This window comes from Alcaligenes pakistanensis (assembly GCF_014652815.1).
Classification (GTDB): domain Bacteria; phylum Pseudomonadota; class Gammaproteobacteria; order Burkholderiales; family Burkholderiaceae_B; genus Alcaligenes; species Alcaligenes pakistanensis.
The window spans coordinates 276,340-334,010 of record NZ_BMZN01000002.1 but is presented as its reverse complement, the minus strand read 5'-3'; the positions used below and the strand labels follow the sequence as shown (position 1 = coordinate 334,010).

Here is a 57,671-nt window from a genome sequence, read left to right as displayed (position 1 = left end):
GAGAAACCAATCACAACCAGCCAGAAGTGCAGGGAGATCAGTTTGGGGTAAGGCCATTCCCAGGACATGACGCGTGGCATCACGTAGTAGATGGCACCGAACATCACGATAGTAAAGAAGCCGTACAAGCCGATGTGGGCGTGGGCAACCGTGAAGTGCGTAAAGTGGGTAATCGTGTTGATGCTGCGCAGCGCTTCAAAAGAACCTTGAATGGAGCTGACGGTATACATCATGCCGCCCAGCACGATAAAGCGCAGGGTGGGCGAGTGAATCAGGGTACGGAAGTGACCCTTCATGGTGTAGTGCTGGTTAATCGAGAAAGCCAGCACAGGGATGATCATCATCATGCTTTGCACGATAGAGAGGGTAACCATCCACTGCGGCACCGGACCGCCGACCAGGTGGTGACCACCGACCTGACCGTAGAAAAATGCCAGACCCCAGAAACCCACCAGAGACAGGTTGTAGGAGCTGATGGGCTGACCAATGATCTTGGGCAGGAAGTAGTACACCGAGGCCAGAGCCATAGGGGTGTAGAACAGACCCAGCACGTTGTGGCCAAACCACCAGTTCATGGTTGCTTGCTCAACACCCACGTGTACGGCAGGCAGGTTGCCGACCAGGAACAGGATGGGGAACCAGAACAACGCTGCACCCATGTACCACACCGACACATACAGGTGGTGAACACGACGGTTCTGCAAGGTAAAGACCAATGGCAAGGCAGCCAAAGCTCCACCAATAACCATCAGGATATCAACCTGCCAAGGCATTTCCAGCCATTCCATACCGTCGGTGATACCCATCGCGATACATGTCAGACCGATAGCCAGGCCAATATTCCACAAGATCCCACCGGCGATGGCATAACGCGCACCGATCAAAGGAGTCTTGAGCAAACGAGGCAGCATCCACATGGCAACGCCGAAAGCGGCCATCGGAGCCCAGCCATAAGCCACACCGTTCAGGTGCAGCGTACGCATGCGACCAAAAGTCATCCAGGCGTGTTGCGTCAAGAATTCGGGATCGTGCAGCTTGATGGAGCTGATCAGACCTGCTGTCGAGGCGAAAATCAGCCACAACACCGCACAGGCCAGCAAAATGAACGTGACCTTAGCGGAGGAGCGGTCGGCTTCTACGCGTTCTGCCAATTCAAGGCTCAGCGCCTGACGATCTTCAGCAGAAATCGTCTTGCGACCCATTTCTTCTTGAAGTGCCTGACGTTGCTCAGGGGTGGCGGAGGGGTCATCTACCTGCCCGATTTCGCCTTTGGAGAAGATCTCGCGCGAAGCAGCGGGGCTGTGGTCAAAGAAGTTACGGCGTAACGACCAGATGAAAACAAAGAGTCCTGTAACGGACAATATGAAAGCTAGTAGCAGTATTGAAACGGTATTCACAATGATCCAGGCCTGGTTAATGTGAAGCTGCCAAGCAGCTCGGCGGCACTTGACGCGTCGCAGATCGAAAGAGCATGGACGCAAAAAATCTGCGACTGCCTAGGTCGCGAGAGCCGTCATGTTAAAACACCCGCTTGTTACGCCTGAATAAAGCCCCCATGGAAAGCAAGGTTTATTGCGACAAAACAAATACGAGCACGACATTTTTTGGTATACGGGCGACAGACATTATAGGCGAGGGTAAACCCCTGTGACATATCTGTTTCAAAATGCCGAGTACCGATCCGAATTTTATCCTAGGACAAATAACAAAACCAGTTAAAACCTTACAAAGTGAGAGTTTCTTGCTGGATTTGTCTATATGAAATTTCATATACGACCGCGAGCCTGCGCCCCCAGCAGATGCAACAAAATATTGATCCGGCTTTGCATAGCCCCACAGCCTATCTATAGACGCTGCAGTGGCCGCATCAAAAAAGTACAATCACCACTATCAATCTACTGACGAGTCTTCGCTCGCACTGCAAACAAAGGAACTGAGATGGAATGCACAATCGACTGGGGCGGCAAAGACGGAATGTTGTTCATTGCCCGTACTGGCAGCGGTCATGTGACGGCCATGGACGGTGCCCCCGAAGGCGGTGGCAATAATCTGGCCCCTCGCCCCATGGAAATGCTGTTGACCGGTGCGGGTGGCTGCGCAGCCTATGACGTGGTGTTGATTCTTAAGCGTGGTCGTCACGACATTAGCGGCTGCCAGGTCAAACTGACGGCCGAACGTGCAGATACCGACCCCAAGGTCTTCACCAAGATTCATTTCACCTTTGTGGTGACTGGCAAAGATCTGCCCCAGGCAGCGGTTGAGCGCGCGGTACAACTGTCACACGACAAGTACTGCTCGGCGTCGGCCATGCTGGGCAAAACGGCCGAGATCACCTATTCCGTCGATATTCAGCAAGCCTGAGGCCCCTATGTCCCTCTATCCCTACGAAGACCTGCTGCGCCTGGTCTACACCCAAGGCACTCCCAAAGGGGATCGCACCGGCACCGGCACGCACTCGGTATTTGGTCATCAAATGCGCTTCGATCTGTCGCAGGGCTTCCCGATGATCACCACCAAGAAGCTGCATACCCGCAGCATCTTTATCGAGCTGCTCTGGTTTTTGCGTGGTGAGTCCAATGTGCGCTGGCTGCAGGAACGTGGCGTATCCATCTGGGACGAATGGGCCGATGAAAATGGCAATCTGGGTCCGGTCTATGGTGTGCAATGGCGCTCCTGGCCCACGCCCGATGGCCGTCACATCGACCAGATCAGCCAATTAGTGGAACAAATCCGCAAGAATCCCGATTCGCGCCGCCTGATTGTGTCGGCCTGGAACGTGGCCGATGTTAGCCAGATGGCCCTGCCCCCTTGCCATGCTCTGTTCCAGTTCTACGTGGCCGACGGCAAACTGTCTTGCCAGCTCTACCAGCGCAGTGCGGATATTTTCCTGGGTGTGCCCTTTAATATTGCCAGCTATGCCCTGCTGACCCACATGATGGCCCAGCAATGTGATCTGGAAGTGGGTGACTTCATCTGGACAGGCGGCGACTGCCATCTGTATTCCAACCACTTCGAGCAAGCCGAATTGCAACTGTCGCGTGAGCCACGCCCCTATCCTAAACTGACGATCAAGCGTAAGCCCGCCAGTCTGTTCGATTACGAATACGAAGACTTCGAGATCACCGACTACGATCCTCACCCCCACATCAAGGCGCCTGTTGCCGTATGAGTTCTACCCCATCCATCCGTCTGGTCGTTGCCTATGCCGCCAACCGCTGCATTGGCAAAGACAATGATCTGCCTTGGCGCCTGCCCTCCGATCTGCAGCATTTCAAGCGCATGACCATGGGTTTACCCATCATCATGGGTCGCAAGACTTGGGAATCCCTTGGCCGTCCTTTGCCAGGACGTCCCAATCTGGTGATTAGCCGTAATGCGGATTACCAAGCTGAAGGCGCCCAGGTTTTCACCAATCTGGACGATGCCCTGGCCGCCTGCCCCGGCTTTGAAACCGCTTGTGTGATTGGTGGGGAGCAACTGTTCCGACTGGCTTTGCCAGTCGCACAGGAACTGATCGCCACGGAGATCAAAGCAGATGTGGAGGGCGACACCTTCTTTCCAGAGCTGCCCACTGGGCAATGGCAAGAAGTGGAGCGCCTGCCACAACCCGAGGAGAATGGCTTTAACTATGACTATGTGACTTACCATCGCCATAGTTGAAAAGCTGCCAGCTTGCAGAGCCCGCTTTCTCTATCCCAGGTCGAATTGACACCCTATCGCCTGATCGACGTTTCGTTTTTCAGCTGGATTTCGCAGAGCAATGTCAAAGCAGATCACCAGGGCATGCGGCCTAGTGCTGATACGTATGGCAGTTGACTTTCATGACCTGTCGAGCATGACCTAGCCATCAGGCCACACTCCATGTCCGCGCCTTCGCGCTGGGACGCAAATAAGAAAAAGGCCTGAGTCCGATATCACGGACTCAGGCCTTTTCTTTGCATACGATCAAGCCATCTACCTCAAACCCAACTACACGGTATTGGTCATGGGCTTAATTTCCGAGCTTATTCAGCCACTGCAGCGTACGCCGGGCCATCCAGCAAACCTTGCAGGTCGGCCGGATTATCCGCCTTGAGCTTGAAGATCCAGGTATCAAACGGCGCTTCGTTCAGCAGATGGGGCGCATCAGATAAAGCCTGGTTAAACTCCAGTAGTTCACCGGAGACGGGCGCATAAATATCAGACGCCGCTTTCACCGATTCCACCACGCCTGCAGTTTCACCAGCTGCCAAACGCGTGCCCGGCGTGAAGTCACCTACAAACACCAAATCACCCAACTGATCCTGGGCAAAGTCCGTAATGCCAACCAGCACTACCCCGCCTTCGTCCTTGGCCCACTCGTGGCTTACTACGTACTTTCTATCTTCTGGTAGCTGCATATCGCCTCCCTGACTGACCAACCATTAATCCTGATGATGTCAGGAACGGCGGCAGACACTGCCTCTTGCCGTTCCTGCTCGTCTACTTAGCCCTGTTCTGCCTGCGCTTTCAACGATCGCGCACACGCGGCGGCCGACGCCCAGGCCCACTGGAAGTTATACCCGCCCAACCAGCCAGTGACATCCACCGCTTCGCCAATAAAAAACAGACCGGGCACTTTACGTGCTTCCATGCTTTTTTGATTCAGCTCGCGCGTATCTACCCCGCCGCTCATCACTTCCGCCTTTTTATAGCCCGCCGTGCCACTTGGCTTCAACTGCCAGGCATTAATGACCTGTCCCACCGTGCGCAAAACCCGGTCCGGCAAATCTGCCAGACGTTGCTGACCCACCCCTTTAGGGAGCTGATCCGAAGTTTCCAGCCACTGCTCAACCAAACGGCGTGGCCACAAGGTCGACAAGACGGTGACCAGTTGCTGACGGCTACCGGCCTTCAAATCCATCAATTGCTGCGCAATATCCTGGCCGGGAGCCAAGTCCACGGTAATACTTTCACCCGATTGCCAATAGCTGGAAATCTGCAAAATACCGGGTCCCGACAAACCCCGATGCGTAAACAGCAGATCTTCCAGAAAAGCCTGACGCTGCTTACCCTGCCCAGCGCTGACCTCTACTTCCAAGGCCACACCGCTTAATGTCGAAAACGGACGCCAATCCCGCCCATCAAAGGTCAAAGGAACTAGGGCGGGATGTGGCTCGACCACTTTCAAACCAAAATGACGGGCGACACGCAAGGCGTAATCCGTAGAGCCCAGCTGCGGAATGGCCATACCGCCAGTCGCGATGACTACCTGCAAGGCGTTCAGATCACCCTGGCTGGTACGCAGCACAAAGCCCTCTTCGCCACGGCCTATGGACTGCACCGAACACGGCATACGCCAGGACACCTGCCCTTTCAGGCACTCCTGACGCAGCATCTGGATGATGGACTCGCTGGAGTCATCACAGAACAGCTGGCCTTTGTGCTTTTCATGAAAACCAATGCGGTATTCGCGCAGCAACTGCAGGAAATCCTGCGGCGTATAGGCCGCCAACGCCGAACGGCAAAAATGGGGGTTCTTGGACAGAAAATTCTCGGGCGAGGTCCCTGTATTGGTGAAGTTGCAGCGCCCTCCCCCCGAAATACGAATTTTCTCGCCCAGCTTTTCAGCGTGATCAATCAATACCACTCGCAGGCCGCGTTGGCCTGCAATACTGGCGGCCAACATACCGGCCGCACCGGCGCCAATGACGGCAACATCAAAAATAGGGGTCACGCGGGTTTACTCGTTTGTCTCAGATTCAAGCACGCAATCTACGTAGTAGCGCGGCAGTCCATTGGGGCCAATATCCTGAGCCAATCCATGCACATAGGTTTCAAAGCCAGGGAAGCGGGCGTTGAACTCGCGGGCAAATTGCAGGTATTCCACAATGCGCGAGTTAAAGCGTTCGCCGGGGATCAGCAAGGGGATGCCGGGTGGGTAAGGCGTCAGCAATACGCCGGTAACGCGGCCTTCCAGCTCGTCAATGCCGACTCGCTCGATATCGCCGTGCGCCATCTTGGCGTAAGCATCCGAAGGCTTCAAAGCGGGAATCATATCGCTCAAGTAAACCTCGGTCGTCAAGCGAGCCAAATCGTACTTGCGGTAAGCCTGGTGAATCTGCTGGCACAGATCGCGTAAACCCATGCTCTCGTAGGTAGGCTGAGCTTTACAGAAGTCCGGCAAGATGCGCCACATAGGCTGGTTACGGTCGTAATCGTCCTTGAACTGTTGCAAGGCAGTCAGCAAGGTATTCCAACGCCCCTTGGTAATGCCAATGGTGAACAGAATAAAGAAGGAATACAGGCCGGTTTTTTCAACAACCACGCCGTGTTCGGCCAGATACTTGGACACCAAAGCAGCAGGGATGCCCTGCTCGGCGAAAGTACCGGAAATATCCAGGCCGGGCGTCACCACCGTGGCCTTGACCGGGTCCAGCATATTGAAGTTAGTCGACAACTTGCCAAAACCGTGCCATTCCGCATCGGAACGCAAGATCCAGTCGTCGCGCTCGCCTATGCCTTCGTCTGGCAGATTATCCGGGCCCCAGACCTTGAACCACCAGTCGCTCTCGCCGTACTCGCCGGACACTTTACGCATGGCGCGACGGAAGTCCATGGCCTCGCGAATGCTCTCCTCGACCAATGCGGTGCCGCCGGGCGGCTCCATCATGGCCGCTGCCACATCACAGGACGCAATAATGGCGTACTGCGGACTGGTGCTGGTGTGCATCAGATAGGCTTCGTTAAAGACGTTGCGGTCCAAGGGACGATTTTCAGCATCCTGCACCGTAATCTGGGACGCCTGCGACAAGCCGGCCAGCATCTTGTGCGTGGAGTGCGTCGCGTAAATCATGGTGTCTTTGGTACGCGGACGGTCCGCACCAATGGCATGCATGTCGTGATAGAAATCGTGGAACGCCGCATGCGGCAACCAGGCTTCATCAAAGTGCAGTGTGGGAATCTTGGAGTCCAGGGTCTCTTTGATCATCTCCACGTTATAGATGACGCCATCGTAGGTACTTTGCGTCAGCGTCAGAATACGAGGCTTCTTATTCTTGGCCTGGCTGGCAAAGGGATTGGCTTCGATTTTGCGCGCGATGTTTTCCGGCAGGAATTCGTCTTGCGGAATGGGGCCGATAATACCCAGGTGGTTACGCGTAGGGCGCAAAAACACTGGGATAGCACCCGTCATGGTGATGGCGTGCAGAATCGATTTATGACAGTTACGGTCCACAACCACCACATCGTTATTGGCCACATTGGCGTGCCAGACGATTTTGTTGGAGGTAGAGGTGCCGTTGGTCACGAAAAAGCAGTGATCCGCATGAAAAATACGGGCGGCGTTACGCTCGGCCTCGGCCACTGGGCCGGTATGGTCCAGCAACTGGCCCAACTCATCCACCGCATTACACACGTCGGCACGCAGCATGTTTTCACCAAAAAACTGGTGAAACATCTGGCCCACTGGGCTTTTCAGAAAGGCTACACCCCCCGAATGCCCAGGGCAGTGCCAAGAGTAGGAGCCGTCAGAGGCGTACTTGACCAGCTCGCGGAAAAACGGCGGTGCCAGGCTCTCCAGGTAGGAGCGCGCTTCGCGAATGATGTGACGCGCCACGAACTCGGGCGTGTCCTCGAACATATGAATGAAGCCGTGCAGCTCGCGCAGGATATCGTTAGGGATATGCTGCGAGGTGCGCGTCTCGCCGTAGAGATAGATGGGGATGTCCTCGTTGCGGAACCGCAGCTCGCCAATAAAGGAGCGCAGGTTCTTAATCGCGTTCGCGACATCCTCCGGGGAATCCACATCGAATTCCTCATCATCAATCGACAAAATGAAGGCGCTCGCGCGGCTTTGCTGTTGCGCAAAAGAACTAAGGTCACCATAGCTGGTGACCCCGAGAACCTCTACGCCTTCGGCCTCTATCGCCGAGGCCAGGGCTCGAATACCCAGGCCTGACGTATTTTCGGAACGGTAGTCTTCGTCGATGATGACGATAGGAAAACGAAACTTCATCCAGAACTCCTAGGTACGGGGCAAGGTAACGCCCAGCTGACCTTGATATTTGCCGCCGCGGTCGCGGTACGACACTTCGCACACTTCATCGCTTTCAAAGAACAGCATCTGCGCACACCCTTCACCCGCGTAAATCTTGGCAGGCAGCGGCGTGGTATTGGAGAACTCCAAAGTGACATGGCCTTCCCATTCGGGTTCCAGCGGGGTCACGTTCACGATGATGCCGCAACGGGCATAGGTACTTTTGCCCAGGCACATGGTCAGCACACTGCGGGGAATACGGAAGTACTCAACCGTGCGGGCCAAGGCAAAGGAATTGGGGGGAATAATGCACACATCACCCACAAAATCCACGAAGGATTTTTCATCGAAGGCCTTGGGGTCCACGATGGTCGAGTTGATATTGGTGAAAATCTTGAATTCATTGGCACAGCGCACATCGTAGCCATAGCTGCTGGTGCCATAGCTGACAATACGTTGTCCGTTTACATTGCGCACTTGGCCTGGTTCGAAAGGCTCGATCATGCCTTGGGCAGCAACCTGCCGAATCCAACGGTCGCTTTTGATACTCATAAGAAATTAGCCGCCTTAAATCAGTAACCGGTTATTTTATCGTTTAGATACGTACACAAGCTCATTGCGGCGCAAATTTGTCATTTGCGCCACAACTCCGTGCCCGCTTTGCGCTGGGCAAGCCCGCATCAATCCTTCGAGAACCAGCGGTAAATCAGGGCCAGACCGCTTACCGTACCGGCGCTTAGCTCGGCTGTCAGACCCCGTGCAAGGCGGTAACTGGCTCGACCCACCGTACCCGTATCAGCCATCGCCTGCTCCAGGCTGACCGAAATATCCGCCGTCAGCGCCTTGCTGATCGAAATAAACTTGCGCTCTTCGTTGCTGGTGCCGCTGTTCAGGGATTTGACCACACTTTCCACCGGCAAAATGCTACCCGCACTGCCTAGGTCGCCGGAACGCATGGCCACCTCATCAATACCAAACTTGCGGTAGAAGGGTTCGCCATCGCCCAGGAAGGAAGTACCAACACTGAGCAACAAGGCCATGTCGCCACCGGAATCATCCGGTCCGTGACCCAGCAAGAGCCAGGACAGTTTTTCAACTTCACTGACCTCGGGATAAGACACCAGATCAATCCGTGGACGCCGCGCCGTACCAGCCACCTTAACACCTGCCTCTACCGCCTGGCCGGTACGCAAAGCTTCGATATCCAGAATCGGGGATGTGATATCCCCCTGGAAAGTCACCGTACCGCGCTTGAGCATCAGCTTTTGGCCATACAGCTCAATGCGGCCCCCCCGCGTGCGTAAAGCGCCTATGCCGGTAAGCTTGCCACCGCTCATGGTGACTCGCAGCTGGCCCACCAGACCGGAGTTCACGCCGTAACCCGTCAAGTAAAAGCGCGGCCCCAAGTCCACATCGATTTCCATGCTCATGTCGGTAGCGGCCTGGGACTGCTCGCTGGCGGGTTCATCACCCGCACGGATAATCACAACGTCACTATCCACAGTCGGGATGCCACCCAACATATCCAGGTTGAACCAACCCGCATCGGCCACAACCTTGCCTGCAATGGCAATGCGTGGCAAATCCATATCCAGCGTGATATTGCCGGACATCATGGCGTAACGGTCTGCCCGCTGCAAAATCGGGAAACGATAAATGTCTACGCCAAACGCGCCTTGCTGAGTGCTCAGATTCCACTGCCCCGACACCGTCAACTTGCCACCCTTGGCTTCCGGGCTCTCTTTCAGCCAGGTCGCAGTCCGCCATTCTTGCGGCTCTACCCTAGGGGTAGCCGGAAAGCTGAGAGAATCCAGGCGGAAGATATCGCCGTCAAAGCGCGCATCCAGTTGCCCATCCACCAAACGGATGCCGTCATCCAGACGCGTAAAGCGTAAATCGCGGCCTGTAACCGTGCCTCGACTGGTCCAGGCCCACTTGGCACCCACATCAATATTGACGTCCGCATTCAAGCGGCCACCCAGTTCCATGGCATCGCCCAGGAACAAACGCGTCCAGCTCAGGTCGTCAATATCGGCTTGCAGGCTGATCGTTTTACGGTCGTTCTCGCTCAAAGCCAGACCATGAATCGGGGTTTGTGCCTTGGCCGTGACATAACCCATTTCTTTGGTGCGCAAATCCAACTGCGCATCCAGGCGACTGCTGGTGGCCGATGTAGGCTTGGCGTTGATGACCACACTCAGGTCTTCCAGCCCCAAAGACATTGGGGGTTCGGCAAAAACCTGCACGTCACCAGCGACCCGATCAACACGCACCTGCCCCGCCAAGGCACCGTTAAATTTCAAATCCCAACGAGCTTTGATGTCAATTTCAGGCGGCTGTGTTTTCTTGTGCTTCGCAATCTTGACCCCGCCGCCTTTGGCTTTTTCTGCGCTTTCTTCTACACCCACTTTACGCAGCAAGCGAGCAATACGCGGTTCGGACAAGACCAGATCCAATAATTCGCCTCGGCTAGCCCACTGACCGGGCTGATACGTGGATTCTTGATGGCGCAGATTGATCCAGGGTTCGCCATCTACAGCGGTACTCAAGGTGGCTGCACCGACACGCACAGACCAGGGAGCCAGGGGCTCAGGTGTTTTGCTGGCTTGGCTTGCCCTAGTGTCTGTATGGGTGGCCGTCCCGGCTGGAGCGAGGACAGCGTCCGCTGGAGGCTGGTTTACAGTTTGGGCCTGCGCCTCTGTTGAGCCTGCTTCCACAACTTGCGCCGCAGGCTCCGGTGCCCATAAGGCATCCGTAAATCGCACGGGCATGGCAGACTGCAAACGGACAGCAAGTCCCGCATGATCCGCTACCAGGCGGCTCACCTTGCCATCCCAGTATGCTGCCTTGCCTTGATCAGCAAAGTGCCAGCCACCTTCCAAAGCTAGATCCGCCTGGGCCAGACCCTGGCCCAACTGCCCGCTTTCCTTACCACCCAAATCGTATTGGCCTTTCAACTGCAAAGTATGGCGGGATACGTCACCCCGCAACTGACCTTGAGCCGAAGCCTTACCCAACTCCAGACCGGGCCATAATTGCTCCGCCTTGGGCATTTTGACCTGCAAGTCCAAAGCAGCTGTGCCGCTGATGCCCAGGTCACCCTTCAAGAGCACCTGGTTGTCGCCCAGCTTCAAATCAGTGAGCACATCGGTGAAACTCAACTGACGCCACCATGTGGGATCGCCCGGCTGAGCAGGCGCCGAGGCTTTCGCCTTAATCTGCCCTATCGCCGCCTGCTTATTCCAGCGGCTACCTTGCAGCAACTGGATGTCCACATCGGCAGAAAGAATTTGTTCTTTATCAGCCAGCACCACATCAAACTGGCCCTGGCTATTGATCAGGGCATCAGGCAGCACATCGCCCAATAAAGCATGCAGGTCCAGCTTGTCACTGCTGAATTGACCTTTGAAGTGATCCTGCACATGGATGCCTTCTTGCAGTGCATCCCAGGCAAAATCAGCATTGACCGAGGACTGGTCCGGCAAGGCGACCGCCAGCTTGGCCATACGCACAGGCACACTGGCCAAAGGGCTCAATTCTGCGCTGGCATCCAGGCTATAGCCCTGCCCATGACCGGTCAGTAAAAGGGTGGCCTCTTCCAAAGAGCCCTTCAAAGCAACCTGGGCATTGACCACGCAATCGGGCAAAGGCTCTGGTTCGGGAACCGACACGGGGTTCTGGATACGCTCCTGCTCGGGGTGGCCTGCTACTGGATCATGATCAGTAATGACCACGCCCGCAGCACTATTGGCATCAAGAGGCTCGGCAGCAGGGCTGACAACAGGCTTGCCCTGCTCCGCACTTGTTACCGCCGTTGTTTTGCTGGCAATAACCTTCCCGAATTTATCTTGTTGATCTGCCGTTTTCGGCTGCTCGGCATAGGCAGGAAGATACTGCTTGGCACATATGGGAGACTCCGCAGTCAGACCACGTGCAATGATCTGAATGTCGGCTCGGGCGGGATACGGGGCATCCAAGCTAGCCAGCTCCACATCGCCCTGAAACCCCGCGCGGATCGATTCGTTAGCCAGCATCAAATCGTACAAACGCAGTTGAGCGCCCTCTGACCCCAGGGACAAGGCCGAGGATAAATCAGCAATTGCCAAAGGCAAGGGTGTGCCATCCTGGCTTAAAAGAAACTGGCCCAGGGCCAGCTTATCCACCGCAATACTGACGGGCAGCTCGGGCATCTTGAAGGGTTCGTCGGATTTGGGCTCGTCCGAAGAGGTCAAGGCCACATCCACTTTCTGGGCGCTCAGCTCGACCACATGCAAGCGGCGCTCCCACAATTCCTTCCAATTAGCCTGTAAACGCAAACGCTCGATGTCGACGTGCGTATCGGGCAAGGACACAACCAGATGATCAATACTCAGGCCATCCCACACCGTGCCACGAACACCTTGTGCGCTACCTTGAACGTAAGGCAAGGCCGTGCGCAACGCCCAGCGCGTACCCGCCTGACTGGCCAGCACCCAATACACAAAGCCGCAAACGAGCAGCAGGGCAATCACCACAAAGGGAATGCCCCACAATGCAAAATATCGGAACCAGCGCCGAACCCAGGCCATTAAAATGCGATTCCTAAAGAGAAGCTCAGACGTACACGTTTATCTCGCTGACCATAGGCCAGATCAAGATTGAACGGCCCGGCCGGTGTGCGCACCACCGCGCCCAAACCGTAGCCCCAGGCCAGATCCATATCACCGAAACTTGATGCTGCGTCACCCACATCTACAAAGGCGCGCATGCCATACATGCTGGTAAAGAAGTGGGTATATTCCACACTGGCCACTGCCATAGCGGGTGCGCCTACAACCGCATCATTCGCCCGCAAGCCAATGCTTTGATACTTGTAGCCACGGATACTACGTGCGCCCCCGGTACGATAACCAAAGTCTGGGGGAGTTCGGTCCGTCATGCGCCAAACCTTACCGACTTCACCACGCAGGGACAAGACATCCCGATCCCCGATGGGCCACCATTGCTGTAGTCGCAAATTGCTGCGATAAAAGGTTTCACCCTTGTCCACAGTGACGCCCGCACCCACGCCAAAGTCGATCAGATTGCCCTCTCGGGGGTCGTATTTCTTGTCCACATCGCGGCGCAGCCACTGCCAAGTGGCAATAGCAGACGGTGTCTCTCGGGTAGGCAGGCCAGAAATCTTGGTTTTATCCCAGGCACCCAGCAGCCCCCACTCCGTTTCGTACTCGACCCGGCTGTTACCAGCCGCCTGCCGTTCCTGGCGTAGCTTCCAGCCCAAAGCAGCGCGTTCGGTATCCAGGCCTTCGATGTCAGAGCGATCGTACAAGACCCCAAAACTGTTCTTGTATCCGCTAAGCGTAGGTGGCAAGTGAATGTCATAAAAGGCCCGCTGACGCTTTTTATCCACGCCAATACCAGCCTCGGACCAAATCGGCAGACCAAACACAATGTTTTTTCGGTACAGCGCCTCGGCACGTACGCCGTGGTCACTATCAAAGCCTAGGGAGCCTGTAAATTGACGGGCTGGCGCTTCTGTGACCCGTACCCGTACAGGCAGCTCTACATCTCCATCGGGGAGTTCTTTCTTTTGGCTGGCATCTTGGTCCAGAGTGACAAACGCACCCCGAAAGAAAGTAGTGGCAGCCAGGGACTGCTGCCATTCGTCCAGCTTGTCCTGATCATAAGGATCGCCCGGCGTGTAGTGCACGTAACGATCAACCAGAGATTGGGGCACGCGTTTCAGACCCGTTGTTTCCAAGGGGCCCATGCGAACCCGCGGCCCGCTATCTACCTTCAGCGACAAATCAGCCACGCTCTCATCAGCCAGCACGGTGGCTCGTGTATCCACGTATCGGGCATAGTAGAAATCCTGGCGCTGTACGCTTTCCAGCAAATCCGCCTTGGCCGAGGACCAGACCGAGTTCAGGAACGGGTCCTCTTTTTTCAAGGGGAAGCTAGCTTTGATGCCTTCCAGACGCACCTTATATTCCGGCTCCTGAATCTTGCCTTTGAAGTCCAGATCAATATCGCGCACCCGCGTGATCTCACCAGGACGGATGATGATGTCCCAGTACTCGCCATCGGGATCTTCACCGACTTCCAGCGTGACTACCGAATCAAAATAGCCCTGTGTCTGCAAGGCAGAGACGGTCGCATCATGGGCCCGGCGACGCAAACGCGTGACCTCTCCCAGATCCTGGTCTTCGGCCAGACGCGTGATCGCACTGACCGCGCGCTGAATTTCCTTCAGCGCCTGGGGCGGCACGCCCCCTGGATCAATAATGACCTCGGGGACGGAAGACTGAGCCCAAACCGCCGGGCTCAGGACCATCGAGAACAACAGGCAAAAGCCGGATTTGCGCATACGTACTCAAAGAGGACGAGGAACAACCTTGGGGCGCTGCCCCGACGTATCTGGAGGAAGCTGAGACAAGTTAGCCGACACGCGGTTGGCAATCTCGTGATAGAGGCGAGCCTCGGGGCTGTCTGCACTAGCGATAACAGTAGGGGTACCGGAATCGGTCTGAGCCCGAATGCTCATGGCCAAAGGCAAGGCCCCCAACCAAGGCACGTTGAACTGGCTAGCCATATCCCGGCCACCGTGCTGACCGAAGATGGGGTCTGCATGACCACAGTTCGAGCAGATATGGACCGACATATTTTCCACAATGCCCAAGACAGGCACATTGACCTTCTGGAACATATTCAGACCGCGCTTGGCGTCGATCAGGGCCAGATCCTGGGGTGTGGTGACAATCACAGCGCCGGTCAAAGGCACTTTTTGCGATAAGGTCAGGGCGATATCGCCGGTGCCGGGAGGCATGTCAATAATCAGGTAATCCAGATCGTCCCAACGCGTCTGTGTAAGTAATTGCGTCAAGGCCTGAGTGGCCATTGGGCCGCGCCAGATCGCAGGAGCATCCTCGTCCAACAGAAAGCCAATAGAGTTGGCTTGCAGACCGTGGCCAATCAGCGGCTCCATCATCTTGCCGTCAGCACTACGGGGACGCTCGTTCAGACCCAGCATGGTTGGCACGCTAGGGCCGTAAATATCGGCATCCAGCAAACCGACCCGGGCACCTTGCATATGCAGGGCCAAAGCCAGGTTCACCGAGGTGGTGCTTTTACCCACACCGCCCTTGCCCGAAGACACGGCAATAATGTTGCGGATATTGGGCATGGGTCGCAGACCCTCTTGCACCGCGTGCACGCCAATGCGAGGATTCAAATGCAGCTTGGTCAATGTGGCACCCACACCGGTCAAGGCCTGCTCAATGCGCTCGCGCAGTTGTCCCTGAATGTCATAAGCCGTATACGACAGATGCAAAGTCAGTTCAACCTGGTTCTGGTCAATACTCAGTTCGCATCGACCTGCATCGACCGATAACTTCTTTAACGTGTTGGGATCGGTCACTCCCGCCAGGGCTTGCAACACGCGCTCGGAACTCACTGTCATTTATCCAAAACCTTGATATAAAGAAACATCACCATACCTTTAAACCAGAAAATTAGCGGTTCAAGGGGAATTTTTTTACACTTATGATGTCATACTAACCCTATGAACACATTTAACCAGATTATCCGCACAGCCCTCTTTGTCTTGCTGACAATTTTCGGTGCAATCATGGCGTTTATCTTCATGGTTTCTACCGCTATTGCGATCGGCATTTTATACATTGTGGCGCGTATTAGTGGCCGTCCTTTTGGCGTTAAAGCCTATTGGGACCAGCGCCGCCGCCCAGATGCTGCCAGCAAACAGTCGAACACACCCCGTTCGCGTGATGTTACCGACATAGAAATGCGCGAGATCCCTTAACAGTTCTTGACTGTACGCCAAGCATTTGACGTACAGCATCGCTGATTAGGTAAGCCCCAGAACACCCTGAGTCTTCCAAGGCTCAGGGTGTGTGCATTTGTAGCATTCGCAATTGCCTGTCAGCAGCTTTTCCGTGGACACTCCTCGGCCTTGCGCAGCACAAGTCTGCAATAGACCGTAGAATCCTTGTTCCCTTTCTCTTTTATTTTGTTAAGTCATGTCACGAACGATATTTGTTACGACCGCCCTGCCGTACGCCAACGGCTCGTTTCACATCGGCCACATCATGGAATATATCCAGGCCGACATCTGGGTTCGGTCCATGCGAATGTCGGGACATACTGTACATTTTGTGTGCGCGGATGACGCCCACGGCGCCCCCATCATGCTCAAGGCTGAAAGCGCTGGCATTACGCCCGCCCAGCTGGTGGACAAGATTGCGGCCGAGCGCCCGACCTACCTGAACGGCTTTAACGTCAAGTTTGACCACTGGCACCGCACGGACTCGCCAGACAACGTCGAGCTGGCTCAGGACATCTACCGCACACTGAGAACCGCAGGCTTTATTGATACCCGGACCATCGAACAGTTTTACGATCCGGTCAAAGGCATGTTCCTGCCCGATCGATACATCAAGGGTGAGTGCCCCAAGTGCCACGCCAAAGACCAGTACGGCGATAGCTGTGAAGTCTGTAGCGCGGTCTACGCCCCCACTGAACTGATCGAGCCCTACTCCACCCTGACCAATGCGCGTCCGGTGTTAAAGACCTCGGAACACTTCTTTTTCCGCCTGTCCGACCCACGTTGCGTGGCCTTCCTGCAAGAGTGGACCACAGGCAAGAACGCTCAGGGTAAGCCACGCCTGCAATCAGAAGTGCTGGGCAAGACCCGTGAATGGCTGGGTACGGGCGAAGGCGCTGAGGCGTCCTTGAACGACTGGGACATTTCCCGCGACGAGCCTTACTACGGCATCCCGATTCCTGACGCACCCGGCAAATACTTCTATGTATGGCTGGATGCGCCTGTGGGCTACCTGGCTTCCTTGAAAGCCTACTGCGCCAAAGCAGGCCTGGACTTTGATGCCCTGCTGGACCCTGAAGGCAACACCGAGCAAGTGCACTTCATTGGCAAGGACATCGTGTACTTCCACGCCTTGTTCTGGCCCGCCATGTTGAAGTTCTCCGGCCGTAAAGTGCCTGACGCACTGAATGTGCATGGCTTCATCACAGTTAGCGGTGAAAAAATGTCCAAGAGCCGTGGCACAGGTATTTCTCCCCTGCGTTACCTGGAACTGGGCATGGACGCAGAATGGATGCGCTATTACATGGCCGCCAAGCTGAACTCGCATGTTGAAGACATGGACTTCAACCCCGAGGACTTCATTGCCCGCGTCAATAGCGACCTGATTGGCAAGTACGTCAACATTGCCAGCCGCGCTGCCAACTTCATCAGCAAGCACTTTGACGGCCAGCTCGCCTACCAGGGCGACACCACCGAACTGCAAAACCAGCTGAAAGACGTGGCTGAGAAAGTCCGTGCCGATCTGGAAAGCCGTGAATACGGCCGTGCCGTGCGCCAGATCATGGCCCAGGCTGACATCATCAACCAGGCATTTGACACCGCCCAGCCTTGGGTGATGGCCAAAGGTATCGCAACCGCCGAGCAAGCCCAGAAAGATGCCTTGCAAGACATTTGCTCGCGCACCCTGGCTGGCTTCAAAGGCTTGTCCATCATGCTGACCGCCATTTTGCCCACGCTGACTGATCGCGTTGCCCACGAACTGTTTGGTCTGGACCGCAGCTTTGTCTGGGATGACGTGGCCGCTCTGCCTACCCACATCGCCCCCTTCAAACACTTGATGCAACGCGTCGACAGCGCCATGGTGGACGATTTGCTGGCTGCGCCACCCGCTCCGGTGGTTCTGCCTGGTGGCGAGGCTATTGCCGACACCATCGATATCAAGGACTTCATTAAAGTTGACCTGCGTATTGCCAAGATCGTGACGTGCGAAGCCGTAGAAGGCTCGGACAAACTGTTGCGCCTGAGCCTGGACGCGGGCGAAGGCCGTTTGCGCCAAGTGTTCTCCGGTATCAAGTCGGCCTACCAGCCCGATGACCTGGTCGGCAAACTGACGGTTCTGGTGGCTAACCTGGCTCCCCGCAAAATGCGTTTCGGCGTGTCCGAAGGTATGGTATTGGCCGCCAGTCATGCGGATGATGCTGTTGATCAAGGCATCTACATTCTGGAGCCGTTCCCCGGTGCCCAGCCTGGTATGCGCATCAATTAAGACGCGTTCCTGATATGCAAAAAAGCCTCGCAATGGTTGCGAGGCTTTTTTGTATTTATATACCAAAGAATGTGGCCGAAACAGCCTGCTTGGCGTGACACAACACCCCGCTTCAGAGGAAAGCCGATACACTCATTATCTTGAAACCGCTGTATTGATGCACAGTCTGCTGCCCTAACCGCAAGGACTTTTTGGCATGGAAAAAATCACTCCTACTGAACTGGATCGACACCGGGGGGCCCAGCGTTCCACTTGGGTCAGTGTCATCGTCAATATAGGCTTGAGCCTGCTGCAAATCATCGTTGGGCTGTTTGCCCATTCGCAGGCTCTGATTGCCGATGCAATTCACTCGCTTTCCGATCTGCTATCGGACTTTGTGGTTTTGGTTGCCAATCGCCACAGCCGCCGGGCTCCGGATGCGGATCACCCCTACGGACATTTACGCTATGAAACCGCCGCAACCTTGGCCATTGGCGGCATTTTGCTGGCGGTGGGCCTGGGCATGCTGTGGAACGCGGTGTCCTCCCTACGAGACCCCAGCAGTATCGAAGCGGTACACCCCATCGCCTTGGTCATCGCCTTCGTCGCTCTCTGTAGTAAAGAGCTGCTATTTCGCTACATGCTGCGGGTAGCGAAACGGCTGCGTTCGACCATGCTGGTTGCGAATGCCTGGCATGCGCGCTCGGACGCGGCTTCCTCGCTGGTTGTCAGTGTTGGGGTGATGGCCAACTTGGCAGGCCTGCCCTTGGGCGACCCCTTGGCCGCCAGTGTCGTGGGCTTGATGATTTTGCGCATGGGCTGGAAGTTTTCCATCGGTGCGTTTCATGACCTGACCGATAAAGCGGTCGATCAGGAAACCGAGGAACGCATCGCCCAGCTCTTGCGCGAGACTCCCGGCGTGGAAGGCATACACCAACTACGCACTCGTAAATTGGGCGATATGATCTGGGTCGAAGTCGATCTGGAAATGGACGGCACTCTTAGTATTACTGAGGGCCACGCGATTGCAGTCTTGGCGCGGGATCGTGTCATGATGCAAGAGCCTGTGCTGGATGTGATGACCCACTTCGATCCCGTCACGCCAAACGCAAAAGCCTGACGGGCGTTTCTCACGCTCAAGGGCAACCACCGAGGTATCAAACGCGACGTTCACTCTCGGGGGCCAGCATATCGACCAATACGCGGGATAAGGCCGTCACCATTTCATTAGCGTGAGGCCGATGCAAAATTGCCAGTTCAAAAGCATCGATACGGGGCAGGCCTTGAGACTGTCCCAGCTCAACGTGGTCATCCCGCACCGCACGACGCGGTAAAAGGCTGATACCCATCCCGTCTGCCACGGCCCCTTGAATCCCACTCAAACTGGAACTGGTAAAGCTGATACGCCAACGACGTCCCAGAGACTCGACTGCACTAATAATCTCTTCGCGATAGACTCCACGGCGCGGGAAGGTGACTAGAGGAATAGGGTCCAGATGGAAGACGGGGTCAGTGGCGCTATCCACCCAGGCTGTCTGCTCGGGCAAACAAGCTACCGCTTCGCGGGCGTTGTGACGTTGCTTGACCAAAACCAGGTCCAACTCGCCCTGATCGTAAGCGGCCAGCAAATCACTGCTCAAGCCACTGCTGACTTCCAGCCGCACCTGCGGAAAGCGGCGATTAAAACCGGCCAGTGCACGCATCGTTTGGCCATTGGTAAAGTCTTCTGGCACGCCAAGTCGCACCGAGATTGTCACCAAGGAACCCGACAAGGCTTCCGACAGCTGATGATTCAAGGCCAACATCTGGCGGGCGTAACCCAATAAAGTCTGCCCCGCTTCCGTCGTGCTGACTCCCCGACTGGCCCGATCCAGCAAACGCAGGCCCGCCAATTCCTCCAGCCGCCGTACTTTTTGGCTGATCGTAGACTGTGTGGAATGCAAACGCGATGCCGCTGCTGTAAAACTGCCGCAATCGACGACCGTCAACAATGCCAGCAGCAAATCCAGATCGTATAAAGGCCGGTTCAAACTGGGACTAGTCGATAGTTGATGATCCATATATTCAAAACCCTTTTGAAATCCGCCCCAAGGCGAAAGCAAACCGCAATGCGCGGCCCTTTGCACCGTATCTACAGTAAAGATGCTTAATCTTTCTCTTGGCTCTTGTGGACCCTACGCGTCAAGCAGGCGCTGTGCCACGCCTCCCGCACTTACATAGATACCAATCCAGGCAATAGGGCCAGAGCTAGAGCCAGCACCAACATCCAGACCCAGACCCAGACCCAGACCCAGACCCAGACCGGCATCATTATCCGAGTCCCTATAAACCTATCCGCCAATCATTCAAAAAACAAATACTAGTGATTTATACATTTAATTTGTAAATATAACCAGCAGTCGTTAAGGTGTATTGGTCCCGCGCATTACAACGACATCCCGCCTGAGCCTTTGGCCAGCCGCCGGGATTACGCCGTGCCGTTCGACAGATTTTTCCTCACTGAATTTCAATGGGAATCTACATGTCCAAAGTCAATTACTACGCCCCTCCAGGTGGCCACCCTCCTCAGACTCAACTGCTGACGGACCGCGCCATGTTCACCGAAGCCTATGCCGTACTGCCTAAAGGCGTGCTGCAAGACATCGTGACCAGCTTTCTGCCCGGTTGGGAAAATACCCGTCTTTGGGTATTGGCACGTCCTCTGTCCGGCTTTGCCGAGACCTTCTCCCAATACATTATGGAAGTGGGCCCTCAGGGCGGCAGCAACAATCCTGAGTCCGACCCCGAAGCCGAAGGCGTGATTTTTGTCGTTAAGGGCCAGCTGGAACTGGTTCTGGAAGGCACCAAGCACGTGCTGGAAGAAGGCGGCTATGCCTTTATTCCTCCTTCCACCAACTGGACCTTGCACAACCGCACAGGCGAACTGGCCAATTTCCACTGGATCCGCAAACGCTACCAGCGAGTTGAAGGCTTGGAAGCGCCTGCAGCCTTCGTCACCAACGAAAAAGATGTTAAGCCTAGCGTCATGCCTGACACGGAAGGCCGTTGGAGCACGACCCGCTTTACCGACATGTCCGACCTACGTCACGACATGCACGTGAACATCGTGAACTTTGAACCCGGTGGCGTGATCCCATTTGCTGAAACGCACGTGATGGAACACGGTCTGTACGTTCTGGAAGGCAAGGCGGTTTACCGTCTGAACCAGGACTGGGTTGAAGTGGAAGCCGGCGACTTCATGTGGCTGCGCGCATTTTGCCCACAGGCTTGCTACGCGGGCGGCCCTAGCCGTTTCCGCTACCTGCTGTACAAAGACGTTAACCGTCATGCCAACCTGACCATTGGCGGCACCCGCTAAAATGGCCTGAAACAAAACAGCCGCTGCCCGTCAGCGGCTGTTTTGCATTGCTGACAGAAAATCCTGACAAGGTATCGCTGCCTATTGCCCCGTCCTGCGCTAACGCGCTATAGGAACAGGCACAGCAACGGACAGACTCATTCAAACCTTTGCTCTCCAAGGAGAAAAACATGAACGATAAACACTATCTGCTGCGCTCCATCCAGATCGCAGAAGACAATGTCGCCCGTGGCGGCCAGCCATTTGGTGCGGTGTTAGTGCGTGATGGTCTAGTTCTGGCCGAAGGGGTAAATGAGACTTATATTGCGCACGACCCCACCGCCCATGCCGAGATCCAGGCGCTACGCAACGCCAGCCAGACCGAGCAAAGCAGCAGCCATGCCGGCAGCACCATGTACGCCAGCGGTATTCCCTGCCCTATGTGCATGGCGGCCATGATCGCCTCTGGCGTAGAGCGCGTCGTTTATTGTGCCGATGATGAGGAAGGCGGCCCCTTCGGCTGGTCTACCCGCAGCTTTTATCAGCAAATGCAGCAAGACTTTGGCAAGCAAGGCGTAAAAATGGAGCATCTGCCTTTGCCAGAAAAACGCAAAGTGTACGAAGCCTGGCAAGATCGCTTTGGATCGGGTTCCAACAAAGACTAAAACTGCTGCCCTTCAAAACCCTGCCATCGTGCAGGGTTTTGTGTATTTCCATAGACAGAAGAGTCAGAAAAGTTTATAAAACAGAGCAGTTATAGTAACGATTCTCATTTATTATCTTGATACCGAGTCAGACTCAACGGCATTCTATTTTTAAAACGCCGCTTTGAACCTGCAGGCACCCTTCATGGCCCGCTTTAAAGCAGTTTCCATGCCAGTCTGCTTATTCTGAACTCAGCTTGTCTTTGTTAAATCCCAAAGGAAATACATGATTGCGTCCCGCCCTGCCTCTTTAAAAATGATTGTTGCCTCCGTGATGGGCGCTTTGCTGCTTAGCGCATGTCAAACTGCACCACAATCACAGCAAGCGGGACAAAACACGTCCTTCACCGCTCCCCAGACACAAGTTACCTTCCGCCAAGACACGATTGACGGTGCCTACGAAATTCTGGCTGCCAAAGACAGCAAGCAGCTGTTCGTTGCTGCTACTCCTTTGTTTGAAGATCGCTCTGCAGGCTTTCTGCATGTTCTGGACCAGGACACCCTGCGTGAATCGCAGCTGATCCAACTGCCCCGCCGTGCGTTTGCACTGGGCCTGAACCAAAAGACACACACTCTGTACGTGGGCAACACACTGGACGGCTCCCTGCTGGCTATCAATAGCCTGAACGGCACGGTCAAACAGCTGATTCAGCTGGGCGAGAAAGAAGGCAAGGACGGCTGGGAACATACCCGCAAGGTCGTTATTGACGAACAAGACAACCGCATCTTCGTGACCAACCCCTCTGAAGGCGGTCGCGTGTGGATCGTGGACGGCGCCCAAGGCCGCATCCTGCACAATCTCGACAATGTGGGCCTATGGCCGGCTGGTGCTGCGTACGACGCCAACACCAAGCGTCTGTTTGTAGGCCATGGCGGTAAAGATGAAATTGCCGTGATCAACCCCACCACCGGCGCTATCGAACAACGCTTCACTACGGGCGATGCAAAGAGCGACAAGCGTGAAGACTCGCGTCACTTCTTTGTGAACATCGCACTGAGCGCTGACGGCAAAAAATTGTTTGGTGCCGATGCCAATACCGGCAAGATTTACGTGTTCGACACCACCTCGGGTAAAGTCGAAAACACAGTAGAGATCGGTTTGGGCCTGCTGGATGTTATCTACAACGACGCTCGCAAAGAGCTGATCGCCACCAACCGTGGCGTGGATCGTGAGACCCCTGCCGGTACCGGTTCGGTCACCATCCTGGATGCGGAAACCCTGGCCGTAAAACACCGCATCAGCGCCCCTGTGCACCCGAACAGCGTGACCTTGAGCGCAGATGGCCAGACCGCTTTTGTCACTATCAAGGCTCCTCATGGCGACAAGAGCCCGCACTACCTGAAAGGTGCCAAGGACAGCGTGCTGCGTCTGAACCTGAACCAGCTGTAAATACCAGGCTTTGCGCCTGCCAAAAACCGAGCTGCCTGCGGGCAGTCTCGGTTTTTTTTGTGCCAACCACTTTGGTCTGCACCCTCACGCATCTTTAAACAGACCACTGCCCGCCACGCAGGCTTCTCACCCTTTCTACCTTAACGTGACAGTCCAGCAAGAGTGCTGCCATTGCGCTTGAAAGCCGTTCCATCAATGCGGTCTGGAAAGTAGGGCTAAAGCGGATTGCTGCAACCAGCCACTTGATCAATAGAATCAATTAGTGGCCTACAGCAACTTTTGCCTGCTCCCTGACCCACCTTTCCCTTTCCCGCCTCCAGATGTGCCCCTGCCGGGCATCCCTGGAGCGCTCCCTTTTGCAGATATCTTATGGTTCAGCTGAACGAATATCACCAGCCCATTGGCCCAGCACTCCCCCATTGGCAAACTCGCCCCCAGCCAACTCGCTGCGTTCTGCACGGCAAGTACTGCCGGCTGGAAGCCGTCAACCCTGAACAACATGGCGACAGCCTGTATCAGGCGTACAGCAGTGCCAGCGACGGCCGCGACTGGACCTATTTATCCGTAGGGCCTTTCAGCAATCGGTCGCAATTCGATCAGCATTTACAGAACATCAGCCAAGCCAGCAACGCCGTGCATTACGCCGTGGTGGAGCAAGCGACAGGACGCGCTCTGGGCACCTTGTCCCTGATGCGTATTGATCCGCAAAACGGCAGTGTCGAAGTGGGCTTTGTAGCCTGGTCGCCCGCCCTGAAACAGACCCGCATGGCGACTGAAGCGCATTATCTGCTCATGGCCTATGCCATCGACGGGCTGGGCTATCGACGCTACGAATGGAAATGCGACACACACAATGCCCCTTCACAAGCGGCCGCGCGCCGTCTGGGCTTTCGCTACGAGGGGATTTTCCGCCAAGCTCTTGTGTACAAAGGACGCTCACGCGATACGGCCTGGTTCTCCATCACTGATCGAGAATGGCCTGCCCTGAAAGCCAGCTTCCAGGCTTGGCTGGCACCCGAGAACTTTGATGCGCAAGGCGGCCAAAAACAACGTCTGGGACAGCAAGCCCCCCCTGCCACTATTGGCCCCGGTCTCCATCGTCTGGAACAGATGCTGGCCCTGCAAACAGAACTGAATCACCTGATCGACCCGAACTGGCGTCATGCCAAACAGGACTACTATCGGGCCATTTGGGTGGAGTGTGCCGAATTGGCCGGCCATCTGGACTGGAAATGGTGGCAATATCGCGAGCGCAATCTACCGCAATTGCAGCTGGAACTTATCGACATTTTGCATTTCGGTCTGTGCGATCTGCTGCGCTCCATGGACACGCTGCGCCACCAAGAGGCCGCAACGGTTCTGGAACAGATCCAGCATGTGTCCGCCGTGGCCAGCGACTCCGCTGCCATCATGAAAGCTCTGGAAAGCTTTACCTTGCGTGTTCTGGAAACCCGCCAATTCGACTTCAACGGCTTTACCCAATTAGCCCATCTGTGCGGCCTGACCCTGGACACGCTCTATCACTCCTATGCGGGCAAAAATGCCCTGAACCGGCTGCGTCAGCTGCGCGGCTATCAGCATGGTCACTATCAAAAACAGTGGAATGGGCAACCGGATAACGAGCATCTGGCGAAATTGCAGGCCAGCATACCCGTTGAGCAAGACAACTACCCAGAACTAATCCTGCACGCCCTGCAAGACAGCTATGACGCTTTTTTTTCGGGAGGTACCCAGGCCCAGGCTGGCCTGCCACATGAGCAAACCAATGGCTCATCACTAGCTCCTCCCCTTTCTTTACGCTGACAAAGGACCGTCCATGTACCTCGATTGCGATTGTTCCAGTAGTGTCTTTTTGGAATCGTCCAAACCGGACTCCAATCCCGTGGAAAACAATGACACACGCATTCCACCCGATCCCCGGCCGCAGCCGCATAAGGTGCAACATCCTTGGTCCCGTTCGCGCCGCCGAGAGCGATCCCGCTGGCGCCAAGCCTGAACCCTGTTATTTGTCTGTCCCCTGCCCGGCCCAGCAGCCGGGCTTCTTTGCCTGATCCTGCCTTTAAGCTAAATGGAATAGGAGCTATGAGCCAGCGCACATAGCTTCTCTTGATCTAAATCAAGACAATAGATTCCATCGTCGGCAGAAAGATCGACGAGGCATACTAAAGGAGACAAATCGCATGGATACCCCACTCAGAGATAAATCTTATTTTGATGAACGTGCCACTCAAGAGATGGCCACTCATCTGCAACAGGTTCAGCGCGACACGCGCGAAACCATGGCCTTTGCCTGTCGCATCCTGGCCATGACCGAGCAGGAAGCCGGTCTGGCCGGACAAATCAGCGTACGTTCCGAGCGCCCCGGCGCGTATTGGACCTTACGCTTTGGCCTGGGCTTTGACGAAGCCACCCCCGACGACTTCATCGAAGTCGACCGCGACCTGAACACCTTGAGCGGCGAAGGCATGGCCAACCCGGCAACCCGCTTTCACCTCTGGGTCTACGAGGCCCGCCCCGACGTAAATTCCATCATCCACACACACTCGCCCTGGGCCACCGTGCTGGCAACCGCCCGCCAGCCTTTGGTGATCGCGCAAATGGACATGACACCTTTGCACAATGACTGCGCCTTTCTAAGTGAATGGCCCGGTGTGCCAATAGCCGATCAGGAAGGCGTCATCATCTCCAAAGCCTTGGGCGACAAACGTGCCATTATCCTGGCTCACCACGGCTATCTGACCGCAGGCAAGAGCTGTCAGGAGGCCACCTACCTATCGGTTTATCTGGAGCGGGCCGCCCGCCTGCAAGTACGCGCCCAAGCCGCTTTTGGTCCGCTTACACCCGTGGATGATGTGCTGGCGGCAGAAGCACACGACTATCTGCTCAAGCCCTCTATCGTTAACGCGACTTTTGATTACTGGTCCCGTCAGACCCAAGGCATCGCGCCCTTAAGCAAAACCCGCTGACGCCCCACTCAAAACAAAGCAAGACCAGGAGGTCGTTATGACGATGCCTAATACCGGACAGGCGCGTTCGCCGCGCCAGTACGTTACGGCTGGCTTGGCCAGCATGATGGGAACCACTATCGAGTGGTATGACTTTTTTCTATACGGCACTGCTGCCGCCCTGATTTTCAACAAGATTTTCTTTCCTGCCTTCGACCCGATTACGGGCACGCTGGCAGCCTTTGCGACTTATTCTGTGGGCTTTTTTGCCCGTCCCTTGGGGGGACTTATCTTCGGTCACTTTGGCGACAAACTGGGCCGAAAATCCATGCTCTTGATTACGCTGTTCCTAATGGGCATTCCCACCATTTTGATCGGCCTGATTCCTTCTTACGACAGCATTGGCTATTGGGCCGCCGTGCTGCTGGTCTTGATGCGCTTTCTGCAAGGCATCGCCGTCGGCGGTGAATGGGGAGGGGCCGTTTTGATGGCGGTAGAACATGCACCCGAAGGTAAGAAAGGATTTTTTGGCAGCTTGCCGCAAACCGGCGTGGCTCCCGGCCTGATCCTGTCCTCTCTGGCGATGGGTGCGGTGGCCAGCCTGCCCGAAGAAGACATGCTTACCTGGGGCTGGCGTCTGCCCTTTCTGGCCAGCGTGGCCTTGTTGCTGGTGGGTTGGTGGATACGCGCCAAAGTAGCCGAATCCCCCGACTTCGAGCAGATGAGCAAAAAAGGCAAACAGGTGGCTGTGCCCGCTCTGGAAGTCCTGCGTCACTACCCCCGCGAAGTTCTGCTGGTAGTCGGTGGTCGTCTGGCTGAAGTGACCTGGTTCTATACCGTGGTGACCTTTGCCCTGGCCTATGCGACCACCACCTTGGGAGTTGATCGCAGTGTGATGCTGGACGCCACCGTTTGGGGCGCCTTTGCCGCTTTGTTCACCATGCCCTTGTTTGGTGTACTGGGAGACAAAATCGGCTTCAAATGGGTATTCATGGCAGGCACGATTCTGATGCTGGCCTTTTCATCCACCTTTTTTTCCATGTTGGGCAGTCTGGACTCCAAGACGATCACACTGGCGCTGGTCATCGCCATTGGCCTGGTCTATGCCGCGCTATATGGCCCCCAGGGTGGGCTGTTTTCCACGCAATTTCCACCTGAAGTGCGCTACAGCGGGATTTCCATCGCCGTACAGGTATCCGGTGCCATCGGTGGCGGTCTGGCTCCTTTGGTCGCCACCTCCTTGCTGGCTTATGGCGATGGCCAACCCCACTACATCGTCTGGTATCTCAGTGGGTTAGGTCTGATCGCCTTTGCCAGCACCTGGTTCATGCATGGCCCCACGCACTTTTCACTGCCGTCCCTCTCCCGTCCAAAGGTACGGACATGAAAGCGTCTGGTATTCACTACTATTTCTGGATGAACTCGGACTGGGCTTACCTTGGGGCCGATCGCCTGGAAGCTATCGCCCACAAGCATGGCGTACCCATTCACTACAAGCCCGTAGACTTACCCCAGGTCTATGCCCGCACCGGAGGTGTCCTGCTGGGACAACGCTCACCCGAGCGGCAGGCCTACCGCATTGCGGAGCTACAGCGTTGGTGTCGGAAGCTGGGCGTACACGTCAACCCCACCCCCCGCTTCATGTGCCCGGACGCCACGCTGGCCTCTACCCTGGTGATCGCCGTTAATCAGGCAGGGCTGCCCGTCCTGGATCTGTACAAGGCTATTTTGCGGGCGCAGTGGTGTGAGGATCAAGACATCAGCGACCCCGCTCAACTGGCGCAGATTTTGCGCGCACAAGAGCTGGATACTGACTATTGGTTCCCACAAGCCGCCAAAGCCAAACAGCAGTATCAAGACCATACCGAAGAAGCCATTGCCGCTGGTGTCTTTGGTTCACCGTCTTATGTGTATCAAGGCGAGCTGTTTTGGGGGCAAGACCGCCTGGATATGCTGGACCACGCCATTGAACTGCACACGGAGTCCGTCTAACGCAGTTACTCCAACCGTAGAGCCGTTTTAAATCAAACAAGGGCGGGACAAGGCTAAGAAAGCTTGTCCCGCCCTTACTTCGTTTTCCTCACCAGCGAGTCCCTGCAACTTAGGTCTACAAGCACAAAACAATTGAAACGACCTATACCAAAACGGCCCTGAAAGGCATAACAATCTGTCTTAACTTGGGTCCTGAACTTGGTCAAAATCCAACAAAATAGTCTCAAAAAACAGAAGCCCTGACCAGTGTCCCCTAAGAAGGGAGAAATCGTCACAAAACGGGTTTCACAATCTGCACCGGAGCAGCGCTTCTGGGTGCACACTCAAGCCGGCAAAACCACTACTGGCCATGCCCGGACTTATCTCTTTTTTCAGAGATAAAAGCCGTAGAATCACGCCTTTTCCTGCCAGGAAAATTCACCGATACGCCAGCGTAGCATTCCTGAAAACGGCCGTTCAAGCCCGGCTTGAGGCCTGGGTTTTGGGCTTTCGGCATGCCGCCTGCCAAAAATGAAATGCAATGAGCAATTTTGAAAATTTACTTTTTCTATTGATACAGAATGTTATGTCTGCCGTACGAATCATATCGATAGATTTTATCTATTCATTGAGTCTGTATTCTGAAGAAATTGGCTACTTGAGCAATGCCAGTAAAGGTAGCCATCTTCATCAGAAGAAGGGCGCGGGGCTTTATATTGAACAAATACGCCACTATAAAGTATCAGCCAAATCAGAAAACCAGGATTCTGCTGATCTCCAATAACACTCGACAGCACGAACAACTTCTTCAATCCTTGCTGGCTGGAGCTTTTCGGGTTTCTGTTGCCGCTGACGCAGTACAAGGCTATACCAAGGCCCAGCTAACACTGCCAGAACTTATCCTAATGGATAAGCAATTGACGGGGATTGATGCTTTATCCTTGACCCATATGCTGCAAGGATTAAAAGCCACGGCCCATATCCCCATCATTATTCTGGATTCACGCATGGACGGCAGCAGTGATGAATGCGTCACTTTTTTGAAAGCCGGAGCCGTTGACTATATTGGCAACCCGTATGCGGTAGACGAGGTCAAAGAGCGTATCAATGTTCCTTTGCGCTGTCCCAAGCTGCTTAACCCTGCCCCCACACCGGGCAGGACGCCCAGCCCGCGGCAAAGCGCCACGGCTGAAACCAGCATGCTGATCCATGCCATCCAAAAAACAATCGATGCCAATCTAGGGGCGCCACCCAATCAAAAAGAACTGTGCGATATGTTCAAGATCTCGCGTCGCAAAATAATGAATATATTTCAGCGTAATTTCGGCTTAAGCGTCAGCAGCTATATCCGACTGCAACGCATGTATCGGGCCGAGTACCTACTGAAAACGACGGCCTTGAAAATCGATGTTATTGCCACCGATTTGGGATTTTCCAGCCCCGCCAATTTTTCTACCGCATTCAAAACTTATGCTGGTGTCGCCCCCGGAAAATTCAGGCAGGCCATAGAAAAAAACAAACCCTATACCGCAAGCAGCTCCTGCATCCATGCTCTGGGGCCACCGATCTTTGCCCACAGTTAATCCCTTCCTAAAAAATAGCACTGCAAAAGAAGGGAGGCAGGCTCTGTGTACACAGAACCGTGCGAACCATAAAAACGATTTAAAACAGCATCAGGAAAACCAGAAAAAAATCCATTCTTTTATGGTTTTCATCAGTGGCAGTAAACCGCTCCAGATGGCTACAAGCCACAAAAAGCCCGCATCAGACAGGCCACACTTGCCGCCCCAGGCCAAGGTGATAAAATTGTGCACACTTGAATAGTTCAATTCACAACAGATCCGGGACGACCTGGATCTGTCTTTTCAGTACAGGGACGGCCCTACCCCCTTAGGCGGAGCATCCTTAATGGCCCACCCTGCAACACCTCCCCATGCCTTGGCGCATGTTCTTGCTTACCCATCCGATTTTTTCTTTGTGCACGACAAACCCAGTCGCTTGCCCGTCTTTGCCTTTGCTCTCTGGAAATAAAAATCATGGAACACGCAGGATTGAAAACACTGATTACCCCCGTCACCTGGCTGCGCTTGCTAGGCTCCTGGTCCATTGTTGTCCTCTTTATGCTTTTTGGTGGGCAATGGCTGGGAGATTCCTTGAACGCCACTACAGCAACCATCGTCTTTCTGGTGCTGTTTGTGACTATTTTGGCGGCCTCCTTTGGAGTCGTGCGGGAAGCTGACCACCTGGCCCATCAATTGGGTGAACCCTACGGCACCCTGATTCTGACCCTGTCCATTGTCCTGATCGAGGTCATCCTGATTGTCTCCGTCCTACTGGGGCCCGGCGATTTCCCCACCATTGGACGGGATTCGATCTACGCGGTCATGATGATCATCCTGAACCTGATCACCGGGCTATGTCTGATTGCCGGAGCAGCCCGCAATGATGACCAGGAGTTCAACCGGCAAGGCACCACCACCTATCTGTCCATGATCGTCTTACTGACAGGTGTAGGTTTAATCTTGCCCAACTACACCAGCAGCGCTGGCGAGTTCTCTGCCACCCAAGCGATTGGCATTTCCCTACTGACAGCCGTAGTCTATGGCGTCTTTCTGTACTTGCAGATGGGCAGCCATCGTCACGACTATGTACAGCCCAATCAGGCCGTTCAAACCGCTGAGCTAGTCGAACCCAAGCCACGTGATCCCCAGGCCACGCGTGCCATGCTGATCCGTACCTGCTTGCTGGTAGCGTTGATTTTGCCGATTGTCTTGCTGGCGCATGACCTGGCCATTGTGACGGACTACGGCATCGCCGCCTCGGGTGCTCCGGTGGCAGTCGGTGGCGTACTGATCGCTATTATTGTGTTCACCCCCGAGTCCATTACCGCCATCAAAGCGGCCATGAATAACGAAATGCAGCGGGCTATTAATCTGTGTCTGGGGGCTTTCGTCTCTACCGTGGGCTTGACGGTGCCCGTGGTCCTGATCATTGGTTTGCTGACCGGCAAACAAGTCATTATGGGGATCAGCAATACCGAAATCGTGTTGTTCCTGATCACCTTGATATTGAGTATGTTGAGCTTTAGCGGGAAGCGGACTTCGCCAATCCAGGGCTATATGCACCTGATGGTCTTTGTCGTGTTTGGGCTTTTGCTGTTTTATCCCTGATTAGGACGAGGTTAACAAGGCCAGTGTGATGCTGGCCTTGTTAGCTCTCCCGCCATTACTTTGCCAGCCGCAGGCGCACCCATTTGCCCCGTTTACAAGGCCGAAGTGCGAAGCAGGTTTTCCAACCAATCCGCAAACACCTGAAAGCGACGCGACAAATGCTGACGGTGCAGATACAGCAAGGACATGGGTAAAGGGGCCGCACAGTAGTCCGGTAAAACCTCCAACAGCTCGCCTGCCTGCAAATGCTCCTGCACATCGTAAGCAGGGATCTGGATCAGGCCCAGGCCAGCCAGGCAACAGGCAATATAGGCTTCGGCATTATTCACCGTGACGCGTCCGGGCAAATCCAGAAACTGGGGCTTATCGCCCTCCATCCATTCCCACGAGGCCACCCGTTCGCTGGTGGGCGAGGCATAGCGCACCACTTGATGAGTGGCTAAATCCTCGGGAAGCTGAGGCATGCCATAGCGGGCCAAATACGCGGGACTGGCCACATTAATCAGCGGCAGACTACCCATTTTCCGAGCGATTAAGCCAGAGTCGCCAAGTGGGCCCACGCGTAAGACGCAATCCACCTGTTCCTCGATCAAATTAACCGCACGGTCCGTCACGCCCAGATGCACATGAATGTGGGGATAGCGCTCCAGAAACTCTGGCAGCGCAGGTGCAACAATCAATCGACCTACTCGACCCGGCACATCCACCTTGATACTGCCTGATGGCCCCACACTGGCCTGACGAAAAAGGTTCTCCGTTTCCTGCACATCGGCAATCACACGCAGGCAACGTTCATAAAAAGCAGCACCATCCTGGGTGACGGTCACTTTGCGAGTCGTGCGATTGAGCAGACGCGCACCGACACGACCTTCCAACTCCTGAATAGCCGCCGACACAGAAGAGCGCGGCATACCCAGGGTATCCGCAGCGCGGGTGAAATTGGCACACTCCACAACTCGCGTGAAGATGCGAAACAAGTCAATGCGGTCTATCGTACTCTCCCTAAAACAGCGGTGACAAAATGCAGGCAGAGTGGGCTTTGTAGCCTCACCTTGCCACGCCCACTAATTGTTCGCTTTTCCCGACAAATGATGTCAGAAATAGAAGATTTAAACAATTTCAGCGACTTATATCATGGAAAAACGATAGGGCTTGCAGTCCGCAGCCGACGTTAGCAAGGAATCATCATGGCCAAGCACAGCATTAAAGGTAAAACCGTTCTGATTGCAGGCGGAGCAAAAAATCTGGGGGGCCTGATCGCTCGTGATCTGGCAGAACAAGGGGCGCGCGCCATTGCCATTCACTACAACAGCGACAGTTCCCAAGCACAGGCACAAGAAACCATCAAGGCCATCCAAGCCACTGGCGCACAAGCCGTGGCTTTCCAGGCAGATTTGCGATCTGCTGGCGCGATGGAAAGACTGTTTGCCGACACCATTGCCGCTATTGGCCGCCCCGACATTGCCATCAATACCGTAGGCAAAGTGTTGAAGAAACCCCTGACAGAAGTCAGCGAGGCTGAATACGACGAGATGAGCGACATCAACTCCAAAACCGCTTTTTTCTTTCTGAAAGAGGCGGGCAAGCATGTACAGGACCATGGCAAGATCTGCACGCTGGTAACGTCTTTACTAGGGGCATTCACGCCGTTTTACGCGGCCTATGCCGGAACCAAAGCGCCAGTGGAACACTACACCCGAGCCGCTGCCAAAGAGTACGGCACACGTGGTATTTCAGTGACAGCCGTGGGCCCCGGCCCTATGGATACGCCCTTCTTCTACCCTGCTGAAGGTGAAGATGCCGTGGCATATCACAAAACGGCAGCAGCCTTGTCCCCGTTTTCCACAACCGGGCTGACCGATATCGAAGACGTAGTGCCCTTCATTCGTCATCTGGTCAGCGATGGCTGGTGGGTCACAGGCCAAACCATTTTGATTAACGGCGGCTACACCACCAAATAAGAGAGAATTTGGTCAGCGCCTTGGGCTCGTAAGATCACTTCTACACGCCAAGGCGCATGCCTGCCAGCTTCCAACGCACTCACCGCTTGTAAGGACACTCCAAAGCGGTTTAGCCAAATCAGCTTGTGCCCAGTCCAACTCGCCCCCGCACGCCGAGCAAACGATTTCTCATTTAATCGAGAGGCCGCACGAAGGATGAGACGATAGCAACCCCACCGCATCTTCCTGTAAACGCCTCTGCCTGACGCACAGGAAAGCATGGACAAAGCCAAGAAAATGCCCTATAAAATCGAACGAACATAATAACGATTCTCATTTGCAAATCTTCCATGTCTGATCGGCCCTCTCTGCGAAGCAGTTGGCTCGCACACTATGCCGAGCTGATCTCTACTTGGACGCGACGTTACGGCAACCGACACGACGCCGAAGATGCCACACACGATGCCATCGCCAATATGCTGGAACAGCAATCGGCCGTGATTACTAATCCACGGGCTTTTCTGCATCGCAGTGTCCACAATGGCCTGGTCAGTTTGAATCGTCGGGCTCATCGTCAGGCACACGTTGCATGGCAAGATTTAAGCGATGAAGAACACCCGCTTGATCACTCCCACGAACAAGAATTACAAGGCGCGCACCTGCGACGTGCACTGCAAAATGCGCTGAAAGAGTTGCCGCTTAAAAGTCAGCAGGTCTTTGCCTGGCACAGGCTGGAGGGCTACACTTTGCCCGAGATCGCACGCAAGATGAATTTGTCGCAAAGCATGGTCGAAAAACACATGGCCCGCGCTTTGGATCACCTGCACAAGCGCCTAAGCGACTTCCAGCTGCCCGAGTGAACCCGCATGCTTTCTTCCCTATGACACGCAGCACAACCACGCCACTTTCGCTTCCCTTGAACCCTGATCAGCTCAGCCTCTGGCTGGTGCGCGAGCAGGCAACAAGCCTTGGCGACGAAGAGCGTCAGGAATTGCTGCGCTGGCGACAGGCAACTGCCTCCAACGAGACTCACTACCAGCAATTACTGCTGACCTGGCAAGCCACCCAACTGGTCCCCGACGAGCACTGGCGCCGTATTTTGGATCAAGCTCCCCTACAAGCCTCGCGTCGGCGCTGGCTACGCACAACCTTGTTCATCGGCGCCCCTGCCCTGGCCGCTGGCACAGCAGTCATTGCCCTGCCTGGGATGCGTACGCTCTGGCAAGTCACACCGCAATTTACGGCTCGCTACCAAAGCGCCCGTGGCGAGCAACAACGCATTGTGCTGCCCGATCAATCCATTCTTCATCTGAATACGGACACCTTGGTGGACGTGGCTTTCTATGCCGACCATCGTGAAGTCACCTTGCATCAGGGCGAGGCACTGTTTGATGTCCATAAGCAGCATGAACGCCCATTTCAAGTTCTAGGTGGACTGGCAAGCATTCTGGTCACAGGTACCCTCTTTAATGTGCGTCGCGATCCCGACAGCCTGAGCGTGATCGTGCAAGAGGGGCAGGTGCAAGTCAGCAGCGGACGCTGGTGGTCACCCAGCCATGTATCTCTTGGGCCTGACCAACGCTTACGTCTGGACTCGAGCACCGGCCGCCCCCGCGTGGACTCCACTCCGGCCCCAGCTGCCACGGCCTGGCATACCGGTCAACTGGTTTTCAGCAACGCCCCCTTGAGTGAGGTTGTGCGTGAATTGAACCGGTATCGTGCCCCCCAACAAGCCATTCGAATCATGGATGACAGCCTGACTTCCCGCCGTATTGCAGCTGTTTTTGAACTGCATGACAGCGCAGATTTACTTGAAACCTTGCCAGAGCTACTGCCGCTGCGAGTGAGCACACTGCCTTCGGGCGAAGTGCAATTACACGCACGGTAAGGCTGCGATTGAACAGCCGACACCGAGGTGAGTTGACGAGTCTTTCTGCTGCCATCACTCACTACAAGGAGTGTATCCGCAGCAAAAAAATGTCCGGCGATACGGATCTTATTTTTACCGGCCATTACGGGTTTTGACTTGCTCATGCGTCTCATCCACAGACCCGCCTGGCCAGGCATTGATCCATGACCTCTATCGCTTGCTTTCCAACATGACCTCTTTGCATCTTTCCTCGTCACCAGCACGACGTGTCCGTCTGGGCCGCCCCTTTATGCGAGCAACGGCCCTGGCCTTGGCACTGGGTACGCTGCCCTTCTATGCCGCTGCACAAACGTCGACTACCAGCACCATCAGCCTACCTGCCCAAAGTTTGTCCCAAGCCTTATTGTCCTTAGGCCAGCAGGCACGCGTACAACTGTACTTTGATCCAAATATTGTCCAAGGTTTGCAGGCTCCAGCAGTGCGCCAGGCCAGTTCCGTCGAAGCCGCTTTGACGCAACTTCTGGCAGGCACAGGAATTGAGTACAAACGCAAAGACAATCGCTACACCTTAAGCAAGCCGCTTAGCGACGACAGCACGCAATTGGCTCCTATTACCGTCCATGCAGCCAGGGACACCCTCAGCACCGAGCAAACCGGCTCTTACACCGCCACCCATAGCAATAGCGCGACTCGACTGAACCTGAGCCTGCGTGAAACACCGCAATCGGTCAGTGTCATCACCCGCCAGCAAATGGACGATCAAGGCATCCAGACCATTTCCGATGCCCTGCAACAAACACCAGGCGTCACCGTCAACCGCGACAACTCCGAGTCCTACAGCTTTTATTCTCGCGGTTTCAGCCTGGAAAATTTTCAGTTTGATGGCCTGCCCAGCCTGTCTTCAGACGGCGGAGCGGTGCGCGACAACTACAGCATTACCAACTCCGCCATCTATGACCGCATCGAAATCCTGAAAGGCGCAACTGGCCTGGTCAACGGCGCAGGCTACCCCTCTGGCGTGATCAATATGGTTCGCAAACGGCCCACCAGTCAGTTCCAAGGACACGCGCAAGTGTCAGCCGGCAGCTGGGACACCTATGGCACCGAACTGGACTTATCCGGCCCTCTGGCTGCTGAAGGCGTATTGCGTGGACGCGTGGTGGGGGCCACCCAGGACAACCGCAGCTTCATGGATTACGCCAAAGGCAAGCAACAGATCTTTTACGGGATTTTGGAAGCCGATCTGGGTGAACGGACTACCGTCGCCGTGGGTCTGGATTACCAGCGTAACCGCAATAACGCGACAACTAACGAACACTTGCCCGCCTTCTACAGCAATGGTGAACAGTTCTCCATAGGTCGGCATTTCAACCCCGCTGATCGCTGGGCCTGGCGCAATCAGGACACCCAGCGTGTTTTTGCCGACCTGAACCATCGCTTTGACTCTGGCTGGACCGTCAAACTGGCTGCGGGTCAGCGCGACTACCGTACCCGTCAGGTCATGTCCGGTATTTCGGCCGATTTCGTCAACGCGCAAACCTATGAAATCAGCCACGGTTTTTACCAGGGCGGTGCAGCACGATTTGACAGCGACTCCAAAGAAAAAACCCTGGATTTCCATGCCACTGGCCCCTTCAAACTATTGGGTCGCGAGCATGAGCTGGTTTTAGGAGCCAACTACTCCAAGACACACGCCTTGTCGCGTCGTTGGGATGGGGACACCGACATGACGGTGCCCAACATTTTTGAATGGAACAATAACGCCACCGAGCCCTCTGAATACGAATGGTGGCTGCAACATGATGTGAACGTGAAGCAGCACATGATCTATGGAGCTGCCGTCCTGAAACCTCATGATCGCGTCAACGTGATTCTAGGTGCCCGCCAGGTACGCTACGACTGGTCCCTGGAAAGCCTGAACGCCTTGAATAGGTTGCAGCGCCACGAAACCCAGGTCAACGGCAAGATCATTCCTTATCTGGGCCTGAGTGTGGATCTGGATGAATGGCACACGGCCTACGCCAGCTACACCGACGTATTCAAGCCGCAAGCCTATAACTTCAAGGCCAGCGGAGAGCAGCTAGAGCCTTTAACCGGTAAAAGCATGGAAGTGGGCATGAAGGGCGAGTACCTGGATGGCAAGCTTAACGCCAGCCTGGCCCTGTTTCAGGTCAAGCAAGACAACGTCGCCGAGCCCGACCCGATCAACCCTCAAACCCCGATGGGTGGAGTGGCCTACATTGCTGTGCCGGGCGTGACTACACGCGGTCTGGAGCTAGAACTGTCCGGGGAGGTCATGCCGAATTGGCAAGTTCACGCAGGCTACACCTACGCCCGCTCCCGTGATGGTGATGGCGTACGGGCCAGTTCCCGGCAGCCAGAACATTTGTTCAAGCTGGCCACCTACTATCGACTGCCTTTGGCCGGCCAGCGCCTGACCGTGGGAGGTAATGTCCAATGGCAAAGCGGCAGCTACTTCACCCAGCTTGTTGATGGCCAAGTACGCCGTTTCGAGCGCAAGCCTTATGCAGTCGTGGGACTTAGCGGTTCTTACGATGTCAACAAAACCACAAAGTTGTCCGTCAACGTCAATAACCTGTTCGACAAACACTACTATGCGGGCATAGGCAACTACAACACGGTTTTCTGGGGTGCCCCTCGCAACGTCACCGCGACCTTGCGGTATCAGTTCTAAGCCACCCCTTCTCGAGCCAGAGTCGAGCGATTGCCTGATCCAGGCAGGCCATTAAAACAAAACCCGCAGAGCTAAATAAGTTCTGCGGGTTTTCATGGCAAACACCCTGCCAGTCTGTATTTAGCTCGCTTTTTGCACCGCTGGGATCATCCAGCTACCATCCAGAATCGATGGGTTCGTCTGTCTCGGCCAGTACGCTCTGAACATCAAAATAAAATTTCCATCCGGCGCGGGAAGCCAATTGGATTCTTTGTCCTGACCGGGCGAGTCCTTTTGAATATAAAGGTCTGTCGAGCCATCCGCGTTGACCTTCAAATTCTGGCGCGGACTGATCGAGTAGCGACTCAAGGGATTATCAATAAAGAAGTAATCCTTGTCATACATCGTCAGCGACCAGAAACCATCTACGGGCGGTAGCTGGCCTTTAGGGAAGCGCATGACATACTTGTTCGCACCCGAATAGGGCTGTCCACCCGCATCCGCTTGAGAAATAGGATAGATGGCATCCTGCGGCCGATTGGCCCCCAGCCCGATGGCCGTGATGAAAGCACGCATCAAGTAATCCGTACCGTAAACGCCAGTATCAGTCGTGAATGACCAGCCGTTCTTTAGCGTCAGGGTCGCATAGTGCTGCATGATTTTTCCAACTGCAGCCTTGGGCACCTGACTGGCAATATCTGCCTTGAACTTTCCAGCCTCAAAATCCTGGCCTGGAACGATGCCAATACGCTCAAATCGGGCTACATGCGCAGCATCTGCACTGGATGGCGGATTACGCTTCATCAACTCGCAAAACAGGGTGAAGTAAGCCGTGGCATCCATCTTGTTGACTTGATCACGCACGGCGGTTTTCATATCCAGCGAGGGATCCACCACGCCCGCCGGCGGGGTGTAGGACTTGCCGTAAGCGCTTAACGGCACCAGCTTGAACTCGTCTTGCAGTTTATGGACCGCAGCGTAATCCTCTGGCGTTCCTGTGCAATAAATGCGTCCCAGCATCCAGACAATACTGGTGGCGGATTTATATTCCGTCACGCCTGCTGGCAAGGTTCCTTTCCAGCCTGGGCCGGTAATGGCGTAGGTTTGCGGACCTGTTCCCGTCGTGCGTTTTCCTGGCACTTGAAATACTGTCGTCCAGCCGTCAAGCAGAGGCATCAAGGCGTAACGGTCTTGCATATCTGGAATGCTCAGGATCCACGGCTCATCACCCACATCAAAGAAGGCGTTTGTATACAGCGTATCGGCATTAGGCGCGGTGACATCTCGGAACGAAGCATCCGGGTAGCTGCGCGCTTTGATGATCTGGCCCATCGGACCTCGTACGCCACCAAGCTGCGCTACATTGGTCATAATCCGCCGGGTCAGCTCCATCGTCACCAATGGATAGGCAAAAATATAAGCCTCGATCGCAAGGCCCAAATCTCCCGCGTCTCCCCCCTTGTCCACAGCCATCACCTGCTGCGCAAGAGCGGTACGCGCCAGTGCCACACTGGCAAGCAGACTGGGACCGGCGATTAATAAGGAACGTCGAGTAATCTTCATGTGCTCTTCCCCTAATTGTGATCAAGCAAGCGCGTTATCTGCATTCAGAACGCAAGGTAACGCCGATACTGGGCCCTTTGCCGGTCTGGCTGGCTTGGCCACTCAGGGCAGAACTCTGTGCTTGCCCCGCTTGTCTCAATTGTAGGAAGCCCCTCCTGCTTAGCGCTTGCCATCTGGTGCCACACAACACGATCACCCTGACTAGCAAACAGCCATGCGTTCCTGTGTTCACACGGCGCCAAACCTGCGTATCAAACGCCTGGACACACTCCCTGCTCTGCACTTAAGACCTGTTCCTAAACCGAAGTGTCGACGGGGATTGCGCAAATCGTGCCTGAAACAGGCGGCTGAAATGAGAAAGATCTTTGAAACCGCAGGCTATCGCCACCTCCGTCACCCGCCGCTGTTTGCTCTCGGCCAGCAAGCGATAGCTCTGAAGCAAACGCTGCTCCCACAGCCATTGCATAGGCGTGGTCGCTTCATGCGCAAAGAGTCGATACAGCGTGCGAGTTGCCATCGATGAAGCCTGAGCCATTTGCTCCACATCCAGATCATCTTCATGCAGGTGCGCACGTATGTATGCCTGAACCTGTTCCAGACGCCGCTCCCGACGGCTGGCCTGAGAATAAGCTATGGCTTCTGACTCGAAGACAGCCGAGAAAATATCCAGCGCCGAGGCACTCAAACGCTGATCTATCCCGTCCGCAGCCGCTCCTTGCATGCTGAGTAATTGCTTGACCAAAGCACCGGCCATCGGCCCCTGACGAGAGTTAGCGGGAACACGGCACGCAGCCAGACTCCTCAGCGCGGGTAAACGTGTCGCCAGAAGTGGGCGGGGAATCATGAGCATCGCCGCATGGGTCAAGGGCCCTAGCTCCAGCTCAAAGGGACGCGACTGGTCCTGCAACACCAGGTCCCCCGTCGCCAGGCTGACATAACGCCCATCCTGGCTAAGCTGAATACTGCCATCGAGCATTAACCACAGCATGAAGCAGTCGCGCTGATCTTTACGAATATCCGCTAAGCGCCTGCTGACTCGAATCGCCTCCCCCGCAGGCGTGGCCGACCAGATACGGCTAAGTCCCAAACCGCCAAACGTAGTCAGCGTGACTCGCGCCTGAAAATGGTGTCTGGCAACAGGATTGCACTCGGTATGAGAAAACTGCCTGCAAGTAACCTCGTGCCAGTGTTCAAAGCTGTCTCCGGGCTTGACTGCCATGATCGCTGCCATCGGTTCAGTCTCCATAGTCGGCGCTATCTGCACCGTGAAATTAATCATTTTCCAGCAAGATTACGTCTATTTCCCAAACCTGGACAAGCCCCGAGAACACCACGGACTGGCATCTTGACTGGCGGGTCGCCCATGTGGCGCCCACAGTCAAAAAAGAAGAAAAAATGGCATGGACAGACAAGCCAGGTTTGAGTCGTCCCCCTACTCTGGAAAGGTCTATGACACCGGGTAAGGCAACACCAAATACACAGCCACCCGGCCCGGAGCCAACCAAAGGAGAATGAAATGGCTATTCAGATTGATCAAATCAATCCCAAGAGCACGGCGGTCATTGTGATCGACATGCAAAACGACTTCATCGCGTCCGGCGCCCCACTGGAAACCCCTATGGGTATGGCGCTGGTGCCCCGTCTACAAAAACTGCTGGGCCATGCACGCAAGACTGGCATGGAAGTGATCTTCACCACCCACGCCCACCGTCGCAACGGCTGCGATATGGGTTTATTTGGGGAAATTTATCCACCGATCCTGAATCGGGCGGGGCTGGTGGATGACACCGCTGGCATCGACATCTACCCGGACGTCGCACCACAAGGTGATGAGGTCGTCATTAAAAAGCATCGCTACAGCGCTTTCTTTGGCACTGATCTGGACATCATTCTGCGTACCCGCAAGATCGACACGGTCGTTGTCACGGGTGTCACTACCGAGAACTGCTGCCACGCCACGGCTCGCGATGCCATGTTCAATGGCTACAAAGTCGCCTTCATCTCTGATGCCACCGGCACCTACGACTACCCGGATATGGGCTTTGGGGCGATTCCAGCGGAAGAAGTACACCGGGTCACCCTGGGCGTGCTGGCTGTGTCTACCGCGCATGTCATGACGACGGATGATCTGATTCAGAAGACCCGGTAAGGGCATCGGCATGGCCCAAGCCCGCATACGTTAAGGCTCCAGACCATGAAGCACCCAAACAGACCTTGTGAACTGTTCAATTTCTAGAGATCAGTTCACAAGGCCTGTGTTTAATTTTCGTGCGCCGCAATCAGTTGCGCCAAACGCTGTATGGAGAGCGGTGCACAACCTTCCGCATCATTGCTGATCGTCACATAAGCCGCCTGCCCTGCGCCCGTGATTCCGCGAATCGTGCGGGCCAACACCGTGCGGGTATGCACGTCCTCGCTGACAATGGCATCGAAAGGTGTGTGCTTTTTCTGGGCATCGGCATAGCCATAGGCACCAAACTCTCGGTTCAGATTCCAACGACACACCAAAGGCCCCGGCCACAAGGCTCGCAACAGGGGCAACTGCTCATCGATCGGTGGCATTTTGCCGTGCAAACCCAGGCAAAACGTAGCGCCACTGGCCTTCAGCGTATCAACCAAGCCTTGAGTGAGTAGCTCCGGATCTCGCACTTCTACAGCAAAAATGACCGGAGAATCCTGCGGCAAGGCCTCACGCGCTGCAACCAGCATCTGCCCCAACTTGTCGAATAACTCCGCCGGGCGATTCAACCAGCCCCAGGACAAAGGGCTTAGCTGAAATACCAATACGCCCAGCTTGGCACGCAAGCCTTCTACCGCAGGCTGCACAAACTGCTCCACGGCCAGACGAATATCCAGGAAGTCCGGATTTGACTTGCGCACCTTGCCTTGTTCATCACGGACTTGCGCATCCGTAATCATGGAGGGGCATTTCACGACAAAACGGAAATCCTCATCAACCTGGGCGGCGTAGGCGGAATACTGCGTGACAGTCAAAGGACGCCAAAAAGTGCGATCAACACAGACGGTGCGCATCAAGGGATGCAGGTGATAGGCCTCCAACCCGTGCTTGGACAGGATGTTCGACTCGTACTCGCCATCCCAGATCAAACCTTCCCAACCGGGGTAAGACCAAGTGGAAACACCGAAACGCAGGGTTTCAGGAAGCTGGGCCGCCAAATCGCTTAGTTCCAGGGCGGAGGTGGCAAGGCTGACTTTGGTGATTTTGCGGCGGGAGGAAGCGGCGGGCTTTGAAGCGGGAGGCTGAGGAATGGCATCGCCGAAAAGATCTTCTTGCATGCTGGGTATAGTGCCATGGGACGAGGCGCAAGCAAACCAGGTATGTCCCAACTCAAGCCTGATTCTTACCATTTCCAATAAAAACTTAGTTTTATTACTATATTCGAGCTCTGGCAGAACGCTATGGCATCGCGCTGGTGCAAGCCGTGCGTGTTGAGTCCTCAATTGGAACCACCCGCGTGCGTCGTGATAACAATGGACGGGTCGAAAACAAATACCCTGCCAGCTATCAGCCACGATTACTAGCTCGCTGGGCTTCAGAGCTCGCTATGACCGCAATCTGGAGGCGTTTTCAGGTCCGTTTATGGAGCGCTACGCAAGCTCTTATCGCTTTGGCAAACTGACAACCTATGAGGATGGCACCCAAAGCAACTTTATTTTCGATGACTATGCCAACACACAGTTTGCCTGGCGCTATCCCGATTTGACGGAGCACGTGCTCTACACAGCCCGGGTTGTAGCACATGCCGTTCAGAACGAAATGGCACAAGAAGCTCGCATACTGGTGATCTTTCAACGAGCCCAAGAACGACTGAAAGAAGTGCTTGAGATGCCTGATCAAGACACCAACCGAGTCATTCGCTCTCTGAAAGAAAACGGCTGGCAAGTTTCCGGAAAGTTAAAACAGGCGTACCCGCAGCTGACAAGACAGGAGCTGGCACAACGTGTTGTAGAGGCGGTACGCTCGGCAGTCGAGGAATAAAGTCCGACGCTGCGCTTAAAGAAGCCAGAGTTCGCCAATAAGGATGACCTTGGAGCGACAAGGCAGAACTGGAGCGGGTGATGGGAATCGAACCCACGACGGATGCTTGGGAAGCATCAGTTTTACCATTAAACTACACCCGCCCTGTTGGAGAGGTCTGCGTCAGAAGCAGACGATCCCGCCAATGGGGAAGCGAAAATTATAGCGCGATCTCTCGTTCATGCGTCGCCCCTGCCCTATCTTTTTCGCACGCCCTCCCATGAATTCAGCGGCAAGACTCACTACAATAGAGTTTTCCCGCTTTTAGCTGATACGCGAGCCACTTCTGATGCCCGCGCCCCAACCATGACCTCCAGCAACGAAAAACCATCCCTGTTGTCGCCTAATGTCGCGAACAGCAATTCCGGCGAGACCCATATCCGTAGCTTTGTTCATCGGCGCGCGCACATTACGCCCAGCCAGGAACAAGCCTTGGCGCGTTTGCTGCCTCAGTGGTCGATTACATATCGCGACAGCATCCTGAAGCCAGCTACGCTGTTCGGCAATGACAATCCACTGATTCTGGAAATCGGTTTTGGCATGGGTGAGACCACCCAGAAAATTGCCCAAGCCCGTCCGGACGACAACTTTTTGGGTGTAGAAGTCTTTAATGCCGGCGTGGGCGCATTGCTCAAACGCATTGATGACAACCAGATCAGCAATATCCGCATCATTCAACATGACGCGGTGGAAGTGGTGCGCGACATGATCGCCCCTGCCTCCCTGGCAGGTATTCATATTTACTTCCCGGACCCCTGGCCCAAGAAGCGCCATCACAAGCGTCGTCTGGTGCAATCGCCTTTCATCCAGCTGCTGACCAGCCGTCTGAAACCCGGTGGCTATATTCATTGCGCCACGGACTGGGAAAACTACGCGGAACAAATGCTGGAAGTGCTGTCGGCCGAGTCCATGCTGAGCAACACTCACAATGGCTACGCACCCCGCCCTGACTTTCGCCCACTGACCAAGTTTGAGAACCGTGGGCTGCGTTTGGGTCATGGCGTGTGGGATCTGATCTTCACCCGCAATGACACTCCTACCCCTGAACTGAACTGGCCCAAGAAAGAACAATGAGCGCTACCCTGTTCCCGCCCATAGAGCCTTACGCCCAAGGCACTTTACATACCGATGATGGACACCATATCTACTGGGAATGCTGCGGCAACCCGGAAGGTAAGCCAGCCATCTTTTTGCACGGTGGGCCGGGATCAGGATGTTCTACCGACCACCGCCGCTTGTTCGACCCGCAAAAATACAATGTGCTGCTGTTTGATCAGCGCGGTTGCGGGCGCTCTTACCCTCATGCCAGCCTGGAAAACAACACCACCTGGCATCTGGTGCAAGACATGGAACGGCTGCGCAAGGAAAAACTCAAGGCCGACAAGATGTTGGTCTTCGGCGGCTCCTGGGGTTCTACACTGGCGCTAGCCTATGCGCAGACTCATCCAGAACACGTCAGCGAACTGATTGTGCGCGGTATCTTCATGGCTCGCCCTGAGGAACTGCACTGGTTTTATCAGGAAGGGGCATCGCGCCTGTTCCCCGATATCTGGGAGCAGTATCTGGCTCCTATCCCCGAGAACGAGCGCCACGACCTGATCAGCGCTTATCACAAGCGTTTGACAGGCGATGACCCTGCCGTGCAGCTACGCGCTGCGCATAGCTGGTCGCAGTGGGAAAGCAATACCATCACACTTTTGCCCAGCAAAAACCACCTGGATGCCAAGTCCAGCGATAAAGCCGCATTGGCCTTTGCTCGCATTGAAAACCATTACTTCATGAATCAGGGCTTTTTAGAGCCCGATCAGTTACTTAACAATGCCCACCGCCTGCATGGTATTCCCGGCGTGATCGTGCAGGGACGCTATGATGTGTGCACTCCGGCGCATACAGCCTGGCAACTGCATCGCGCCTGGCCACAAGCAGAATTTCATATGGTTGCGGACGCAGGCCATGCCTACGACGAACCTGGCATTTTGGCCCGCTTGCTAAGCGCCACCCAGAAATTTGCCATCTGAATCACTCGTCCGGCTCGGCCCGGACCATATCCAGAGACAATGATGAACATTACCCTGAACGGCCAAAGCAAGACTTTGGCAAAGACCGATACCGTTGGCACGCTAATTGTCGAGCTAGGCTACGAAAACAAGCGTATCGCTGTTGAGCTAAATGGCGATATCGTCCCCAAAAGCCAGCACGCCACGACCCCTATCAAAGAAAGCGACACGATAGAAATCGTGGTTGCTGTGGGTGGCGGCTGAGACTGCCTCTTTAAAATGCACAATTGCTGACATTCCGGTACGGCTTGGCAACTGAAAATGAGGTCATAATGAGCCGACTAGCCTGTCCTTCAGGCAAGCAACCACAGACCCCTAACTTCAGGAGCAAAGCAATGGGCGTATTCAGTTTTCTTAAAGATGTCGGCGAAAAACTCTTTGGAGCCAACGAGGCCAAAGCAGCGACAGCAGACGAACTCCAGAAAGAACTGGCCAAACACCAACTTTCCGCCGATGGTCTGAACCTGACGGTTGATGGCGACAAGGTCACAGTCAGTGGTCAAGCTGCTTCCACCGAACAAGCCGAAAAAATTGTGTTGGCCCTGGGTAACACGCTGGGTGTCTCTCAAGTAGACAACCAACTGAACGTTGCCCAACCGGCACCCGAAGCCACGATGTACACCGTACAGAAAGGCGATACCTTGTGGAAAATTGCCGAAACTAATTACGGCAAGGCAAACGGTGCGAAATACACCGTTATTTTTGAAGCCAACAAACCTATGCTCAGCCACCCTGACAAGATTTACCCTGGTCAGGTGCTGCGTATTCCTGCGCTGTAAGTCAGCAATTCAGGATAAGAAAAAGCCCGCTTGTGCGGGCTTTTTCCATTGAGGGCTTGATATGAAGCCCTGCTAACTGACTAAACAAGGCTATTGCTTAACGAAAGCCTTTAAAGCCTTTACCAGCCAGGCCCTTCAAAGCTCCCATGCCGCCCAGACCGCGCATCATCTTGGCCATGCCGCCTTTCTTCATCTGCTTCATCATGCCTTGCATTTGCTCGAACTGATTCAGCATACGGTTAACCTCTTGCACTGGCACACCAGAACCTGCCGCAATACGACGCTTGCGCGAGGCTTTGAGTAGTTCAGGCTTAGCACGCTCAGCAGGGGTCATGGAATTCAGGATGCCTTCGGTACGACGCAACTGCTGCTCGGCTTGACCGCCTTGCAATTGTGAAGCGGCTTGCGAGAACTGCGCGGGCAGTTTTTCAAGCAAAGAGCCCATATCACCCAGCTTTTTGACTTGCTGCAGCTGATCGCGGAAATCATTCAAGTCGAACTTGTCGCCCGCCTTGATCTTGTCGGTAATCTTTTGTGCATCGGCAATATCGATGTTGCGTTGGGCTTGCTCCACCAAGGAAACAATATCGCCCATGCCCAGTACACGCTGAGCCATACGCTCGGGGTGGAAGGGCTCCAGGCCGTCCAGCTTCTCCGACATACCCACAAATTTCAGTGGCTTGCCAGTGATATGGCGCACAGACAAAGCCGCACCACCACGTGCATCACCGTCCAGTTTGGTCAGCACCACACCGGTCAGCGGCAAAGCGTCCGCAAAGGCCTTGGCCACGTTGACCGCATCCTGACCTTGCATGGCATCAACCACGAACAAGGTTTCAATGGGGTTCAGCAGATCGTACAGAGCACGAATCTCGCGCATCATGTCTTCATCAATACCTAAGCGACCGGCCGTATCGACAATCAGCACATCAAAGTGATGACGCTTGGCATGATCCAAAGCATTGCGGGCGATATCAGCCGGCTTCTGGCTAGGGTCAGACGGCAAGAACTCGACGCCGACTTGAGCGGCAACGGTTTTCAGCTGTTCGATAGCGGCAGGACGGTAGACGTCAGCACTGACCACCAGCACTTTTTTCTTGCCTGTTTTGCGACCGTATTGAACGTGGCCGCCCTCGCTCAGCCATTTGGCCAATTTACCGGTCGTGGTGGTTTTACCCGCCCCTTGCAGACCGGCCATCAAGATAACGGCAGGCGGTTGGGCCGCCAAGGACAGTTCGCTAGCGTTTTCGCCCAGGTCTGCGCCCATCAGCGTGGTCAGTTCCTGGTGGACAATCCCCACCAGCGCCTGCCCCGGATTGAGGCTGTCGGCAACTTCAATACCAAGCGCTTTTTCTTTGACCCGTGCCACAAAATCGCGCACAACGGGCAAAGCCACGTCCGCCTCCAGCAGAGCCAGACGCACTTCCCTCAACATTTCCTGAGTATTGGATTCGGTCAGACGAGCCTGTCCGCGCATGGTTTTCACCACACGCGACATACGCTGGGTCAGATTTTCAAACATAGGACTGGGTTCGCTTAAACTAGGTTATCGTGTGGTCTACGAATAAGAATAAAATGGCCACTTGAGGTACGCCCCGTACCGTTTTTCAGGAAATCCGGGACTTATGTCTGCAAGTATTGTATTTCACTTGCTCGCCGCACTGGCGTACATCGTGCTGTCGATCTCGCTCTGGCGTCCATTGACTCGCGGCAGCACCCGAACCGTACTGAACGCCCCCAGCCGGGTAGCCTTGCTCTGCGCCATCATTGTGCACGGAGCGGGTCTGCTGCTGACGATTGTGCTGCCCCAGGGGCTGCATCTGAGCTGGGCTTTAGCCCTGTCGGCGGCAATCTGGCTGGGCATGGTGGTGTTCTGGTTCCAAAGCCTGTATCTGCGTCTGGACAGCCTGCTGCTCATTCTACTGCCTGCAGCCACAATCGTCAGCTTACTGGCCATGGCCTTTCCTGAAGGCCATGTCGTTAACCATGTAGGCAATGAATGGCTGCGTATCCATTTACTGATTGCATTGGTCGCCTACGGGCTAAGCACCGTCGCAGCCCTGCACGCTATTTTGATGACAGCACTGGATCGCCAGTTGCACCGCCCTATTCTTCATCAGGAACAACGCGGTTTACTTAGCCGTGTACTGGATACCATGCCGCCCCTGCTGGTACAGGAAGAACTGCTGTTCCGCCTGATCCGTGTCTCGTTCGTGATTCTGACCTTCACGATTCTGAGCGGTGCCGCCGTGTCGCTGGCTATAGATGGAAAATTTTTACCTGCTGACCACAAAACTGTCTTTACCTTGCTATCCTGGGTTACATTTGGTGGCTTATTATGGGGACGGAAACAGTACGGATGGCGTGGCCGCATTGCTTTGCGCTGGACGCTGGCCGGCTTTGCCTTCCTGCTGCTCGCCTATACAGGCAGCCATTTTGTACTAGACGTCATCTTGCAACGAGGAAAAAGTGGGTAAAGTCTTATTTTGGGTTGTCGTCATACTGGTGGGCATGATCATTGCCCGCATCGTGTCGCAAAACAAGGCCCGTAAACGTAACCCACCGAACCCGACCCTGCGCCCATCGCGCAAGCAAGGGAGCGCCGAGGAAATGGTCCGTTGCGCGCATTGCGGTATTTTTTTGCCACGCTCTGAGGCCTTGATGAGCAATCATCACACGTGGTGCAGCCTGGAACACGCCAAACGCGGCCCGCGTAGCTAAGCCCATGGCTCGCATGCACCATGCCTATGACCTGGATCGCCAGGGCTGGCTCAAACCCCACGCCAACGTCCTGCGCGCCCTGTCACCCAATCAGGATGAACGCCCCGAGGGCAGTAATCCGACCTTGCTGGTGCTGCACAATATCAGCCTGCCGCCGCAAGAGTTTGGCGGGCCATACATTCGGGATTTCTTCCAGAATCAGCTGGATATCGACGCCCACCCCTGGTTTGAGAACATCCGCGACCTGAAGGTATCGGCTCACTTTCTGATCCAGCGCACTGGGCACATCATTCAATTCGTTCCGACCACGCGCCGTGCCTGGCACGCGGGAGTATCTCAATTTGAAGGTCGCGAACGCTGCAATGACTTTTCGATCGGCATCGAACTGGAAGGCAGCGATTTTGAGCCATTTACGGAAGCGCAATACCGGGAGCTATCCCGCTTAAGCCGCGCTTTGCGCATGCGACATGACTTAAAAGCCGTACGCGGTCACGAGCATATCGCCCCTGGACGCAAGACAGATCCGGGACCTTTCTTTGATTGGAAACGAGTAAAGCGGGAACACGGCTGGGCTAAAGAAACCCTGCCTGAGCAAGAGCTGGAGTCAAAGCCAGAACAAGCTCCAGATCAAGACTGATAAAGTAGCTCAGGGCCAATATCGGCCAAGGTATTGCAACCCGTCAGTGCCATCGCCACTTCCAGTTCCGCCCGCAAAATATGCAGGACATGCGCGACACCTGCTGCTCCTGCTGCAGCCAGACCGTAGATATAGGGACGGCCAATCATCACAGCTGTCGCGCCTAGCGCCAATGCCTTGAGCACATCTGTACCGCGTCGGATCCCGCCATCCATCAATACCGGTACCCTGCCCTGCACGACCTGACACACCTGTGCTAACACATCCACAGAAGCGGGAGCCCCATCCAAGGTGCGTCCGCCGTGGTTCGACACCACGATTCCGGCAACGCCTACATCCAAGGCCCGCTGGGCATCGATAGGCCGCATGATGCCCTTCACCCACACGGGCACCGGGCTGTTCTGTACCAACCAGGCAAGGTCATCCCACGTGGGAGCACTATTCAACAAACCGCTACCAAATAAGGGACTGGTACCAGCCGCACCCAGCACGCCCTGTGGCGCACTGACACCGCGCAAATTCACGGCATCTACCTCTGCAGGCAAAGTAAAACCAGCGCGCTGCTCTTGGTTACGCACACCGTTCACCGCGGCATCGACTGTCAACATCAAGGCGGCATAGCCCGCCGTTTTGAGACGTCCCAATAAATCCAAGGTAAATGCGCGGTCCGTTTGCCAATACCACTGTGCCCACAAGGGGGCATGGGCCTGTGCCGCAATATCTTCAAAAAAGTGACTGGCCTGCATACTGATCACGCTAGTCGCCCCCATCGCGCCCGCACCCAGAACACTGGCCAGCTCACCTTGAGGATGAGCCAAACGTTGGTAAGCAATAGGCGCCAGCAGAATCGGATACTCCATCGCTTGTCCTAATAGGCTCAAGCGGGTCGACGGCTGATCAAATCGACCCAATGCCGCAGGCCAAAGCCCCAAACGACCAAAGCTAGCCAAATTATCCCGTAGCGTGAGCTCATCAGCAGCCCCCGCGCTGAAATACGCCCAATCCTGCGCACGCATCCGCTGACGAGCATATGGCTCGTAATCTGTCAGACAGGCGATCTCAGCGGGAATGCTGCTTAAAGGGGGTAGTCGTTCTTGAGACATGGTCAATCAAGCTCCAGGCGATCAGACGTCGCTCCATTCGCGCAGCAAATTATGATAAATCCCCGTCAGGCGTGACAGCTCCTGCCCGTCAATATTTTGTTTGGCCAGTTGCTGAATGCTCTGATCCAGTTCCCACAACAATTTACGCTGATGAGCATGGCGCACCATGCTTTGCGTCCAGAAGAAGGACGCATAGCGCGTCCCTTTAGTGACAGGCTGGACTCGATGCAAGCTCGTCCCGGGATACACCACCATATGCCCCGCAGGCAGCTTGATCGACTGTGTACCGTAGACATCTTCGATGATCAGCTCGCCGCCTTCGTACTCGTCGGGATCGCTGAAGAACAAGGTGGTGGAGACATCGGTACGCAAACGCTGGGCCGTGCCAGGAACAGTAAAAATCGCGTTATCGATATGGTTGCCGTATTCTCCACCGCCCTCGTAGCGATTAAAGCGCGGAGGCAGCATACGCAAGGGTAAGGCCGCGGCAATAAAACCGCTGTGCTGACCGAGCACATGCATCAAAAACTCCCCCATCTGGCGGGACACAGTGGTATCCAGAGGCAATTGCAAATTACGCTTGCTGCTCTGAGCCAAGTAACCTGCCGTCGTGCGCCCGTCCTCCCACTGTGCCTGCTCCAGGGCCTGGCGACAGTCGCGCAACTGCTCAGCATTCAGAACGTCAGGGATAGTAATCAGCATGGAACACCTGCTAAGGCAAAAGGAAACATTAGGCGGCGCAAGAAACAGACAGGCCGCCCCAAAAGGCGGCCCATCTGACTTTACACTACAAGACGCAACTTACTCGAAGCGGTAAGTGGCATTGAACATGTAAGAGCGGCCTGGGCCTACATTGGCAAATACGCCAACGTGAGAGGCATCATACATGCGCACATTGCTGATGTTGTTCACATTGAACTGGAAGGACACGTTCTTGTTCAAGTCGTAACGCGCCATCGCATCGTAACGCCAGTAAGACGGCAGTTTCAGTTCATTGGCATCATCTACAAAGCGCTTACCCACCAAGGTAGCACCAGCGCCCAAGGTCAGCTCTGGCAATACTTTATAGGTCGTCCAAACGTTGAAGCTCTGTTTGGAGATGAACTTCATTTGGTTGCCATCAAAAACATTGGCACCGTTGCGGTACTTTTTGATCTTCGGATCCAGGTAGGTGTAACCCGCCCACAGATTCCACTTGGACGTGATGGCACCCGCAGCGCCCAACTCCAGACCACGCACGCGATTGCTACCGCTCAAGGAAACATCGCCTGTCAACGGATCGGTAGATCGTGCATCTTTCTTGTCGGTCTGGAATACCGCTGCCGTCAGAGACAACTTCTCATCGGCGATATCCCACTTGGTACCCAGCTCCCAGCTGTAGCTGCGCTCTGGTTTCAATTCACGGATCGCGGCACCGCCCGCTGGGCCGTCTGCACCACCGGCCTGCCCCAGGTTTTCACCCGTTGGGTTGGAGGAAGTGCCGTAGCTCAAGTAGATAGAACCATTACGAGCGGGTTTGTAAACCACACCCAGCTGGTAATTCCACATATCGTCTTTACGCGAATCTGTGGTGTTATCGACTTCAAAACGGTCAAAGCGCACACCACCATTCACCATCCACTGATCATTCAGGGTCAGAGTGTCAAAGACATACAGCGAACGGGTCTTGATATCGCCTGTCTTGGTCTTAGGACCGTATTGCAGCGAATAGTTGTACTGACGATTGGGATCCGGATTGTAGAAGGAGTCCGTATCGCGGCCTGGGCCACCCGTCATGGTCTTGTTGTGGATTTCTTCCTTACTGATCTCCACACCGGCAACGATATCGTGCTTGAGCCAGCCGGTATTGAAGCTGCCATAGACATCAGTCTGGTTCAGCAAGGATTCAGACACCCGATAGTTGGTGCGATCGTCACGACGGAACTGCAGACCAGGGCCTTCTGTAGCGCAAGCGCCACCCGAGGTCGCCGTGCAATTGTCGAAAGACGGGCGAGTCATCAGGTAGTGGTTCAAAGTCTTGCTGTAGCGCGTCACGTTACGAACTGTGAAGCGGTCATTCACGTCGTGCTCGACACTGGCGGTTGCGGTATCTGCCGTGTATTTACGGAAGTCCACATTGTGACGACCATAAAAGGTGTCACGGTCCGCTTCCAAGGGAGTGACGCGATCCGGATTGGCCGCATTCCTGAATGGGAAGCCCAGATCCGGCATGTCCTTGTTTTCAAGACGGGAGTAGGACAAGGTCACACGAGTAGGTGTACCCAAGCCAAAGGCGATGGAAGGTGCGATGCCCCAACGGTCAATCTCAACCCCATCACGACCGGCAACATCGCCGCCCATACGCATCAAATTCAGACGAATCGCACCGGTATCCGAAAACGCGTAGTTGCCGTCAGCGGTCAAACGGTATTGGTCAGACGTGCCATAGCCCGCTTCCACTTGGAAGAAATCTTTCAACTTGGGAGACTTCGTCACCAGGTTCAAGCTACCGCCGGTACCACCACGGCCTGTGTAAGCCGAACTGGGGCCTTTCAACACTTCAACCGATTCCAGGTTGAAAGTTTCGTGCGAACCACGCGAGTAATCACGTACGCCATCGATAAAAATATCGGTACTGGCTTCGTAGCCACGGATGAAAGGACGATCACCCATCGGGGTGCCGCCTTCGCCCGAGCCCAAGGTAATACCTGGGGTGGTACGCAACACATCCTGCAAGGAAGTTGCGCCACGATCCTTGATCACCTCTTCAGGGATCACGGTGATGGAACGCGGTGTGTTGAGCAGCGTCTCGGAAAACTTCACAGATTGCGCTTTATGCGCCTGGAAGCCATCAATGCCGTTCGTATCTGTTGTGCCTTGGACTTTAATCGACTGCAGCTCGGTTACGCCAGGGTTGGCGGTTTGAGCAAAAGCAGGCGTTGTAAGGGCAGCAAACAGTGCGGCAGATAAAACCGTCTCGGCGAACCGACGAGGCGGCAGGGCGGATACAAACGACATCACCAGCTCCATATGGTAGGTATCACTTTTCAAGGCAGGGCGATTGAATCAGGCACGATCGCTCGCGTTAGCGGTGTTTCGCTGCCGAATAAGTGCTTTTAATAGGAGCCCGTAATATCAATCATTCTTATTATGAAGTCTATCCAAATCTTACGATTTGCTGAAATTCAGTTAAAAAATAGCTTGTTTTCACCTCTAGTGTGGCGCGCAAGCATCGTATTACGATCAATTCTCATTAAGATAGACAAAGAATAAAAAATCGCTTAGCTATTACGATTTAACCATTTCGCTATCTACTCGCTTCTTCCTCCAATAGCCTGTCAATAGACGCAAAAAAGCCTTGATCTTACAAAATAAGAACAAGGCCAAGAAACTGACAGTTTGCTGACTCTGCTATTGAGCAGAGTCAGCCACGTTCAGATTTACAGATTCAACAGCAAACGGTTCACGCGCTTCACGAAGCTGGCAGGATCTTGCAATGCGGCCCCTTCGGCCAGCATGGCTTGTTCCAGCAGCAGTTGAGCCCATTCACCAAAGGTTTCGTCATCAGCGGCTTGTACCTTGGCGATCAAAGCATGTTCCGGGTTGATTTCCAAAATTGGTTTAACCTCGGGCGCTTCCTGACCAGCGGCTTGCAGCATACGCAGCAAGTGCGGGCTCAGTTCGTTGGCATCGACCACCACGCAAGCCGGGGAATCGACCAGACGTGCGGTAATGCGCACTTCTTTAACCTTCTCACCCAACGTGGTCTGCAAGCGCTCGACCAGAGGTTTGAAGGTTTCAGCCACTTCGGCCTGATGTTTCTTTTCTTCCTCGTCTGCCAGTTCGTCCAGATCCAGCCCGCCCTTGGCAACAGAGACCAGTTGCTTGCCTTCGAATTCGCGCAGGTAGGACAGCATCCATTCGTCCACGCGATCAGACATCAGCAGGACTTCGATGCCTTTCTTGCGGAACACTTCCAGATGCGGGCTGTTAGAAGCCGCCGCAAAGGTGTCAGCCGTGACGTAGTAAATCTTGTCCTGGCCTTCTTTCATGCGGCCAATGTAATCGGCCAGAGACACGGCCTGGGCCGAGCCTTCCTGATTGGTGGAAGCAAAGCGCAACAAAGCTGCGATACGGGCCTGATTGCCCATGTCCTCGCCTGCACCCTCTTTCAACACCTGACCAAACTGGTTCCAGAATTCGGCGTATTGCTCTGGTTGGTTTTCGGCCAGATCTTCCAGCAAAGACAGGATGCGCTTGGCGCTACCTTCACGGATGGCACGCACATCGCGGCTTTCTTGCAGAATTTCACGCGATACGTTCAGCGGCAGATCGGCCGAATCGATTACGCCACGCACAAAGCGCAAGTAAGCGGGCAGCAATTGCTCGGCGTCGTCCATGATGAACACGCGTTTCACGTACAGCTTCACGCCACGACGGGCATCGCGATCCCACAGGTCAAACGGAGCCTGCTTGGGTACGAACAGCAGCTGGGTATATTCGCTACGGCCCTCTACCCGATTGTGCGTCCAGGCCAGAGGGTTCTCGTAATCGTGAGCGATGTGTTTGTAGAACTCTTGGTACTGCTCGTCAGTAATTTCCGACTTGGAACGCGTCCACAAGGCGCTGGCCTGGTTAATGCTTTCCCATTCGTCTTGCATGACTTGCTGCTGCTTTTCCTCGTCCCACTCTTCTTTGCGCATTTGCACAGGCAAAGAGATGTGATCGGAGTAGCGACGCAGCACATTACGCAAGCGCCAGCCGTCCAGGAAATCGTCCTCACCTTCGCGCAGGTGCAGGGTAATGGTGGTACCGCGCTCGGCTTTTTCAGCCGCAGCAATGGTGAACTCACCTTCACCGGCGGATTCCCACAGCACCGCTTCCTGATCCTGGCCGGCACGGCGTGTCAGCACCGATACTTTGTCAGCCACGATAAAGGAGGAGTAAAAGCCCACGCCAAACTGACCAATCAGCTGGGTGTCTCTTTGCTTGTCGCCCGTCAGTTGGGAGAAGAACTCTTTGGTGCCCGAACGCGCGATGGTGCCCAGGTTGGCAATGGCTTCATCACGCGACATGCCAATACCATTGTCAGACAGCGTGATCGTGCGCTGTTCTTTATCGAACTCCACACGGATACGCATTTCTGGATCGCCTTCCAGCAGGGCTGGATTGTCGATGGCTTCGAAACGCAGTTTGTCACAGGCATCCGACGCATTGGATACCAGCTCACGCAGGAAAATCTCCTTGTTGCTGTACAAGGAGTGAATCATCAAATGCAGTAATTGTTTGACTTCAGCCTGAAAACCCAAGGTTTCGGACGTATTCGCAGTGTCAGTCTGGCTCATGGTGAAAATGCAAAAAAATGGGTTGATTGCCGCGCGCTTGAACGCGCCCTATTGCAGACAGATAGGGACGGCCCGCGATATTTCAAGAGAGCGATCAGGCAGCCGGGCCTGATGTCAGGGCAATAACCCCGCTGATCATGACGGCACAACCGAGCAAACTCCAGATATTGGCTTTTTCGCGCAGCACAATCATGCCCAATAAGGTACCGGCCATCATGGACATTTCACGGGCCGGGGCCACCATGGACAAAGGCGCACCCAGGCTTAATGCCTGCAAGACCAGGATGTAGGACATCGGGGACAGCAAGCCCACGGCAGCCGCCAATTTCCAATAGGGTTTGAGCTTGACGAAGCCTTCTCGCCCACGCCGGGCAATAAAAGGCGTCAACATCCCCAGGCGCAGCACATTGCTGAACCAATCCAGTAAAAAGGGAGAAATCAGCAGCACTTTGACGCCGTAAGCATCGACCACGGTATAGGCTGCAATCAAAATACCGGTCTGCATACCCCAGCGCACGCCCGTCAAGGCCGCAGGACTGAAGAAACGGCGCAGGTGGCCTTGGGTGGCAATCAGCAAGATGCCCATCACCACCAACAAAATGCCCAAGATACCCAAGGGACGCACCGGCTCGCCCAGCAGAATAAAAGCGCCGATAGAAGACAGCATGGGGCCCGTGCCGCGTGCGATCGGGTACACCACAGACAAATCGGCGACCTGATAGCCTTTTTGCAGACTCAGGCTATAGCCCATATGCAGCAAGGCGCTGAGCATCACACAGGTAATGGTCTCGCTAGTCCAGGGCATATTACCTTGGGTAAAAACCACCCACAGCATGATGGGGAAATAAAACAGGATGGCGAAAAAGGAGTACGCAAATACAAAATGCGCCCCTGCCATGGCAGCCCGTTTAGAGAGCAAATTCCAACCCGCATGAATGAACGCAGCACACACCACCAACAACAAAGCGGTCCAGGACATGAGGGGTTCCACCAGCAAAAAGCAAAAGAAAAACTATACGCCCCCTTCATGGGCGAGGCCAGCCAATCACGGCCCTTTCAACGTCCCATGACAAATAAGAGACAGTACTGAAGCCTTCAAGCCGCACGGTATGATGCTAGCCACCTATTTTGATATGGAGCCGACCATGAGCACCCTGCTGTATGTTGATTTTCCTTACTCCGGCCCCTGGGGCGCAGACATGACTGCAGCCATGCATGAATTGGCGCAATCCATCTCCCAGGAGCCCGGTTTGATCTGGAAAATCTGGACTGAAAATCGGGAGCAATCCAAAGCAGGTGGCGTCTATCTGTTCAGCGATAAGGCCAGTGCACAGGCTTATCTGGACATGCATAGCAAGCGGCTCAACAGCTTTGGCATGACGGGTAT

General features: G+C 54.9%; 48 protein-coding genes and 1 tRNA gene (1 of these 49 running past the window's edge). 29 read left to right on the top strand and 20 right to left on the bottom strand.

Annotation, left to right across the window (positions count from 1 at the left end):
- Positions 1 to 1,397, bottom strand: the 5' portion of a protein-coding gene (locus tag IE156_RS06465; protein ID WP_189391716.1) for a cbb3-type cytochrome c oxidase subunit I. Its footprint begins 259 nt before the window's first position; 1,397 of the gene's 1,656 nt are visible here — the first part of the coding sequence; it begins with the start codon at positions 1,395 to 1,397; its stop codon lies off the left edge, out of view.
- A gap of 541 nt (positions 1,398 to 1,938) precedes the next feature.
- Between IE156_RS06465 and IE156_RS06460 the strand changes: the two genes are divergently transcribed.
- Genes IE156_RS06460 through IE156_RS06450 form a run of 3 tightly spaced genes read left to right on the top strand, consistent with a single transcriptional unit; the run spans position 1,939 to position 3,660 of the window.
- Positions 1,939 to 2,361, top strand: a complete 423-nt coding sequence (locus IE156_RS06460) for an OsmC family protein (RefSeq protein WP_189391715.1) — start codon at positions 1,939 to 1,941, stop codon at positions 2,359 to 2,361.
- Between the two features lie 7 nt (positions 2,362 to 2,368).
- Positions 2,369 to 3,169: a thymidylate synthase gene (locus tag IE156_RS06455; protein ID WP_189391714.1), complete on the top strand. Its 801-nt coding sequence runs from the start codon at positions 2,369 to 2,371 to the stop codon at positions 3,167 to 3,169.
- A complete protein-coding gene (locus IE156_RS06450; RefSeq protein WP_189391713.1) occupies positions 3,166 to 3,660 on the top strand; it encodes a dihydrofolate reductase in 495 nt (164 codons plus the stop codon). Before IE156_RS06455 ends, IE156_RS06450 begins: the two co-directional genes overlap by 4 nt.
- A gap of 344 nt (positions 3,661 to 4,004) precedes the next feature.
- Here the strand turns inward: IE156_RS06450 and gcvH are convergent, their stop codons facing one another.
- From gcvH to apbC, 7 genes are all read right to left on the bottom strand, one after another.
- The gene (gcvH, locus tag IE156_RS06445; RefSeq protein WP_189391712.1) at positions 4,005 to 4,379 is read right to left on the bottom strand and encodes a glycine cleavage system protein GcvH; all 375 of its coding nucleotides are present in this window, start codon (positions 4,377 to 4,379) and stop codon (positions 4,005 to 4,007) included.
- Between the two features lie 86 nt (positions 4,380 to 4,465).
- Positions 4,466 to 5,686, bottom strand: coding sequence for a BaiN/RdsA family NAD(P)/FAD-dependent oxidoreductase (locus IE156_RS06440; protein WP_189392232.1), 1,221 nt, complete (start codon positions 5,684 to 5,686; stop codon positions 4,466 to 4,468).
- Positions 5,687 to 5,701: 15 nt separating this feature from the next.
- Positions 5,702 to 7,975 (bottom strand): arginine/lysine/ornithine decarboxylase, encoded by a 2,274-nt coding sequence (locus IE156_RS06435; protein WP_189391711.1) that lies wholly within the window; start codon positions 7,973 to 7,975, stop codon positions 5,702 to 5,704.
- 9 nt (positions 7,976 to 7,984) lie between these two features.
- Positions 7,985 to 8,548: a dCTP deaminase gene (dcd, locus tag IE156_RS06430; RefSeq protein ID WP_189391710.1), complete on the bottom strand. Its 564-nt coding sequence runs from the start codon at positions 8,546 to 8,548 to the stop codon at positions 7,985 to 7,987.
- 128 nt (positions 8,549 to 8,676) lie between these two features.
- Entirely contained in the window at positions 8,677 to 12,564 is a 3,888-nt protein-coding gene (locus IE156_RS06425; protein ID WP_189391709.1) for a translocation/assembly module TamB domain-containing protein, read from the bottom strand.
- The gene (locus IE156_RS06420) at positions 12,564 to 14,342 is read right to left on the bottom strand and encodes an autotransporter assembly complex protein TamA (protein ID WP_189391708.1); all 1,779 of its coding nucleotides are present in this window, start codon (positions 14,340 to 14,342) and stop codon (positions 12,564 to 12,566) included. Before IE156_RS06420 ends, IE156_RS06425 begins: the two co-directional genes overlap by 1 nt.
- 6 nt (positions 14,343 to 14,348) lie before the next feature.
- Positions 14,349 to 15,434, bottom strand: a complete 1,086-nt coding sequence (gene apbC, locus IE156_RS06415; RefSeq protein ID WP_189391707.1) for an iron-sulfur cluster carrier protein ApbC — start codon at positions 15,432 to 15,434, stop codon at positions 14,349 to 14,351.
- Positions 15,435 to 15,536: 102 nt separating this feature from the next.
- On the opposite strand from apbC, the gene IE156_RS06410 reads away from it, so the two are divergent.
- From IE156_RS06410 to IE156_RS06400, 3 genes are all read left to right on the top strand, one after another.
- A complete protein-coding gene (locus tag IE156_RS06410; RefSeq protein ID WP_189391706.1) occupies positions 15,537 to 15,794 on the top strand; it encodes a hypothetical protein in 258 nt (85 codons plus the stop codon).
- Positions 15,795 to 16,011: 217 nt separating this feature from the next.
- Positions 16,012 to 18,081 carry a methionine--tRNA ligase gene (gene metG, locus IE156_RS06405; RefSeq protein WP_189391705.1) on the top strand — a complete coding sequence of 690 codons (2,070 nt, stop codon included), beginning with the start codon at positions 16,012 to 16,014 and terminating at the stop codon, positions 18,079 to 18,081.
- A 196-nt stretch (positions 18,082 to 18,277) separates the two neighbouring features.
- Positions 18,278 to 19,180, top strand: a complete 903-nt coding sequence (locus tag IE156_RS06400) for a cation diffusion facilitator family transporter (protein ID WP_189391704.1) — start codon at positions 18,278 to 18,280, stop codon at positions 19,178 to 19,180.
- Between the two features lie 37 nt (positions 19,181 to 19,217).
- Here IE156_RS06400 and IE156_RS06395 read toward each other — a convergent pair whose 3' ends face one another.
- Positions 19,218 to 20,120, bottom strand: a complete 903-nt coding sequence (locus tag IE156_RS06395) for a LysR family transcriptional regulator (protein ID WP_189391703.1) — start codon at positions 20,118 to 20,120, stop codon at positions 19,218 to 19,220.
- A 461-nt stretch (positions 20,121 to 20,581) separates the two neighbouring features.
- On the opposite strand from IE156_RS06395, the gene IE156_RS06390 reads away from it, so the two are divergent.
- From IE156_RS06390 to IE156_RS06350, 9 genes are all read left to right on the top strand, one after another.
- Positions 20,582 to 21,418 (top strand): bifunctional allantoicase/(S)-ureidoglycine aminohydrolase, encoded by an 837-nt coding sequence (locus IE156_RS06390; RefSeq protein WP_189391702.1) that lies wholly within the window; start codon positions 20,582 to 20,584, stop codon positions 21,416 to 21,418.
- Between the two features lie 170 nt (positions 21,419 to 21,588).
- Positions 21,589 to 22,062, top strand: coding sequence for a nucleoside deaminase (locus tag IE156_RS06385; RefSeq protein ID WP_189391701.1), 474 nt, complete (start codon positions 21,589 to 21,591; stop codon positions 22,060 to 22,062).
- A gap of 265 nt (positions 22,063 to 22,327) precedes the next feature.
- Positions 22,328 to 23,491 carry a YncE family protein gene (locus tag IE156_RS06380; RefSeq protein ID WP_189391700.1) on the top strand — a complete coding sequence of 388 codons (1,164 nt, stop codon included), beginning with the start codon at positions 22,328 to 22,330 and terminating at the stop codon, positions 23,489 to 23,491.
- 369 nt (positions 23,492 to 23,860) lie between these two features.
- The gene (locus IE156_RS06375) at positions 23,861 to 25,294 is read left to right on the top strand and encodes a GNAT family N-acetyltransferase (protein ID WP_189391699.1); all 1,434 of its coding nucleotides are present in this window, start codon (positions 23,861 to 23,863) and stop codon (positions 25,292 to 25,294) included.
- Between the two features lie 377 nt (positions 25,295 to 25,671).
- Positions 25,672 to 26,457 carry an aldolase gene (locus IE156_RS06370; protein WP_189391698.1) on the top strand — a complete coding sequence of 262 codons (786 nt, stop codon included), beginning with the start codon at positions 25,672 to 25,674 and terminating at the stop codon, positions 26,455 to 26,457.
- A gap of 37 nt (positions 26,458 to 26,494) precedes the next feature.
- Complete coding sequence (locus IE156_RS06365; protein ID WP_189391697.1) at positions 26,495 to 27,823, top strand: MFS transporter; 1,329 nt, start codon at positions 26,495 to 26,497, stop codon at positions 27,821 to 27,823.
- Positions 27,820 to 28,428, top strand: coding sequence for a 2-hydroxychromene-2-carboxylate isomerase (locus IE156_RS06360; RefSeq protein WP_189391696.1), 609 nt, complete (start codon positions 27,820 to 27,822; stop codon positions 28,426 to 28,428). The genes IE156_RS06365 and IE156_RS06360 overlap by 4 nt, the downstream gene beginning before the upstream one ends.
- Positions 28,429 to 29,123: 695 nt before the next feature.
- Positions 29,124 to 29,990 carry a response regulator transcription factor gene (locus IE156_RS06355; RefSeq protein ID WP_189391695.1) on the top strand — a complete coding sequence of 289 codons (867 nt, stop codon included), beginning with the start codon at positions 29,124 to 29,126 and terminating at the stop codon, positions 29,988 to 29,990.
- A gap of 453 nt (positions 29,991 to 30,443) precedes the next feature.
- Positions 30,444 to 31,577 (top strand): calcium:cation antiporter, encoded by a 1,134-nt coding sequence (locus tag IE156_RS06350; RefSeq protein ID WP_189391694.1) that lies wholly within the window; start codon positions 30,444 to 30,446, stop codon positions 31,575 to 31,577.
- A 92-nt stretch (positions 31,578 to 31,669) separates the two neighbouring features.
- On the opposite strand, the gene IE156_RS06345 is transcribed toward IE156_RS06350, so the two are convergent.
- Positions 31,670 to 32,569, bottom strand: coding sequence for a LysR family transcriptional regulator (locus IE156_RS06345; RefSeq protein ID WP_189392231.1), 900 nt, complete (start codon positions 32,567 to 32,569; stop codon positions 31,670 to 31,672).
- A 195-nt stretch (positions 32,570 to 32,764) separates the two neighbouring features.
- Here IE156_RS06345 and IE156_RS06340 point away from each other — a divergent pair, with 195 nt between their 5' ends.
- The 4 genes from IE156_RS06340 (at position 32,765) to IE156_RS06325 (ending at position 38,082) form a co-directional block, all read left to right on the top strand.
- Positions 32,765 to 33,538, top strand: a complete 774-nt coding sequence (locus IE156_RS06340) for an SDR family oxidoreductase (protein WP_189391693.1) — start codon at positions 32,765 to 32,767, stop codon at positions 33,536 to 33,538.
- A gap of 329 nt (positions 33,539 to 33,867) precedes the next feature.
- Positions 33,868 to 34,377, top strand: a complete 510-nt coding sequence (locus IE156_RS06335) for an RNA polymerase sigma factor (RefSeq protein WP_189391692.1) — start codon at positions 33,868 to 33,870, stop codon at positions 34,375 to 34,377.
- Between the two features lie 20 nt (positions 34,378 to 34,397).
- Positions 34,398 to 35,405, top strand: coding sequence for a FecR family protein (locus IE156_RS06330; RefSeq protein WP_189391691.1), 1,008 nt, complete (start codon positions 34,398 to 34,400; stop codon positions 35,403 to 35,405).
- A 211-nt stretch (positions 35,406 to 35,616) separates the two neighbouring features.
- Positions 35,617 to 38,082: a TonB-dependent siderophore receptor gene (locus tag IE156_RS06325; protein ID WP_189391690.1), complete on the top strand. Its 2,466-nt coding sequence runs from the start codon at positions 35,617 to 35,619 to the stop codon at positions 38,080 to 38,082.
- 120 nt (positions 38,083 to 38,202) lie between these two features.
- Here IE156_RS06325 and IE156_RS06320 read toward each other — a convergent pair whose 3' ends face one another.
- Positions 38,203 to 39,624, bottom strand: a complete 1,422-nt coding sequence (locus IE156_RS06320; protein WP_189391689.1) for a DUF1254 domain-containing protein — start codon at positions 39,622 to 39,624, stop codon at positions 38,203 to 38,205.
- A 283-nt stretch (positions 39,625 to 39,907) separates the two neighbouring features.
- Positions 39,908 to 40,855: a helix-turn-helix domain-containing protein gene (locus tag IE156_RS06315; protein ID WP_189391688.1), complete on the bottom strand. Its 948-nt coding sequence runs from the start codon at positions 40,853 to 40,855 to the stop codon at positions 39,908 to 39,910.
- Between the two features lie 285 nt (positions 40,856 to 41,140).
- On the opposite strand from IE156_RS06315, the gene IE156_RS06310 reads away from it, so the two are divergent.
- A complete protein-coding gene (locus IE156_RS06310) occupies positions 41,141 to 41,773 on the top strand; it encodes a cysteine hydrolase family protein (RefSeq protein WP_189391687.1) in 633 nt (210 codons plus the stop codon).
- A gap of 110 nt (positions 41,774 to 41,883) precedes the next feature.
- Here IE156_RS06310 and IE156_RS06305 read toward each other — a convergent pair whose 3' ends face one another.
- Positions 41,884 to 42,921: a DUF72 domain-containing protein gene (locus IE156_RS06305; RefSeq protein WP_189391686.1), complete on the bottom strand. Its 1,038-nt coding sequence runs from the start codon at positions 42,919 to 42,921 to the stop codon at positions 41,884 to 41,886.
- 304 nt (positions 42,922 to 43,225) lie between these two features.
- Here IE156_RS06305 and IE156_RS06300 point away from each other — a divergent pair, with 304 nt between their 5' ends.
- Positions 43,226 to 43,624, top strand: a complete 399-nt coding sequence (locus IE156_RS06300) for a hypothetical protein (RefSeq protein WP_229841063.1) — start codon at positions 43,226 to 43,228, stop codon at positions 43,622 to 43,624.
- A 69-nt stretch (positions 43,625 to 43,693) separates the two neighbouring features.
- Here the strand turns inward: IE156_RS06300 and IE156_RS06295 are convergent.
- A tRNA-Gly gene (locus IE156_RS06295) sits at positions 43,694 to 43,767 on the bottom strand.
- A 202-nt stretch (positions 43,768 to 43,969) separates the two neighbouring features.
- Here IE156_RS06295 and trmB point away from each other — a divergent pair.
- The 4 genes from trmB to lysM all read left to right on the top strand — a co-directional run bounded on the left by trmB (position 43,970) and on the right by lysM (position 46,499).
- On the top strand, positions 43,970 to 44,737 hold the full coding sequence (gene trmB, locus IE156_RS06290) for a tRNA (guanosine(46)-N7)-methyltransferase TrmB (RefSeq protein WP_189391685.1): 768 nt from the start codon (positions 43,970 to 43,972) through the stop codon (positions 44,735 to 44,737).
- On the top strand, positions 44,734 to 45,681 hold the full coding sequence (gene pip, locus IE156_RS06285) for a prolyl aminopeptidase (protein ID WP_189391684.1): 948 nt from the start codon (positions 44,734 to 44,736) through the stop codon (positions 45,679 to 45,681). Before trmB ends, pip begins: the two co-directional genes overlap by 4 nt.
- A gap of 42 nt (positions 45,682 to 45,723) precedes the next feature.
- Positions 45,724 to 45,924, top strand: a complete 201-nt coding sequence (gene thiS / locus IE156_RS06280; RefSeq protein WP_189392230.1) for a sulfur carrier protein ThiS — start codon at positions 45,724 to 45,726, stop codon at positions 45,922 to 45,924.
- 131 nt (positions 45,925 to 46,055) lie between these two features.
- Positions 46,056 to 46,499, top strand: a complete 444-nt coding sequence (lysM, locus tag IE156_RS06275; protein WP_189391683.1) for a peptidoglycan-binding protein LysM — start codon at positions 46,056 to 46,058, stop codon at positions 46,497 to 46,499.
- Between the two features lie 97 nt (positions 46,500 to 46,596).
- On the opposite strand, the gene ffh is transcribed toward lysM, so the two are convergent.
- Positions 46,597 to 48,021, bottom strand: a complete 1,425-nt coding sequence (gene ffh / locus IE156_RS06270; protein WP_189391682.1) for a signal recognition particle protein — start codon at positions 48,019 to 48,021, stop codon at positions 46,597 to 46,599.
- Positions 48,022 to 48,124: 103 nt separating this feature from the next.
- On the opposite strand from ffh, the gene IE156_RS06265 reads away from it, so the two are divergent.
- From IE156_RS06265 to ampD, 3 genes are read left to right on the top strand one after another with little or no spacing between them, the layout of a single operon-like run.
- Positions 48,125 to 48,976 (top strand): cytochrome C assembly family protein, encoded by an 852-nt coding sequence (locus tag IE156_RS06265; RefSeq protein ID WP_189391681.1) that lies wholly within the window; start codon positions 48,125 to 48,127, stop codon positions 48,974 to 48,976.
- Positions 48,969 to 49,220: a PP0621 family protein gene (locus IE156_RS06260; protein WP_189391680.1), complete on the top strand. Its 252-nt coding sequence runs from the start codon at positions 48,969 to 48,971 to the stop codon at positions 49,218 to 49,220. Before IE156_RS06265 ends, IE156_RS06260 begins: the two co-directional genes overlap by 8 nt.
- A 4-nt stretch (positions 49,221 to 49,224) precedes the next feature.
- A complete protein-coding gene (ampD, locus tag IE156_RS06255) occupies positions 49,225 to 49,857 on the top strand; it encodes a 1,6-anhydro-N-acetylmuramyl-L-alanine amidase AmpD (protein WP_189391679.1) in 633 nt (210 codons plus the stop codon).
- Here ampD and IE156_RS06250 read toward each other — a convergent pair.
- From IE156_RS06250 to IE156_RS06230, 5 genes are all read right to left on the bottom strand, one after another.
- Positions 49,848 to 50,960 (bottom strand): alpha-hydroxy acid oxidase, encoded by a 1,113-nt coding sequence (locus IE156_RS06250; RefSeq protein WP_189391678.1) that lies wholly within the window; start codon positions 50,958 to 50,960, stop codon positions 49,848 to 49,850. The genes ampD and IE156_RS06250 overlap by 10 nt on opposite strands.
- Positions 50,961 to 50,981: 21 nt before the next feature.
- A complete protein-coding gene (locus IE156_RS06245) occupies positions 50,982 to 51,662 on the bottom strand; it encodes a Fe2+-dependent dioxygenase (RefSeq protein ID WP_189391677.1) in 681 nt (226 codons plus the stop codon).
- Between the two features lie 99 nt (positions 51,663 to 51,761).
- Positions 51,762 to 53,957, bottom strand: a complete 2,196-nt coding sequence (locus IE156_RS06240) for a TonB-dependent receptor (RefSeq protein WP_189391676.1) — start codon at positions 53,955 to 53,957, stop codon at positions 51,762 to 51,764.
- A gap of 422 nt (positions 53,958 to 54,379) precedes the next feature.
- Entirely contained in the window at positions 54,380 to 56,284 is a 1,905-nt protein-coding gene (gene htpG, locus IE156_RS06235) for a molecular chaperone HtpG (RefSeq protein ID WP_189391675.1), read from the bottom strand.
- Positions 56,285 to 56,378: 94 nt separating this feature from the next.
- Positions 56,379 to 57,263, bottom strand: a complete 885-nt coding sequence (locus IE156_RS06230) for an EamA family transporter (protein WP_189391674.1) — start codon at positions 57,261 to 57,263, stop codon at positions 56,379 to 56,381.
- A gap of 166 nt (positions 57,264 to 57,429) precedes the next feature.
- On the opposite strand from IE156_RS06230, the gene IE156_RS06225 reads away from it, so the two are divergent.
- The coding region (locus IE156_RS06225; RefSeq protein ID WP_189391673.1) for a monooxygenase at positions 57,430 to 57,671 on the top strand (242 nt) is incomplete at its 3' end.

Bases quoted from the DNA above. Each gene is read 5' to 3' on its own strand.
- IE156_RS06310 (WP_189391687.1), top strand. From the start codon at position 41,141: ATGGCTATTCAGATTGATCAAATCAATCCCAAGAGCACGGCGGTCATT.
- IE156_RS06230 (WP_189391674.1), bottom strand. From the start codon at position 57,263: ATGTCCTGGACCGCTTTGTTGTTGGTGGTGTGTGCTGCGTTCATTCAT.
- IE156_RS06240 (WP_189391676.1), bottom strand. From the start codon at position 53,957: ATGTCGTTTGTATCCGCCCTGCCGCCTCGTCGGTTCGCCGAGACGGTT.
- IE156_RS06330 (WP_189391691.1), top strand. From the start codon at position 34,398: ATGACACGCAGCACAACCACGCCACTTTCGCTTCCCTTGAACCCTGAT.
- IE156_RS06425 (WP_189391709.1), bottom strand. From the start codon at position 12,564: ATGGCCTGGGTTCGGCGCTGGTTCCGATATTTTGCATTGTGGGGCATT.
- IE156_RS06450 (WP_189391713.1), top strand. From the start codon at position 3,166: ATGAGTTCTACCCCATCCATCCGTCTGGTCGTTGCCTATGCCGCCAAC.
- IE156_RS06320 (WP_189391689.1), bottom strand. From the start codon at position 39,624: ATGAAGATTACTCGACGTTCCTTATTAATCGCCGGTCCCAGTCTGCTT.
- IE156_RS06370 (WP_189391698.1), top strand. From the start codon at position 25,672: ATGGATACCCCACTCAGAGATAAATCTTATTTTGATGAACGTGCCACT.
- IE156_RS06390 (WP_189391702.1), top strand. From the start codon at position 20,582: ATGTCCAAAGTCAATTACTACGCCCCTCCAGGTGGCCACCCTCCTCAG.
- IE156_RS06305 (WP_189391686.1), bottom strand. From the start codon at position 42,921: ATGCAAGAAGATCTTTTCGGCGATGCCATTCCTCAGCCTCCCGCTTCA.
- IE156_RS06400 (WP_189391704.1), top strand. From the start codon at position 18,278: ATGGAAAAAATCACTCCTACTGAACTGGATCGACACCGGGGGGCCCAG.
- IE156_RS06455 (WP_189391714.1), top strand. From the start codon at position 2,369: ATGTCCCTCTATCCCTACGAAGACCTGCTGCGCCTGGTCTACACCCAA.
- IE156_RS06335 (WP_189391692.1), top strand. From the start codon at position 33,868: ATGTCTGATCGGCCCTCTCTGCGAAGCAGTTGGCTCGCACACTATGCC.
- IE156_RS06245 (WP_189391677.1), bottom strand. From the start codon at position 51,662: ATGCTGATTACTATCCCTGACGTTCTGAATGCTGAGCAGTTGCGCGAC.
- dcd (WP_189391710.1), bottom strand. From the start codon at position 8,548: ATGAGTATCAAAAGCGACCGTTGGATTCGGCAGGTTGCTGCCCAAGGC.
- IE156_RS06300 (WP_229841063.1), top strand. From the start codon at position 43,226: ATGGAGCGCTACGCAAGCTCTTATCGCTTTGGCAAACTGACAACCTAT.
- lysM (WP_189391683.1), top strand. From the start codon at position 46,056: ATGGGCGTATTCAGTTTTCTTAAAGATGTCGGCGAAAAACTCTTTGGA.
- IE156_RS06315 (WP_189391688.1), bottom strand. From the start codon at position 40,855: ATGGCAGCGATCATGGCAGTCAAGCCCGGAGACAGCTTTGAACACTGG.
- IE156_RS06350 (WP_189391694.1), top strand. From the start codon at position 30,444: ATGGAACACGCAGGATTGAAAACACTGATTACCCCCGTCACCTGGCTG.
- IE156_RS06420 (WP_189391708.1), bottom strand. From the start codon at position 14,342: ATGCGCAAATCCGGCTTTTGCCTGTTGTTCTCGATGGTCCTGAGCCCG.
- IE156_RS06365 (WP_189391697.1), top strand. From the start codon at position 26,495: ATGACGATGCCTAATACCGGACAGGCGCGTTCGCCGCGCCAGTACGTT.
- IE156_RS06460 (WP_189391715.1), top strand. From the start codon at position 1,939: ATGGAATGCACAATCGACTGGGGCGGCAAAGACGGAATGTTGTTCATT.
- thiS (WP_189392230.1), top strand. From the start codon at position 45,724: ATGAACATTACCCTGAACGGCCAAAGCAAGACTTTGGCAAAGACCGAT.
- IE156_RS06360 (WP_189391696.1), top strand. From the start codon at position 27,820: ATGAAAGCGTCTGGTATTCACTACTATTTCTGGATGAACTCGGACTGG.
- IE156_RS06435 (WP_189391711.1), bottom strand. From the start codon at position 7,975: ATGAAGTTTCGTTTTCCTATCGTCATCATCGACGAAGACTACCGTTCC.
- IE156_RS06410 (WP_189391706.1), top strand. From the start codon at position 15,537: ATGAACACATTTAACCAGATTATCCGCACAGCCCTCTTTGTCTTGCTG.
- IE156_RS06385 (WP_189391701.1), top strand. From the start codon at position 21,589: ATGAACGATAAACACTATCTGCTGCGCTCCATCCAGATCGCAGAAGAC.
- gcvH (WP_189391712.1), bottom strand. From the start codon at position 4,379: ATGCAGCTACCAGAAGATAGAAAGTACGTAGTAAGCCACGAGTGGGCC.
- trmB (WP_189391685.1), top strand. From the start codon at position 43,970: ATGACCTCCAGCAACGAAAAACCATCCCTGTTGTCGCCTAATGTCGCG.
- IE156_RS06325 (WP_189391690.1), top strand. From the start codon at position 35,617: ATGACCTCTTTGCATCTTTCCTCGTCACCAGCACGACGTGTCCGTCTG.
- pip (WP_189391684.1), top strand. From the start codon at position 44,734: ATGAGCGCTACCCTGTTCCCGCCCATAGAGCCTTACGCCCAAGGCACT.
- IE156_RS06265 (WP_189391681.1), top strand. From the start codon at position 48,125: ATGTCTGCAAGTATTGTATTTCACTTGCTCGCCGCACTGGCGTACATC.
- apbC (WP_189391707.1), bottom strand. From the start codon at position 15,434: ATGACAGTGAGTTCCGAGCGCGTGTTGCAAGCCCTGGCGGGAGTGACC.
- IE156_RS06250 (WP_189391678.1), bottom strand. From the start codon at position 50,960: ATGTCTCAAGAACGACTACCCCCTTTAAGCAGCATTCCCGCTGAGATC.
- IE156_RS06375 (WP_189391699.1), top strand. From the start codon at position 23,861: ATGGTTCAGCTGAACGAATATCACCAGCCCATTGGCCCAGCACTCCCC.
- metG (WP_189391705.1), top strand. From the start codon at position 16,012: ATGTCACGAACGATATTTGTTACGACCGCCCTGCCGTACGCCAACGGC.
- ampD (WP_189391679.1), top strand. From the start codon at position 49,225: ATGGCTCGCATGCACCATGCCTATGACCTGGATCGCCAGGGCTGGCTC.
- htpG (WP_189391675.1), bottom strand. From the start codon at position 56,284: ATGAGCCAGACTGACACTGCGAATACGTCCGAAACCTTGGGTTTTCAG.
- IE156_RS06340 (WP_189391693.1), top strand. From the start codon at position 32,765: ATGGCCAAGCACAGCATTAAAGGTAAAACCGTTCTGATTGCAGGCGGA.
- ffh (WP_189391682.1), bottom strand. From the start codon at position 48,021: ATGTTTGAAAATCTGACCCAGCGTATGTCGCGTGTGGTGAAAACCATG.
- IE156_RS06380 (WP_189391700.1), top strand. From the start codon at position 22,328: ATGATTGCGTCCCGCCCTGCCTCTTTAAAAATGATTGTTGCCTCCGTG.
- IE156_RS06395 (WP_189391703.1), bottom strand. From the start codon at position 20,120: ATGGATCATCAACTATCGACTAGTCCCAGTTTGAACCGGCCTTTATAC.